Source organism: Streptomyces sp. BL1 (genome assembly GCF_057628045.1).
In genome coordinates this window covers 2,477,501-2,535,171 of record NZ_JBXYWZ010000002.1, presented here as the reverse complement: position 1 = coordinate 2,535,171, position 57,671 = coordinate 2,477,501, and the positions used below count along the sequence as shown (strand labels likewise).

General features: G+C 69.4%; 46 protein-coding genes (1 of these 46 cut by a window edge). 33 read left to right on the top strand and 13 right to left on the bottom strand.

The genetic code is table 11. The annotated features are described in order from the left end of the window. The 3 genes from AC3AGO_RS11095 to AC3AGO_RS11085 all read left to right on the top strand — a co-directional run. A protein-coding gene (locus tag AC3AGO_RS11095) for a GNAT family N-acetyltransferase (protein ID WP_487819993.1) crosses the window boundary here: on the top strand, window positions 1-437 show its 3' portion. 409 nt of this gene lie to the left of the window's left edge; only the last 437 of its 846 coding nucleotides appear in the window; its start codon lies off the left edge, out of view; it ends in the stop codon at window positions 435-437. Between the two features lie 24 nt (window positions 438-461). Next, window positions 462-1,028: a GNAT family N-acetyltransferase gene (locus AC3AGO_RS11090; protein ID WP_487819992.1), complete on the top strand. Its 567-nt coding sequence runs from the start codon at window positions 462-464 to the stop codon at window positions 1,026-1,028. 119 nt (window positions 1,029-1,147) lie between these two features. Continuing rightward, window positions 1,148-2,854, top strand: coding sequence for a proline--tRNA ligase (locus AC3AGO_RS11085; RefSeq protein WP_487819991.1), 1,707 nt, complete (start codon window positions 1,148-1,150; stop codon window positions 2,852-2,854). A gap of 155 nt (window positions 2,855-3,009) precedes the next feature. On the opposite strand, the gene AC3AGO_RS11080 is transcribed toward AC3AGO_RS11085, so the two are convergent. The 3 genes from AC3AGO_RS11080 to AC3AGO_RS11070 all read right to left on the bottom strand — a co-directional run bounded on the left by AC3AGO_RS11080 (window position 3,010) and on the right by AC3AGO_RS11070 (window position 5,079). Next, window positions 3,010-3,957, bottom strand: a complete 948-nt coding sequence (locus AC3AGO_RS11080) for an aminoglycoside phosphotransferase family protein (protein WP_487819990.1) — start codon at window positions 3,955-3,957, stop codon at window positions 3,010-3,012. Between the two features lie 70 nt (window positions 3,958-4,027). Beyond that, window positions 4,028-4,522 (bottom strand): ferritin-like domain-containing protein, encoded by a 495-nt coding sequence (locus AC3AGO_RS11075; protein WP_487819989.1) that lies wholly within the window; start codon window positions 4,520-4,522, stop codon window positions 4,028-4,030. Then, entirely contained in the window at window positions 4,519-5,079 is a 561-nt protein-coding gene (locus AC3AGO_RS11070; RefSeq protein ID WP_487819988.1) for a hypothetical protein, read from the bottom strand. Before AC3AGO_RS11070 ends, AC3AGO_RS11075 begins: the two co-directional genes overlap by 4 nt. A 306-nt stretch (window positions 5,080-5,385) precedes the next feature. Between AC3AGO_RS11070 and rimP the strand changes: the two genes are divergently transcribed. The 9 genes from rimP (at window position 5,386) to AC3AGO_RS11025 (ending at window position 17,574) form a co-directional block, all read left to right on the top strand. Then, a complete protein-coding gene (rimP, locus tag AC3AGO_RS11065; protein ID WP_487819987.1) occupies window positions 5,386-5,934 on the top strand; it encodes a ribosome maturation factor RimP in 549 nt (182 codons plus the stop codon). Window positions 5,935-5,936: 2 nt separating this feature from the next. Then, a complete protein-coding gene (gene nusA, locus AC3AGO_RS11060) occupies window positions 5,937-6,965 on the top strand; it encodes a transcription termination factor NusA (protein ID WP_487819986.1) in 1,029 nt (342 codons plus the stop codon). Window positions 6,966-7,027: 62 nt separating this feature from the next. After that, window positions 7,028-7,315, top strand: a complete 288-nt coding sequence (locus AC3AGO_RS11055) for a YlxR family protein (RefSeq protein WP_487819985.1) — start codon at window positions 7,028-7,030, stop codon at window positions 7,313-7,315. A gap of 152 nt (window positions 7,316-7,467) precedes the next feature. Then, window positions 7,468-10,662: a translation initiation factor IF-2 gene (gene infB / locus AC3AGO_RS11050; RefSeq protein ID WP_487819984.1), complete on the top strand. Its 3,195-nt coding sequence runs from the start codon at window positions 7,468-7,470 to the stop codon at window positions 10,660-10,662. Window positions 10,663-10,742: 80 nt separating this feature from the next. Then, window positions 10,743-11,039 carry a DUF503 domain-containing protein gene (locus AC3AGO_RS11045; RefSeq protein ID WP_487819983.1) on the top strand — a complete coding sequence of 99 codons (297 nt, stop codon included), beginning with the start codon at window positions 10,743-10,745 and terminating at the stop codon, window positions 11,037-11,039. Between the two features lie 15 nt (window positions 11,040-11,054). Further along, window positions 11,055-11,564, top strand: a complete 510-nt coding sequence (gene rbfA / locus AC3AGO_RS11040; protein WP_487819982.1) for a 30S ribosome-binding factor RbfA — start codon at window positions 11,055-11,057, stop codon at window positions 11,562-11,564. Window positions 11,565-11,567: 3 nt separating this feature from the next. After that, window positions 11,568-12,512 (top strand): tRNA pseudouridine(55) synthase TruB, encoded by a 945-nt coding sequence (truB, locus tag AC3AGO_RS11035; protein ID WP_487819981.1) that lies wholly within the window; start codon window positions 11,568-11,570, stop codon window positions 12,510-12,512. A gap of 191 nt (window positions 12,513-12,703) precedes the next feature. Next, window positions 12,704-16,393 (top strand): trypsin-like peptidase domain-containing protein, encoded by a 3,690-nt coding sequence (locus tag AC3AGO_RS11030; RefSeq protein ID WP_487819980.1) that lies wholly within the window; start codon window positions 12,704-12,706, stop codon window positions 16,391-16,393. A gap of 233 nt (window positions 16,394-16,626) precedes the next feature. Continuing rightward, window positions 16,627-17,574: a bifunctional riboflavin kinase/FAD synthetase gene (locus AC3AGO_RS11025; RefSeq protein WP_487819979.1), complete on the top strand. Its 948-nt coding sequence runs from the start codon at window positions 16,627-16,629 to the stop codon at window positions 17,572-17,574. 257 nt (window positions 17,575-17,831) lie between these two features. On the opposite strand, the gene AC3AGO_RS11020 is transcribed toward AC3AGO_RS11025, so the two are convergent. The 3 genes from AC3AGO_RS11020 to eccE all read right to left on the bottom strand — a co-directional run bounded on the left by AC3AGO_RS11020 (window position 17,832) and on the right by eccE (window position 23,235). Then, window positions 17,832-20,879: an SCO5717 family growth-regulating ATPase gene (locus tag AC3AGO_RS11020; RefSeq protein WP_487819978.1), complete on the bottom strand. Its 3,048-nt coding sequence runs from the start codon at window positions 20,877-20,879 to the stop codon at window positions 17,832-17,834. A 314-nt stretch (window positions 20,880-21,193) separates the two neighbouring features. Then, window positions 21,194-21,904: a hypothetical protein gene (locus AC3AGO_RS11015; protein WP_487819977.1), complete on the bottom strand. Its 711-nt coding sequence runs from the start codon at window positions 21,902-21,904 to the stop codon at window positions 21,194-21,196. Beyond that, window positions 21,904-23,235, bottom strand: coding sequence for a type VII secretion protein EccE (eccE, locus tag AC3AGO_RS11010; protein WP_487819976.1), 1,332 nt, complete (start codon window positions 23,233-23,235; stop codon window positions 21,904-21,906). The genes AC3AGO_RS11015 and eccE overlap by 1 nt, the downstream gene beginning before the upstream one ends. Before the next feature lie 188 nt (window positions 23,236-23,423). Here eccE and eccB point away from each other — a divergent pair, with 188 nt between their 5' ends. From eccB to AC3AGO_RS10955, 11 genes are all read left to right on the top strand, one after another. After that, window positions 23,424-24,950 (top strand): type VII secretion protein EccB, encoded by a 1,527-nt coding sequence (gene eccB / locus AC3AGO_RS11005; RefSeq protein ID WP_487819975.1) that lies wholly within the window; start codon window positions 23,424-23,426, stop codon window positions 24,948-24,950. Between the two features lie 21 nt (window positions 24,951-24,971). Continuing rightward, a complete protein-coding gene (gene mycP / locus AC3AGO_RS11000; RefSeq protein ID WP_487819974.1) occupies window positions 24,972-26,255 on the top strand; it encodes a type VII secretion-associated serine protease mycosin in 1,284 nt (427 codons plus the stop codon). A gap of 311 nt (window positions 26,256-26,566) precedes the next feature. Further along, window positions 26,567-27,019 carry a DUF2563 family protein gene (locus AC3AGO_RS10995; RefSeq protein ID WP_487819973.1) on the top strand — a complete coding sequence of 151 codons (453 nt, stop codon included), beginning with the start codon at window positions 26,567-26,569 and terminating at the stop codon, window positions 27,017-27,019. A gap of 21 nt (window positions 27,020-27,040) precedes the next feature. After that, complete coding sequence (locus tag AC3AGO_RS10990; protein WP_487819972.1) at window positions 27,041-28,834, top strand: WXG100 family type VII secretion target; 1,794 nt, start codon at window positions 27,041-27,043, stop codon at window positions 28,832-28,834. A gap of 18 nt (window positions 28,835-28,852) precedes the next feature. After that, window positions 28,853-30,109: a S8 family serine peptidase gene (locus AC3AGO_RS10985; RefSeq protein ID WP_487819971.1), complete on the top strand. Its 1,257-nt coding sequence runs from the start codon at window positions 28,853-28,855 to the stop codon at window positions 30,107-30,109. Between the two features lie 60 nt (window positions 30,110-30,169). Next, window positions 30,170-30,556 carry a WXG100 family type VII secretion target gene (locus AC3AGO_RS10980; RefSeq protein ID WP_487819970.1) on the top strand — a complete coding sequence of 129 codons (387 nt, stop codon included), beginning with the start codon at window positions 30,170-30,172 and terminating at the stop codon, window positions 30,554-30,556. A gap of 57 nt (window positions 30,557-30,613) precedes the next feature. Next, window positions 30,614-30,898: a WXG100 family type VII secretion target gene (locus AC3AGO_RS10975; protein ID WP_487819969.1), complete on the top strand. Its 285-nt coding sequence runs from the start codon at window positions 30,614-30,616 to the stop codon at window positions 30,896-30,898. Between the two features lie 1,049 nt (window positions 30,899-31,947). Continuing rightward, window positions 31,948-33,420, top strand: coding sequence for an outer membrane protein assembly factor BamB family protein (locus AC3AGO_RS10970; protein ID WP_487819968.1), 1,473 nt, complete (start codon window positions 31,948-31,950; stop codon window positions 33,418-33,420). A gap of 79 nt (window positions 33,421-33,499) precedes the next feature. Further along, entirely contained in the window at window positions 33,500-35,584 is a 2,085-nt protein-coding gene (locus AC3AGO_RS10965; RefSeq protein WP_487819967.1) for an outer membrane protein assembly factor BamB family protein, read from the top strand. Between the two features lie 5 nt (window positions 35,585-35,589). Beyond that, the gene (locus AC3AGO_RS10960; RefSeq protein WP_487819966.1) at window positions 35,590-37,782 is read left to right on the top strand and encodes a protein kinase domain-containing protein; all 2,193 of its coding nucleotides are present in this window, start codon (window positions 35,590-35,592) and stop codon (window positions 37,780-37,782) included. 57 nt (window positions 37,783-37,839) lie between these two features. Beyond that, a complete protein-coding gene (locus AC3AGO_RS10955) occupies window positions 37,840-39,891 on the top strand; it encodes a protein kinase domain-containing protein (protein ID WP_487819965.1) in 2,052 nt (683 codons plus the stop codon). A gap of 30 nt (window positions 39,892-39,921) precedes the next feature. On the opposite strand, the gene AC3AGO_RS10950 is transcribed toward AC3AGO_RS10955, so the two are convergent. The 3 genes from AC3AGO_RS10950 to AC3AGO_RS10940 are packed head-to-tail and all read right to left on the bottom strand — an operon-like array spanning window position 39,922 to window position 41,382. Beyond that, entirely contained in the window at window positions 39,922-40,293 is a 372-nt protein-coding gene (locus AC3AGO_RS10950) for a hypothetical protein (RefSeq protein WP_487819964.1), read from the bottom strand. 18 nt (window positions 40,294-40,311) lie between these two features. Beyond that, window positions 40,312-41,010: a hypothetical protein gene (locus AC3AGO_RS10945; protein ID WP_487819963.1), complete on the bottom strand. Its 699-nt coding sequence runs from the start codon at window positions 41,008-41,010 to the stop codon at window positions 40,312-40,314. 54 nt (window positions 41,011-41,064) lie between these two features. Further along, entirely contained in the window at window positions 41,065-41,382 is a 318-nt protein-coding gene (locus AC3AGO_RS10940) for a WXG100 family type VII secretion target (RefSeq protein WP_487819962.1), read from the bottom strand. Between the two features lie 49 nt (window positions 41,383-41,431). Between AC3AGO_RS10940 and AC3AGO_RS10935 the strand changes: the two genes are divergently transcribed. Next, window positions 41,432-41,716 (top strand): hypothetical protein, encoded by a 285-nt coding sequence (locus tag AC3AGO_RS10935; protein WP_487819961.1) that lies wholly within the window; start codon window positions 41,432-41,434, stop codon window positions 41,714-41,716. Window positions 41,717-41,959: 243 nt separating this feature from the next. After that, window positions 41,960-42,256 (top strand): YiaA/YiaB family inner membrane protein, encoded by a 297-nt coding sequence (locus AC3AGO_RS10930; RefSeq protein WP_487819960.1) that lies wholly within the window; start codon window positions 41,960-41,962, stop codon window positions 42,254-42,256. Between the two features lie 246 nt (window positions 42,257-42,502). On the opposite strand, the gene AC3AGO_RS10925 is transcribed toward AC3AGO_RS10930, so the two are convergent. Together AC3AGO_RS10925 and eccCa are read right to left on the bottom strand one after the other, a co-directional pair. Further along, entirely contained in the window at window positions 42,503-42,733 is a 231-nt protein-coding gene (locus tag AC3AGO_RS10925; protein ID WP_487819959.1) for a DUF397 domain-containing protein, read from the bottom strand. A 316-nt stretch (window positions 42,734-43,049) separates the two neighbouring features. Beyond that, on the bottom strand, window positions 43,050-47,018 hold the full coding sequence (eccCa, locus tag AC3AGO_RS10920) for a type VII secretion protein EccCa (protein WP_487819958.1): 3,969 nt from the start codon (window positions 47,016-47,018) through the stop codon (window positions 43,050-43,052). A 306-nt stretch (window positions 47,019-47,324) separates the two neighbouring features. Here eccCa and eccD point away from each other — a divergent pair, with 306 nt between their 5' ends. The 6 genes from eccD (at window position 47,325) to AC3AGO_RS10890 (ending at window position 54,514) form a co-directional block, all read left to right on the top strand. After that, window positions 47,325-48,839: a type VII secretion integral membrane protein EccD gene (gene eccD, locus AC3AGO_RS10915; protein WP_487819957.1), complete on the top strand. Its 1,515-nt coding sequence runs from the start codon at window positions 47,325-47,327 to the stop codon at window positions 48,837-48,839. Window positions 48,840-48,995: 156 nt separating this feature from the next. Next, on the top strand, window positions 48,996-49,286 hold the full coding sequence (gene rpsO, locus AC3AGO_RS10910) for a 30S ribosomal protein S15 (protein ID WP_487819956.1): 291 nt from the start codon (window positions 48,996-48,998) through the stop codon (window positions 49,284-49,286). A gap of 337 nt (window positions 49,287-49,623) precedes the next feature. Next, complete coding sequence (locus AC3AGO_RS10905; protein WP_487819955.1) at window positions 49,624-51,855, top strand: polyribonucleotide nucleotidyltransferase; 2,232 nt, start codon at window positions 49,624-49,626, stop codon at window positions 51,853-51,855. Then, complete coding sequence (locus AC3AGO_RS10900; RefSeq protein WP_487819954.1) at window positions 51,852-53,246, top strand: M16 family metallopeptidase; 1,395 nt, start codon at window positions 51,852-51,854, stop codon at window positions 53,244-53,246. The genes AC3AGO_RS10905 and AC3AGO_RS10900 overlap by 4 nt, the downstream gene beginning before the upstream one ends. 48 nt (window positions 53,247-53,294) lie before the next feature. Further along, entirely contained in the window at window positions 53,295-54,047 is a 753-nt protein-coding gene (dapB, locus tag AC3AGO_RS10895) for a 4-hydroxy-tetrahydrodipicolinate reductase (RefSeq protein WP_487819953.1), read from the top strand. Between the two features lie 14 nt (window positions 54,048-54,061). Next, entirely contained in the window at window positions 54,062-54,514 is a 453-nt protein-coding gene (locus AC3AGO_RS10890) for a hypothetical protein (protein WP_487819952.1), read from the top strand. A gap of 67 nt (window positions 54,515-54,581) precedes the next feature. Here AC3AGO_RS10890 and AC3AGO_RS10885 read toward each other — a convergent pair whose 3' ends face one another. Then, window positions 54,582-55,145: a hypothetical protein gene (locus AC3AGO_RS10885; RefSeq protein ID WP_487819951.1), complete on the bottom strand. Its 564-nt coding sequence runs from the start codon at window positions 55,143-55,145 to the stop codon at window positions 54,582-54,584. Window positions 55,146-55,221: 76 nt separating this feature from the next. Further along, a complete protein-coding gene (locus tag AC3AGO_RS10880) occupies window positions 55,222-55,461 on the bottom strand; it encodes a hypothetical protein (RefSeq protein WP_487819950.1) in 240 nt (79 codons plus the stop codon). Between the two features lie 349 nt (window positions 55,462-55,810). On the opposite strand from AC3AGO_RS10880, the gene thyX reads away from it, so the two are divergent. Both thyX and dapA read left to right on the top strand, forming a co-directional pair. Continuing rightward, a complete protein-coding gene (gene thyX / locus AC3AGO_RS10875) occupies window positions 55,811-56,503 on the top strand; it encodes an FAD-dependent thymidylate synthase (protein ID WP_487824613.1) in 693 nt (230 codons plus the stop codon). A 200-nt stretch (window positions 56,504-56,703) separates the two neighbouring features. Continuing rightward, window positions 56,704-57,603, top strand: a complete 900-nt coding sequence (gene dapA / locus AC3AGO_RS10870; RefSeq protein ID WP_487819949.1) for a 4-hydroxy-tetrahydrodipicolinate synthase — start codon at window positions 56,704-56,706, stop codon at window positions 57,601-57,603. Window positions 57,604-57,671 lie beyond the last annotated feature (68 nt).

Here is a 57,671-nt window from a genome sequence, read left to right as displayed (position 1 = left end):
GCCCCGACCCGCTGGTCCGCAGGGTGCGCAAGGACGAGATGGACATCGTGATGCCGGCGTGCGTCGACATGTTCACCGAGGAGGTCGGCGTCTCGCCCATGGCGGGGGACGGCGGGCTCATCTACCAGGCGCGCGTCGCCGAACTCGTCGGATCCGGGCGGTCGTTCGCGCGCATCGAGGACGGCCGGGTCGTCTTCAAGGCCGAGATCGGAGCCGCCACCCGGCGGGCCTGCCAGATCCAGGGCGTCTGGGTCGCGCCCGACCGGCGCGGCGAGGGCCTGTCCGAGACCGGCATGGCCGCGGTGCTGCGCTACGCGCTCGAGGACGTGTCGCCCGTCGTCAGCCTGTACGTCAACGACTTCAACACGGCTGCCCGCGCCGCCTATCGGCGTGTGGGCTTCCGGGAGGTCGGCGCGTTCATGAGCGTTCTGTTCTGACGGTCATCCAGTAACCTCCCCCGCATGCTGCATTCGCGCGGGGAGCAGGACCCCGGTGAGTCCATCGTCGTCGGCCCGCTCGATCTGGCCGCGCGCGTGGACGACGCGCTCGCCGTCCAGGCCCTCGCCTTCGGACTCACCGACGACGAGATCGGGGTCCGGCGGCACATCGTGCTGCGCCATCTCACCTCGCCGGGCGCCCGAGCGCTGGGCGCCACCACCGGCCGCGGCAGGCTCGTGGGTTTCGTGTACGGGATGCCCAACGACCGTACGCAGTGGTGGTCCAGCGTCGTGCATCCCTATCTGCGGCAGGGCGGTTTCGAGGACTGGCTGGACGACGCGTTCGTCATCACCGAGCTGCACGTGCACCCCCGGTACCAGCGGCTCGGCATCGGCCGGGAGCTGATCACCGCCATCACCGACGGCGCGGCCGAACCGCGGTCCCTGCTGTCCGCCATCGACACCGACAGCCCCGCCCGCGCCCTCTACCACCGCCTCGGCTACCGCGATCTGGCGCGCAGGGTGGTCTTCCCGAGCGCGCCCAGCCCGTACGCCGTCATGGGCGCACCGCTGCCGCTGCTGCGCGGCTGACGGCGGGCGGGCGCGGCCGAACGGCTCCGCGGGCAAAGCCATTTCCGTGCCGAACCCGCCGCCGGATAGGCTCGCCCCCACATCCAACGCACTTCGTACGGTCCGAGCAGGAGAACCTCATGGCAGCCCGAGTCCAGCGCATGTCCCGGTCGATGCTGAAGACGCTGCGCGACGACCCGGCCGACGCCGAGACGCTCAGCCACAAACTGCTCGTCCGCGCCGGGTACGTCCGCCGCACCGCGGCCGGCATCTGGACCTGGCTGCCGCTGGGCAAGACCGTCCTGGAGAACGTCACGCGCGTCGTGCGCGAGGAGATGGACGCCATCGGCGCCCAGGAGGTGCTGCTGCCCGCGCTGCTGCCGAAGGAGCCCTACGAGGCGACCGGCCGCTGGGAGGAGTACGGCGACCAGCTGTTCCGGCTCAAGGACCGGAAGGGCGGTGACTATCTGCTCGGCCCGACGCACGAGGAGATCTTCACCCAGATCGTCAAGGACCAGTGCGCGTCCTACAAGGACATGCCGGTGAGGATCTATCAGATCCAGACCAAGTACCGGGACGAGGCGCGTCCCCGGTCCGGCATCCTGCGCGGCCGCGAGTTCACCATGAAGGACTCCTACTCCTTCGACGTCTCGGACGAGGCCCTGATGGAGTCGTACGCGCTGCACCGCGGCGCCTATCAGCGGATCTTCGAGCGCCTCGGCCTCGACTACCGCATCGTGTCCGCCACATCGGGCGCCATGGGCGGCTCGGCCTCCGAGGAGTTCCTGGCCCCGGCCGCCGCCGGCGAGGACACGTACGTGCAGTGCCCCTCCTGCGGCTACGCGGCGAACACCGAGGCCGTGTCCGTGTCCGTGGAGCCCGGCTCGCTGGAGGGCCACCCCGCGGTGGAGGAGCTGGACACCCCGGACACCCCCACCATCGAGACCCTCGCCGCGCACCTGGGCGTGCCCGCCTCCGCCACCCTGAAGAACCTGCTGGTGAAGGTCGACGGGGAGATCGTCGCCGTCGGCGTGCCCGGTGACCGCGAGGTCGACATGGGCAAGCTGGAGGAGCAGCTCGCGCCCGCGACGGTCGAACTGGTCACCGCCGAGGACTTCACCGGCCGCTCCGACCTCGTCCGCGGCTACGTCGGCCCGCAGGACGGCATGGCGGGCAAGGCCTTCCGGTACATCGCCGACCCCCGCGTCGCCGCCGGCACCGAGTGGGTCACCGGCGCCAACAAGGAGGGCAAGCACGCCCGCCACGTCGTCGCCGGCCGTGACTTCGAGATCGACGACCACATCGACGTCGTCGTCGTCGAAGAGGGCGACCCCTGCCCCAAGTGCGGCGCGGGCATCGAGCTGGACCGGGCGATCGAGATCGGCCACATCTTCCAGCTCGGCCGCAAGTACGCGGACGCCTTCGAGCTCGACGTGCTCGGCCAGAACGGCAAGCCCGTCCGGGTCACCATGGGCTCGTACGGCATCGGCGTCTCCCGCGCTGTGGCGGCGCTCGCCGAACAGAGCGCCGACGAGCAGGGCCTGTGCTGGCCCAAGGAGATCGCCCCGGCGGATGTGCACGTCGTCGCCGCGGGCAAGGCCGCACAGACCGAAGCCGCGCTGGAGGTCGCCGAGAAGCTCGGCGAGGCCGGCGTACGGGTGCTCGTCGACGACCGGTCGAGCGTCTCGCCGGGCGTGAAGTTCACCGACGCGGAGCTGATCGGCATCCCGAAGATCCTGGTGGCGGGCCGCGGCGTCAAGGACGGTTTGCTGGAGCTGAAGGACCGCCGCACCGGCGAGCGCGAAGAGCTCCCCGTCGCCGACGCGATCGCCCGCCTCGTCGGCTGACACCGAGCACAGGCTGACCGAACACAGGCCGGTATCGAGTACAGGCCGGCACCGAACACCCGTCGGCACCGAGCACAGTTCGGCACAGCCGCGCACAGGCCGGCACGCATACAGAAGGGCCCGGACGGCACTGCCGTCCGGGCCCTTCCCGTGTGTCACAGCCAGCCGGCGAACTCCAGCAGCAGTTCACCGTCGGTCCGTGCGCCGCCCGCGATATGGCGTACCCCCGACTCGACCGCTCGGTACAGCGCCCAGCCGCGCAGCCGCTCCGGCTCCACGTCGAGGGAGTCGGCGAGCTTGTTCAGCCGGCGCCGTGTCGCCGCCGCGGCGCCCGGCGAGGCCACCAGGTCGTGCAGTCTGTCCCGGACCAGCCGCGCCAGGTCGAACGCCCGCTCACCCACGAGGGGTTCGGGCCCGACCGTCAGCCACGGCGCCCGTTCCGCGTCCGCGGCCAGCACCGCGCCCTGCCGGAAGTCGCCGTGCAGCAGCACCCGTTCGGGTTCGTCCGCCGTCAGCGCGGTCCGCAGCTCCAGCGCCTCGTCCACCAGCGGCCGCACCTCATCCGGCGCCGCGGTGCGCAGGAACCCGGCCTCCTCCGCCGTGTGTTCGGCGACGGACTCCAGCCCGTCCGCGCCGTCCGGCGCGATCCACAGCCGCCGAATCGCCGACACCGCCTCCAGCTGTGCCTTCGCCTCCGGCAGCGAGCGCAGGGACATCTCCCCGTGCAGCCGTTCCAGCAGCAGCGCGCCGTCCGCGGGCTCCGCGCGCAGCAGCCGTACCGCGCCCCAGCCGTCCCACAGCCGCAGCGCGGCCGCCTCCCGCTCCGCGCGCACCTCCGCCGTCGTCAAGCCGGGCGCGAGCAGCTTCAGCGCGGCAGGCGCGCCGTCGGCCTGCCGGACCAGCGCGATGACACTGCTGCGTCCGCCCGGCGACACGATCCGCTCGGGCGTCAGCTCCCAGCGGTCCAGCGCCCGCTGCAGCAGTTCCGGCAGCGCGCCGAGCCAGTCGTCACCCGCCTGTGCGACGGATGCGCCGGCCTGCGTCCCCAGGGCACCCAGGGAACGTACGAGCCGCTGCGGGGGGTCGGACAGTGCGGAGGTCATACGGTCAACGGGGCCTTTCCCAGCGAGAGTTCATCATGACGGCCGCTGTACGGGCGGCCCCGGCGGACCGTCAGTACGAGCCGGGCTGCGCCGACGGACCGCCGCCCGGCCCCGGTGAACCCGACGGCGCGGGGCCGGGGGACTCGGAGCCGCCGCGTTCGGTCAGCCCAGGGAAGGCTACGCCGCTGCCCTTCCAGCGGACCGACCGGACCGCCGCCTCCCGCAGCGCCCCCGCCGCGTCGCGCCTGCGCGGGCCCCGGCTGGCCCGTACGAGATCGGCGTACACGCCGGCCACCCGGTCCTCAAGCTCCGCCGCCAGCCGCACCGCCGCCGCGCTGTCGGGCACCGCGAACGGCAGCGCGTACGCCGCCGCTGCCGGCTCCGGTTCGCCGCCCAGCTCGCGTACCCGGCGGCGCAGCGTGTCACGACGCGCGCGATGTGCGTCGTACCCCTCGCGTGCCTGTTCGCCGTGGCTGTCGTCCACCCGTGCGCCGACCACGCCGTAGCCGTACACGGCGGCGTGCTCCGCCGCCAGCGCCGCACGGGCCGCGTCGATCTCCTTCATGCCGCGTCACCCTCGCCCTCCGCGCTGTCCGGCCGGCCCAGCAGATACGCGTGCGCCGCACCCGCCGCGGCCACCGAGGCCAGCAGCCGGGCCAGTTCCGGCGGCGCGTCCGCGAGGGCCGCGGTGTGCGCGTCCGCCGTGCGCCGCTCCGCCTCCGCCAGCGCGGCCAGCGCCTCCTTCTCCTCGCCGGGTACGCCGGGCGGCCGCCCGCCCTTGCCGCGGCCCTTCTCCGTACGTCCCCCGAACGCCTCCGCGTGCAGCGCGACCGAGGCCCGCAGCGGCGCCAGCCGCTCTGCCAGACCGGCGTGCTTCCCGGTGGTCGCGTCGTAGCGGGCGAGCAGCGCGCGGCTGCGTCCGGCCGCCGTCCCGCGCAGCTGTACGGCACCCGCCGAGCGCTCCGGAGCCTTCCGGCTGTCGTCGCTCCCGCCGGAACAGCCGGCGGTGAACCCCAGCGCGCCCAGGACCCCGAGCGTGCCCGCGAGCAGCGACCGCCTGCGCGGACGCGTGCCGGCCGGGGTCGGCGGAGGCGGCAGGGGGACCGGCGGCGAGGGGGGCATGCTGCACTTCCTGAACTCGGGCTGCTCCGCCCGGCCGTGGTGAACATCTGCGCGGGCCGGAGCGGGGCGGACTCCGGTGATCACCGCCACGCGAGAGTACCCGCGCGCGGGTCCGCCGCAGGAGCGGCCACCCCCGGCGGCGGACACCCATACCCGGACGCCCCACACATCCCTTACAGATCTCCCGGTCTGGTCGGCGTGGCTCGCGTCAGACGATAGGCTTGCTGTGGCACGCCCCCCGTGCAGCGCCCCCCGGCGCCACTGACGTTTCCCTACAACAGCACACGCGGCCGAGGAGTCACCCGGATGAGCACCACCCAGAGCGAGAGGCTGCGCGGACTGCTGGAACCGCTTGTCAGCAAGAGGGGGCTCGACCTCGAAGAGGTCGACGTGACCCCCGCCGGGAAGCGGCGAGTGCTCCGCGTCACCGTCGATTCCGACGACGGAGTCCAGCTCGACACCTGCGCCGAGGTCAGCCGCGAACTGTCCGATCTGCTCGACCAGTCGGACGTGATGGGCGGCTCGCCGTACGTACTGGAAGTGACCTCCCCCGGTGCCGAGCGCCCGCTCACAGAGCTGCGGCACTACCGCCGCGCCACCGGTCGGCTGATCAGAATCCAGCTCACCGAGGGGGAGGGCGGCGGCGAACTGACCGCCCGCATCGTCTCGGTCGACGACGAGGGTCTGGACCTGGAGATTCCCGGGGTGAAGGGGCGGAAGCCCACGCAGCGCCGCCTCCCGTTCGACGGGATCGCGAAGGCGCGCGTGGAGATCGAGTTCAACCCCAAGGCCGCTGAGCAGGCGCAGCACGAGTCCGCGGCCGCCGACGACGACGAGAGCACGAAGGAGGCGTAGCCGTGGACATCGACATGACCGCCCTGCGCGGGCTGGTACGGGAGAAGGAGATCTCCCTCGATCTGTTGGTCGAGGCGATCGAATCGGCCCTCCTGATCGCCTACCACCGGACCGACGGCAGCCGTAAGGACGCCCGGGTCGAGCTGGACCGCAAGACGGGCCATGTGACCGTGTGGGCCAAGGAGGGCCGGGACGACCTCGAAGAGGGCGCCGAGCCGCGCGAGTTCGACGACACCCCGACGGGTTTCGGCCGGATCGCGGCCACCACCGCGAAGCAGGTCATCCTTCAGCGTCTGCGGGACGCCGAGGAAGAGGTCACCTTCGGCGAGTACCAGGGCCGCGAGGGCGACATCGTCGCGGGCATGGTGCAGCAGGGCAAGGACCCCAAGAGCGTGCTGGTCGACATCGGCCGCCTCGAGGCGATCCTCCCGCCGCAGGAGCAGGTGCCGGGCGAGGACTACGCCCACGGCGCACGCCTGCGTACCTACGTGGTGCGGGTGGCCAAGGGGGTCCGCGGCCCGTCCGTGACGCTGTCGCGCACCCACCCGAATCTGGTCAAGAAGCTCTTCGAGCTCGAGGTGCCGGAGATCGCCGACGGTTCCGTCGAGATCTGCGCCATCGCCCGCGAGGCCGGCCACCGTACGAAGATCGCGGTGCGGTCCACACGCTCGGGTCTGAACGCCAAGGGCGCCTGCATCGGCCCGATGGGCGGCCGTGTGCGCAATGTCATGGCCGAGCTGCACGGCGAGAAGATCGACATCGTCGACTGGTCCGAGGACCCGGCCGAGCTGGTGGCCAACGCGCTCTCCCCGGCCCGGGTCAGCGAGGTCGAGATCATCGATCTGGCGGCCCGTTCGGCCCGCGTGACCGTGCCCGATTACCAGCTGTCACTGGCCATCGGCAAGGAAGGGCAGAACGCCCGGCTCGCCGCGCGGCTCACTGGCTGGCGTATCGACATCCGTCCGGACACGGCGGACGCCGCCGCGCCGGACGCCGGTGCGCCCCCCGGACACGCTGCCGAGCAGGGCTGAAAATTCCGGTAGCGCCCTTACCCGCCAAGGGGTTCGGGCGCACGGGGAGGTAGACTTAAGCAGTGTCTGACCGGACGCGCGACCGCGTGTGCCCTGAGAGAACGTGCGTGGGCTGCCGGGAGCGCTCGGACAAACGCGATCTGCTGCGGGTGGTGTTGGTCGAGGGGCGAATCGTCCCCGATCTTCGCGGTACGCTGCCCGGCCGGGGTGCGTATCTGCACCCTGTACCGGTCTGTCTCGAACAGGCCGTCCGCCGCCGGGCGTTCAACCGGGCCTTCAGGGGCCCGGGACCGTTCGACACCGCGGACTTGTGCGAACAGGTGCAGCTGATCAGGCAGGCGAAACCGTAAGAGCGCCCGCACGGATCCCCGTGCGGGAGAGGTACCTCGCGAGTTGGAAGTAGGTCGAGATTGCGATGAGCACTCGATGAGTACGCGATGAGTACGCCCATGCATAAGTAGCGAAGGTCCGGCGGACGATCCCCCGGGCCGTAAGGAGCGAAGTGGCTAAGGTCCGGGTATACGAGCTCGCCAAGGAGCTTGGAGTCGAAAGCAAGGCCGTCATGGCCAAGCTCCAGGAACTTGGGGAATTCGTCCGTTCGGCGTCCTCGACCATCGAGGCGCCGGTCGTTCGTAAGTTGACCGACGCGCTTGAGGCGGGCGGTGGCGCCAACGGCGCCAAGAAGTCCGCCGCCAAGCCCGCGGCGCCGAAGAAGAGCGCCGCCAAGCCCGCCGCACCCGAGCAGGGTGACGACGAGGCTCCCAAGCCGGGGCAGCAGGCCCCGAAGCCCGGCCAGGCTCCCAAGCCCGGTCAGGCCCCCACTCCCAAGCCGGCCCCCGAGGCCCCGGCCCCTGAGGCACCGGCCTCCGAGACCCCGGCCGACAAGGGCGAGGCCGGTGGCGCCGACGGCGGCGCCGTGACCCCGGGTGCCCCGAAGCCGGGTCCCGCGGCTCCCAAGCCGAGCCCCGCGAAGCCGGAGTTCACCGCCCCCGCGGCGGCGGCCTCGGACGCCCCGAAGCCGGGTGCGCCGAAGCCGGGCCAGCAGGCCCCCAAGCCGGGTGCCCCGAAGCCGGGCCAGCCCGCCAAGGGCCAGGGCCAGCAGGGCGGCGGCCAGGGTCAGGGCGGTCAGGGCCAGGGCGGCCGTGGCCAGGCTCCGAAGCCGGGTCAGGCCCCCAAGCCGGGTGGCCGCGGACAGGGTCCGCGTCCCGGCAACAACCCCTTCACGTCCGGCGGTTCGACCGGCATGGCGCGCCCGCAGGCGCCCCGTCCCGGCGGCGCCCCGAAGCCCGGTCAGGGCCAGGGCGGTCCCAAGCCCGGCCAGGGTCAGGGTCAGCAGGGCGGCGGCCAGGGCCAGGGTGGCCAGGGCGGCGGTCCGCGTCCGCAGGCTCCGGGCGGTAACCGTCCGAGCCCGGGCAACATGCCGCGCCCGCAGGGTGGCGGCCAGGGCGGCGGCCAGGGTCAGGGCGGTCCCCGTCCCGGCGGCGGCAACCGTCCGAACCCGGGCATGATGCCGCAGCGTCCGGCCACCGGTCCGCGTCCGGGCCCGCCCGGCCGTGGCGGTCCCGGTGGCGGTGGCGGCGCCGGTCGTCCCGGTGGTGGCGGCGGCGGTCGTCCGGGCGGTGGCGGCGGTTTCGCCGGCCGTCCCGGTGGCGGCGGCGGTGCCCCGGGCCGTCCCGGTGGCGGCGGCGGTTTCGCCGGTCGTCCCGGTGGTGGCGGCGGTGGCCGTCCCGGTTTCGCCGGTCGTCCCGGCGGTCCCGGTGGCCGTGGTGGCACACAGGGTGCGTTCGGCCGTCCCGGCGGTCCGGCGCGTCGTGGCCGCAAGTCGAAGCGGCAGAGGCGCCAGGAGTACGAGCAGATGCAGGCGCCGTCGGTCGGCGGCGTGATGCTGCCGCGCGGCAAGGGCGAGACCGTGCGTCTCTCCCGCGGTGCCTCGCTGACCGACTTCGCGGAGAAGATCAACGCCAACCCGGCGTCGCTGGTCCAGGTGATGCTGAACCTGGGCGAGATGGTCACCGCGACCCAGTCGGTCTCCGACGAGACTCTGGCCCTCCTCGGCGACGAGATGAACTACACGGTTCAGATCGTCAGCCCCGAGGAGGAGGACAAGGAGCTCCTGGAGTCCTTCAAGATCGAGTTCGGCGAGGACGAGGGCGGCGAGCAGGCGCTCGTGGCGCGTCCTCCGGTGGTCACCGTCATGGGTCACGTCGACCACGGCAAGACCCGCCTGCTGGACGCGATCCGCAAGACCAACGTCATCGAGGGCGAAGCCGGCGGCATCACCCAGCACATCGGTGCGTACCAGGCCGCGACCGAGGTGAACGGTGAGGAGCGCAAGCTCACCTTCATCGACACCCCGGGTCACGAGGCCTTCACCGCCATGCGTGCCCGTGGTGCCAAGTCGACCGACATCGCGATCCTGGTCGTCGCGGCCAACGACGGCGTCATGCCGCAGACGGTCGAGGCGCTGAACCACGCCAAGGCGGCCGAGGTGCCGATCGTGGTCGCGGTCAACAAGATCGACGTCGAGGGTGCCGACCCGACCAAGGTGCGCGGTCAGCTGACCGAGTACGGCCTGGTGGCCGAGGAGTACGGCGGCGACACGATGTTCGTCGACATCTCCGCGAAGCAGGGCGAGAACATCGAGTCCGTGCTGGAGGCCGTGGTCCTCACCGCGGACGCCGCGCTCGACCTGCGGGCCAACCCGGAGCAGGACGCGCAGGGCATCGCGATCGAGGCACACCTCGACCGTGGCCGCGGTGCCGTCGCGACCGTGCTCGTGCAGCGCGGCACGCTCAAGGTCGGCGACACCATGGTCGTGGGCGACGCCTACGGCCGGGTGCGCGCGATGCTCGACGACAAGGGCGAGAACATCAAGGAAGCGGGTCCCTCGACCCCCGTCCTGGTGCTGGGTCTCACCAACGTCCCGGGCGCGGGCGACAACTTCCTGGTGGTCGACGAGGACCGTACGGCCCGTCAGATCGCCGAGAAGCGTGCGGCCCGTGAGCGCAACGCCGCGTTCGCCAAGCGGACCCGCCGGGTCTCGCTGGAGGACCTGGACAAGGTGCTCAAGGCCGGCGAGGTGCAGCAGCTCAACCTCATCATCAAGGGCGACGCGTCCGGTTCGGTGGAGGCTCTCGAGTCCTCGCTGCTCCAGCTCGACGTCGGCGAAGAGGTCGACCTGCGCATCCTGCACCGCGGTGTGGGTGCGGTCACCGAGACCGACATCGACCTGGCGACCGGTTCCGACGCCATCGTCATCGGCTTCAACGTCCGCGCCGAGGGGCGCGCGACGCAGCTGGCCGAGCGCGAGGGCGTGGACGTCCGCTACTACTCGGTGATCTACCAGGTCATCGAGGAGATCGAGGCAGCCCTGAAGGGCATGCTGAAGCCGGAGTACGAGGAGGTCGAGCTCGGTACCGCGGAGATCCGCGAGATCTTCCGCTCGTCCAAGCTCGGCAACATCGCGGGTGTGCTCATCCGCTCCGGCGAGGTCCGGCGGAACACCAAGGCGCGCGTCATCCGCGACGGCAAGGTCGTGGCGGAGAACCTCAACATCGAGGGCCTGCGCCGGTTCAAGGACGACGTCACCGAGATCCGTGACGGTTTCGAGGGTGGTATCAACCTCGGCAACTACAACGACATCAAGGTTGACGACGTCATCGCGACGTACGAGATGCGGGAGAAGCCGCGCGGCTGATTTCGCGGAAGGCCGGGGCCGGTCGTCGGAGAGGGAAAACTCCGTCGATCGGCCCCGGCCGTCTCTCGTACGATCACCGGGTGTATGTGGGAACTCTTTCCTTCGACCTGCTGCTGGGCGACGTACATTCGCTCAAGCAGAAGCGGTCCGTCATCCGCCCCATCGTCGCCGAGCTGCAGCGCAAGTACGCGGTGAGCGCGGCGGAGACCGGGGAGCAGGATCTCCACCGCCGGGCCACCATCGGTCTTGCGGCGGTCTCCGGAGAAGCGGGGCGCGTGACCGACTTACTGGACCGGTGCGAGCGGCTGGTCGCCGCCCGGCCGGAAGTGGAGCTGCTGGCCGTACGGCGGCGGTTCCACACAGATGAAGACGAATAAGCAAGGAGCGGACCAGTGGCCGACAACGCACGGGCCAAGAGGCTGGCGGACCTCATCCGTGAGGTGGTCGCGGAAAAGCTGCACCGGGGGATCAAGGACCCACGGCTGGGCTCGCACGTGACCGTCACGGACACCCGGGTCACCGGCGACCTGCGGGAGGCCACGGTCTTCTACACGGTCTACGGCGACGACGAGGAGCGGCAGGCCGCCGCCGCCGGTCTGGAGAGCGCCAAGGGCGTGCTCCGTACCGCGGTGGGTGCGGCGGCGGGGGTCAAGCACACCCCGAGCCTCACCTTCGTGGCGGACGCGCTGCCGGAGAACGCCAAGACGATCGACGACCTGCTCGCCCGGGCCAAGGCCTCGGACGAGGAGGTCCGCAAGGCATCCTCGGGCGCGGCGTACGCGGCGGGGGCCGACCCCTACCGCAAGCCCGCCGAGGACGAGGACGAGGAAGCGTCGTCGGGCGGGGAAGCCTCCTCGGACGAGCAGGCGGGCGACGCCGAGACGCGGGACGGGGACGCCTGACCCGTGGCGAAGAAGAAGGACAACGGGCCCGGCGGGCTGATCATCGTCGACAAGCCCGCCGGGTTCACCTCGCACGACGTCGTCGCCAAGCTGCGCGGTATCGCCCGCACCCGGCGCGTCGGACACGCGGGGACACTCGACCCCATGGCCACCGGTGTGCTCGTCATCGGGGTGGAGAAGGCGACCCGGCTGCTCGGCCATCTCGCGCTGACCGAGAAGGAGTACGTGGCGACCGTCCGGCTCGGCCAGTCCACCGTGACGGAGGACGCCGAGGGCGAGCTGACCGCCTCGGACGGCGCCCGGGACCTCGCCAGGGACGCGATCGACGCGGCCGTCGCCGAGCTGACGGGCGAGATCATGCAGGTGCCGTCGAAGGTCAGCGCGGTGAAGGTCGACGGCGTGCGTTCGTACAAGCGGGTGCGCGAGGGCGAGGACGTGGAGCTGGCCGCGCGGCCGGTCACCGTGTCGTCGTTCGTGGTGCACGACGTGCGTGAGGAGCGTGCCGACGACGGTACGCAGGTCACCGATCTGCTGGTGTCCGTGGTGTGTTCGTCGGGGACGTACGTACGGGCGCTGGCCCGCGACGTCGGCGAGAAGCTCGGTACGGGCGGCCATCTGACGGCGCTCAAGCGGACCCGGGTGGGCCCGTACAAGATCGACGGCGCGCGCACGCTGGAGCAGCTGCAGACGCAGGTCGACGAGGCCGGCGAGGTGTCGCTGCTGCCGCTCGGCGAGGCGGCCGCGGCCGCGTTCCCGCGCTGGGACGTGGACGCGACGATGGCCCGACTGCTGGGCAACGGCGTGCAGTTGAAGATGCCGGCCGCCGTCACGCGCGCGAACGGCGCCGGACGGACGGGGCCCGTGGCCGTCTTCGGCCCGGAGAACCAATTCCTGGCGCTGGTCGAGGAGCACCAGGGCAAGGCCAAGAGCCTCGCCGTCTTCGCCTGAACCCGTCGCTCCGCCCGCTCGGTTCGCGGGTGTCTCTCTATCCCTTTGCCGATAAAGATTCACCCGACCGAGCGGGCGCTCGGAGTGAGGGTGGGCGCGCATGGGGGCGCGTTCGCCGTGCGCCCTGTCCCTGCTGATCAACTCCGCTCTACCGTCGAAGAGCGGGGCGGACCGGTGGGGAGGTTCGGACAATGGTGGCGGTGCGTGGCGGGCCCACGCTGGTACGGATCTGCGATCTGGCGGGCCGGCTGCGCGGTACGGGGTTTCTCGCCGACACCGCGGGCACTGTGATCACCAGCCATGAGGCGGTGGACGGGCTGACCCGCGCCGTGGTGCACGCCCCGCCGGGCGAGGACGGGACCCCGGAGCGCAGCCGGCTGGCCGAGGCGTCCGACATCACCGCGCTGCCCGAATGGGACCTGGCGCTGGTACACGCCGAGGGGCTTGGCGCGGCGCCCCTCGTGCTCGGCGCGGAGCGGCCCCGGCCGGAAGGAGTTCCCGTACGGCTGTGGGCCGGCGGATGGCTGGAGGCGCGGCTGACCGGCGCGCGCCGCGTCACCTACACCTCGACCGAGCGCTACCACCCGCTGGAGGACGTGCTCGAACTGGAGCTGCCGGAGGCCACGGCCGTCCAACTCCGGCTCAGCAGGCAGGCGTCGGGCACCCCCGTCCTCGACGCCCGAACCGGCGCCGTGCTCGGCGCACTGGGCACAGCACTGCACGCCGGACCTCCCGTGCACACGGACGGGGACGGGGCAGGACTCGGGTCCGCGTACGCCGTGCCGCTGCGGTCCGCCGTGCTGTGGGATCCGGACGGGCCGCTCGGACGGGTGCTGGCGCGCAACGGGGCGGCAGTGCCCGGCTTCGGCGTCGACCTGAACCTGGCGGGCGCCCTCCAGCTGACCGCGACCTCGGTGGCGGACGCCGTGGAACGGGCGGGCCGGCCGGTGGCCCGGCCCGAAGTGGCGGACGTCTTCCGGGACTTCACGGAGAGCCGTGCCACCGTCGTCGCGCTCGTGGGAGAGCCCGGGACCGGACGGACCACTGAGCTGGCCGCCCTCGCGGCACGGCGCGCCCGCGGAGTGGCACCGGCTCCGACCGTATGGCTGCGCGGTGCCGCGCTGCGCGAGGGAGACGACAGCGTGCGGGACGCCGTCGCGCGTGCGCTGGAGGAGGCCGGACGGATCGTGGCGGCCTCCGGAAGCTGCGAGGGGCTCGCGGGCGGACTTCTTGTGGGAGACCCGCAGGACGTCAATCCGGACGTCGTCGCACGGCTGGCCCGTGACGCAGGACGGCCGCTGCTCGTACTGCTCGACGCACCCGAGGAGATGCCGGGCCGGCTGGCACACGAGTTGCGTCACTGGACGGTCGGTACGGGGAGCTGGCTGCGGGCGGCGGGAGCGCGCCTGGCGATCGCGTGCAGGCCGGAGCACTGGGAACTGGCGGGAGCGCTGTTCCCCGCGGACATGCTGTACAGCGCGCAGGACCGTACCGGAGCGGACGGCAGCAGGCGGGACGGTGCTGACGGGCTGCTGCCGCCCTGCGTGCGGCTGGGCGGACTGCTGCCCGGTCAGGCGGCGCGCGCACGCGCACAGTACGGACTGCCCGACGGCGCACTGTCCGGCCAGGACGCGGCGCACCCGCTGGCACTGCGGATGCTGGCAGAAGTGCGGGAGGCGATGGCCGGCGGGGACGACGGTTCGTCTGGGGAGGAGGGCCCCTCGTGCGGAGGGGCGCGCGTACCCCGTGGCGGGAGTGGTGGTCCGGTCAACGAGGGGGCCGGTGAAGGGTGTTCGGCGCTCTCGCGGGCCGCGCTGTTCTCCGCGTACCTCGATCTGGTGAGCCTGCGCATCGCCGTACGGCTGGCGGCGGAGGGCAGGCCCATGCCGCCGGGGAACGGCAGCGCTGTACGCCGGCTCGCCGCTTTTGTGGCGGGTCAGCTGCACGAGGCCGCGCGGCGGTGCCTCGGTCCGGGGGAGGGGCAGCTGGACGGGGAGGGGTTCGAGGAGGTCTTCCCGTGGGGCGGCGGCTGGGCCTCCGCCGTGCTGGCCGAGGGGGCCCTCGTGCCGGCGGGGGACGGATACCGGTTCGCCGACGAGGAGTTCGCCGACTGGCTGCAGGGCCGGCATCTGGATCTCGACGCGGCGCTGGACAGACTGGTGCACAGGAGGGGCGGAGACGATACGGCTGTGCCCGTTCCCCGGCACCGGATCGGCCCCGTGGTGCAGGCCCTGCTGCTGTGCGGCCGGCGGGAGGGGCCGGAGGAGCTGTCGGCACGCCTCGGCCCGCTGGCCGCCCTCTGCGGGACGGCGGGCGAGGCCGGCTGGTGGGCCGCGCATCTGCTGGGGGAGACACTGCTGCGCGTGCCCGACGCCCGCCCGTACGGTCGTGTGCTGCGTGCGCTGGCCGAGCGGGTGACGGCGGAGGCGGAACGTACGGCGGACGGCTCAGGAGGCCATCAGGCGGGCGGGGCGGGCGAGTTCGGGCCGTGGTTCTGGCGGCGGCTGCCCCTGCCGGTGGCGGAGCGGCTCGAACTGCTGCGGCTGCTGCTGCCCGCCGACGGCCCGCGGAAGGGAAGGGAGGGGAGCGGGGGAGAGCGGTTCCTCGACGCGGCGGGCGACATGCTGGCGGCCGATCCGGCCGCCGTACAGCCGCTGCTGTGCGAATGGTTCAGCGACCAGCGTCCGCTGTGGCGGCAGCCGGACGACGGGCCCGCCACGCCTGCTCCCGGAGCCGGAGCCGGAGGCGAGCGGCGCGGAGTGCCCACCGTGGCCGAGGCCGCGCAGGCGCTGCTGCACACCCACCGGCATGCCGCCGTCGACCAGCTGACCGAGGTCCTTCTCGACACCGCGCACCCGCGGGCCGACGAACTGCTCGCCGAACTCGCCCACGACGAACCGTCCGCCCTGTGCCGTGCTGTCGACCGATGGGCGCACTCGGGACGGGCGGAACGGCACACTGCCGCCGCGCTGTTCGGCGCGCGTGCGGCACAGCGCGCCGGCTCCGACGAGGACCGCCGGCTGCTGCGCGCCGCGGGCCTCGCCCTGCTGTGCCGCAGCGACGAGAACGAAGCACTGCGCGCCCCCGCCCTCGCACTGCTCGTCCGCGACCCGGTCAGCAGGGGGCACCATCTCGACGCCGCCGTACGGCAGTTCGCGGCCACCGGCGAACGGGAGCTCGCAGGGGCGCTCGGTGCCGCCCTGGCCACCCATCCGGAAGTGGTGCTGGTCGCGTTCCAGGCAAGACTGCAGCACGGCGTACGGGACAACGTGCCGGGCGCGTCCCAGGACGCGGTCGCCCGCGACGTCCTGCGCGCCCTCGCCGAGGTACGGACGCCGGCGATAGCGCGGAGGGCGGCGCTGCTCGTGCGGGAGTACGCCGAAGTGTGCCCGGACGGGGCCGAGGACGTCGCGGGCTTCATACAGCGCAGGCTCACCCACGGACCGACCGCCCGCGCCGTCATCGGCCCTCTCGTCACCGAGCTCCTGCGGGACCGGCACGCCCGGCTGCGCGCGTCTCTCGCCGGGGCGCTCGGCGGGGGAGCGGGCGCCCTGCGGGACGAACTGCTGGAGACCCTGCTGGAGACGGAGCGCGACCCCGCCGTACTGGACGCCGCCCTGTGCGGAGTCGTACGGAGAGAGCCGGAGGGAGCAGTACGGAGCACCGGTGACGGCGATCTGGTGCGCCGTATCGGGCTGCTGATGGCCCGTACGCCGGAGGGGGCGGCGGAGTTCGACCGGCGGCTGGTCGGACTGGCACGCGAGGTGCCCGGGTTCGCCGGAATGGTGCGGCAGTGGACCGAGGGATCGCCCGCCGACTGGACGGCCGTCGTGGGGCCGAGCGCCCGCCGCATGTGCGAGGCGCTGTCCGAACGGAGCTGAGCTGTCCGAACGGAGCCGAGCTGTCGGACGGAGCCGAGCTGTCGGACGGAGCCGAGCTGTCGGACGGAGCCGTGCTGTCCGGACGGGGCCGATAAGGAAGATCATCTGCGCGTGCGGGGTGAGGTGCCGCACATCCGGGGCCGGAAGGCCGCGGGGGCGGGTCCCGTGGCGAGCACGTGTGTACGGCATGGCACCCTTGGACCGGCGAATATCGGCATCGGCGAGGAGCAGACGTGCAGCGCTGGCGTGGCTTGGAGGACATCCCGGAGGGGTGGGGGCGCAGCGTCGTCACCATCGGCTCGTACGACGGGGTGCACCGCGGGCACCAGCTGATCATCGGCAGGACGGTGCAGCGCGCCCGGGAACTGGGCGTACCCGCAGTGGTCGTCACGTTCGACCCGCACCCGAGCGAGGTCGTACGACCAGGCAGCCATCCACCTCTGCTGGCACCGCACCCCCGGCGTGCCGAACTCATGGGCGAGCTGGGCGTGGACGCCGTCCTGGTGCTGCCCTTCACCCAGGACTTCTCCAAGCTGTCGCCCGCCGACTTCGTGGTCAAGGTGCTGGTCGACAAGCTGCACGCGCAGAGCGTCGTCGAGGGCCCCAACTTCCGCTTCGGGCACAAGGCCGCGGGCGACGTCGCGTTCCTCGCCGAACAGGGCGAGACCTACGACTACGACGTGATCGTGGTCGACCTGTACGAGCGGGGGCAGGCCGGCGACGGCGAGCCCTTCTCCTCGACGCTGGCCCGACGGCTGGTCGCCGCCGGCGACATGACGGGCGTCGGCGAGGTCCTCGGACGTCCGCACCGCGTCGAGGGCGTCGTGGTCCGCGGTGCGCAGCGCGGCCGCGAACTGGGCTTCCCCACGGCCAATGTGGAGACCCTGCCGCACACCGCGGTCCCCGCGGACGGTGTGTATGCCGGATGGCTGAACGTCGAGGGCGAGGCCATGCCCGCGGCCATCTCCGTCGGCACCAACCCGCAGTTCGACGGGACGGAGCGCACCGTCGAGGCGTACGCCATCGACCGTGTCGGCCTCGACCTGTACGGCATGCACGTCTCCGTCGACTTCCTCGCCTACATCAGAGGGCAGGAGAAGTTCGACACGCTCGACGCGCTGCTGGAGCGGATCGGCCAGGACGTCGCCGAGGCCGGCGCGCTGGTGTCGGCCGCCGGATAGTTCCCGGCCCCAGGGGTTCCGGGGCGTCAGGAAGAGCGCACACAGGACGAGTTGAGCCGGTCCGGGCGGGAAGCCCGGACCGGCTCACTGTTGTGCATGCACGGCTCGCTGTTGTGCATGCGGGATCGTGCACACGGGTGCACGGTGGTGCGGTCGACGTGTGTGCCGGTCGGTCCGCGTGTACGTGGTCCGTCTGTGCACGGTCCCGCAGCGTGCGGGACGTAAGGGTGCCGCCCCCTCAACAGGGGCGGCACGTCTCACTGTTGGGGCGGCCAGCCGCCCTGCTGCTGCGGCGGGTACGGCTGCTGGCCGGGCTGGCCGCCCGGCTGCTGCGGGGGCTGTTGCGGGGGAGGCTGCTGTCCGTACGGCTGCTGCGGAGGGGCCTGCTGCGGCTGCTGGGGCGGATAGGGCTGCTGCCCCGGCTGGCCCGGCTGCTGCTGGTAGCCCGGCATGGGCGGGGCCGTCTGCTGCGGCGGGTTGTTCCCGTTGCCCGACCAGAGACCCTGCTCCTGCTGGGCGCGGCTGAAGTCCTCCGCGATCAGGGCCGAGAGGTTGAAGTACGCCTCACGGGTCTTCGGCCGCATCATGTCCAGATCGAGCTCGGCACCCGCGGACAGGTGCTCGTCGAAGGGGATGGTCACCACGCCGCGGCAGCGCGTCTCGAAGTGGGACACGATGTCCTCGACCTTGATCATCTTGCCGGTCTCGCGGACCCCGGAGATGACGGTGATGGCGCGCTGCACCAGATCGCCGTAGCCGTGCGCGGAGAGCCAGTCGAGCGTGGTGCTCGCGCTGCTCGCGCCGTCCACCGACGGCGTGGAGATGATGATCAACTGGTCGGCGAGGTCGAGGACTCCGCGCATCGCCGAGTACAGCAGACCGGTGCCCGAGTCGGTGAGGATGATCGGGTACTGCTTGCCGAGGATGTCGATGACCTGGCGGTAGTTGTCGTCGTTGAAGGTCGTCGAGACGGCCGGGTCGACGTCGTTGGCCAGGATCTCCAGACCGGACGGGGCCTGCGAGGTGAACCGGCGGATGTCCATGTAGCTGTTCAGGTACGGGATCGCCGTCACCAGGTCGCGGATCGTCGCACCCGTCTCGCGCCGCACCCGGCGGCCGAGCGTGCCCGCGTCCGGGTTGGCGTCGATCGCGATGACCTTGTCCTGCCGCTCGGTGGCCAGCGTGGAACCGAGCGCGGTGGTGGTCGTCGTCTTGCCGACGCCGCCCTTGAGGCTGATGACCGCGATGCGGTAGCAGGACAGCACCGGCGTGCGGATCAGGTCGAGCTTCCGCTGGCGCTCCTGCTCCTCCTTCTTCGCACCGAACTTGAACTTGCCGCCCAGCGCCGGGTTCTGCGAACGCGGCTTCCGCTTCTGGTTGACCAGCCGGTCCGACGACAGCTCGACCGCCGCCGTGTAACCGAGCGGCGAACCGCCCTGGTTCTGCCGGCGCGGATCCTCACCGGGCTGCATCTGACCGGGCATGGCACCCGGCTGCTCCTGGCCCGGGTACGGCTGCTGCGGGGGCTGCTGCTGACCGGGCTGGCCCTGCTGCGGGGGGTAGCCGTAGCCGCCCTGAGGGGGCTGCTGCTGCGGGGGCTGCTGCTGGCCCGGCTGGCCCTGCTGCGGGTAGCCGTAACCGCCCGGTGCGCCCTGCTGCTGAGGGGGGAGCGGCTGTGCGGGCTGCTGCGGAGGCTGTCCCGGCTGCCCCTGGTGGGGCTGCGCACCGTGCGGGCCCGGCTGGCCCTGCGGGTTGGGCTGCTGTCCGGGCTGGCCCTGTTGGTTCGGCTGCTGAGGGGGCTGTTGCTGGTGGGGCTGCTGCGGGTAGCCGTAACCGCCCTGCTGCGGCTGCGCGTTGGGAGCCCCGGGGTAGGGCTGACCCGGCTGCGGCTGCTGAGGGGGCTGCTGCTGTCCGGGCTGGGGCTGAGCTCCGGGCTGGCCCTGCTGGGGGTAGCCGTAGCCGCTTTGAGGGGGCTGCTGCTGAGGGGGCTGGGCCTGCGGGGGCTGGGCCTGAGGGGGGTGCTGTTGCTGGCCCGGCTGTCCGGGCTGGCCGGGCTGTCCGGGCTGGCCGGGCTGTCCGGGCTGGCCCTGGTGGGGCTGCGCGCTGTGCGGGCCCGGCTGACCCTGCTGTGCGGGCTGCTGCGGGTAGCCGTAACCGCCCTGTGCGGGGTGGCCCTGCTGCCCGGGCTGGCCCTGCTGTGCCTGCGGCTGCGGTTGCTGCGGCGGCGGAGTGGGGGCCTGGGAGGGCGTGTTGGGCTGCTGCGGGTAGCCGTAGCCCCCTTGTGACGGGGCTGCCTGTGAGGGGGCGGCTCCCTGGGACGGGGCGCCGGGAGCGTCCGGCGTGCCCGCGTCCGTGGTCCACGCGGCTCCGGACGACGGGTTCGACGCCGGCTGGAAGTCCGGGGGAAGCGGCGGCAGTTCGGTCGACTCGTCCGCACCCTGGCTCTCCGCGGGAGCGGCCGGCCAGGGCGTCGCCTGCTGCGGCGGGGCGGCGGGAGCAGCCCCGGCCGCACTGTCGTCGTTCTTGTCCGCGGAGGTGTCACCCTGCGACGGGTCCGTCCCTCCGGAGAGGCCGGCGGAGAGCGAAGAACCCGAGCTGTCGGCCGACGAGGCCTCCTCCTGCTCGCGCTTGCGCTCGGCTGCCATTTCGGCGAGCTCACGGCGCAGGGACGCGGCGGAGAACTTGATGGTGGCGCCGTCCTCGAGGTCCCCGGCACCTTCGTCGTCGGTGCTGCCTGCGGGCTCCGTGGAGGAGCCGGAGGGGGAACCGGACTGCTCCGAGTCGCTGTCGGAGTCGTCGTCCGCCGCGACACCGGACGCCGGGGTGTCGCGCTCCTCGTCGCCGTACTGCTTCAGCGAAGGGAAGGAGGGCGGCTTGCCGGCCGTGGAACCGCCGTCCGTGCTGTCGGCCGAGTCCTCCGTACGAGCATGCTCAGAGCTGTCGTCGGCCGTGTCCTCGTCGCGCGGTGCGGACGTGCCGGGCTCGGGCAGCGAGAAGTCCCCGTGTGCGTCGGCACCACCGCTGTTCTGCGGCGGGGCGACAGCCCCGGGCGCCGGCAGAGGCGGGGGCACAGGGGCGGGCGGCGGCGGTGCCCCCGGACCCGAGAAGGGGGAACCGCCCCCGCTGCTCTGGCTGTTGGCGTCCCCCGTGCTGTTCGCATCCTGCGTGTACCAGGCAGGCGGCGTGTAGTCGATGGTGAACTGGCCCGTCGATTCGGTCTCGTGCTCGGGCTCAGTCTCCGCATCGAGCCGATCGGAGTCGGGCACCAACCCGCTCAGGCGGATGTCATCCCGATCGCTGCTCACAATGCCTCCTGCTGCTGTGGTCATGCACCCCGGTTGCTGCGCGATGGCCCAGCCTAATCATCACAACTCCATGCACGGCAGCTCGGCCCCGCCCGCACGCCCGGGGCGGAACGTTCCCTTCTGACTCAAGCAGCCGAAGGTCTCGATTCAGTCTCGGAAGCCACGAGCGGAACGGTCAACCTCGAACAGGGCCAACACTCCCTGCCGGCCCGGAGTTCCGTACACGCTGCGGCGGCCCCGGGGCGCATTCCGGAGCTGCCGGTTCACACTGTGCGGTCTCTGTTCAGCCTCTGTGCAGCCTGAGGGGCCGCTGTTCAGTCCAGTCGTCGTGCCGCGCCCAGCAGGCCTGCTTCCGCGTCCGTCGGCTGAGTCAGCGAGTACTGCCGGTCCCGCCGGGTGCACCACAAGGTGACACCGTCGCTCAGCGTGGACAGCGTGTCGACGTCCTGCTGGGGGAGCTGCATGACGCGCCCGATCTGCCGTGCCTCGTCCGGGGATACGCGCTGAATACCGACCAGGTCGGAATTGCGCAGCAACCGCGGTGCGACGGGGCTCAGATACGGCAGCAGCGTCAGTACGGACTGCCATGCGGACGACGCGACACGTCCCCGCGGCGGCTGCATACCGCAGTCCCGCACCACGAGCACGGGGCTGCCGACCGTCGGGCCCAACGGCGGTACGCGCCCCACGTCGTACAGCGAGATGCATTCCTGTCCGGCGCCCGCAGCCTGCGCGAGGTTCGTCCACGTGTGTGCGCGGCCCGTCTCGACCGCCACGCGCGCGCCGGTCCCCGCAGCGCGCAGCGACAGCACCTGTGCCGTCCACAGGCCACCGACCAGCACCACGTCGTACGGCACCGGGTGGTGGAGGCCCACCATCTGCGGGCGGCCCTCGGCGTCGTTGCCGACCACCACACCGTCGTCACCGACGGGCAGAGACAGTGCGCCGAGGTGGTCGACGGGCAGCGAGTGACCCGCACGGCGCGGTCCTCGCAGACCCTGCATCAGGCTCATCCCGTTCGCCATCAGCGGACCCCTCCCAGGGGCAGCGTCGCGAGAGTGCCGGGCACCTGCTCGCGGTCGAGTCGTACGAGGCCGACCTTCGCCGACCGGGAAGCGCGCTCCACATGCCGCCGTGCGTTGTCCAGTTCGGCATCCGAACCGCCCGTGACCCGCACATGGCCGTGGACCGAGACCGCCTTGCGGCGGGCGCCACGGCCCACCGTGAGACTGAACGTCGTGGTCAGCGCGGGCACCGACGTCAGGCGCGACACCAGCCGCGGCAGCGGCGTCGCCGCACGGCCCAGCTCGGGCCAGCGACCGACCGCGTACGTGGTGTGCCAGCGGTCGTCGCACCGCCACGCGCGCGATGTCTCCTGCGTACGCCGCGCGGGCGGCGCGTCCGGCTGACTGGCGCGCGCCGTCGCCAGAGGGTTCACACAGGCGGAGGTGGCCACCGCGGAGATGAGCTCCTCCTCGTTGAGCACAGTCGCACGAAAACCCGCACCGGTGATCCGGCTGGCCAACTGGTCGGCCGCGCGCACCAGACAGCGCTGCGCGCCCTCCAGCCCGCCGCCGCGCGCCTTGACCGCCTCCTGGCAGAGCTCGGGGTCGAGCTTCAACGCCACCCATGTCAGCCGCAGCGCCGGCGAACCCGTCTGCTCCTGCAGGGGCGCGTAACTGCGGCGAGCCACCGACTGTTCGGGGAGGTGAGTGGCGGGAGCCGGTTGCACATGCTGCACCAGCTGCACCGACTCCAGGACGATGCCGTCGACTTCGAGTGCTTCCCGCAGCAGCTCCAGCGGCAGCGCACGGGCGCCGAACGCGGGACGCAGCACACCGCCGCCCGCTTCGACGCGCACCACAGCGGTGAGGAAACTGCCGTCACCGAGCATCCCGATGGTGCGCCGGTCACGGTCCAGGAAGGCGTACGGACGGAGGCCCGGCACACACTCGGCGGCCGGTGCGAGGCTGGCGTCCACCTGCTCGGCGAGCGGCTGCGCGGCCAGCCGCCTGCGGGCCCGGAGCGCCAGAACGGTCGACAGCCAGTCGCGGATCGACCGCTGGTGCCGCCGCATCACCGCGAACAGCACCAGGACGACGGCGACCACCATCGCCGGGACCAGCAACAGTTTGTCCACCGCGGCGGCGACGATCAGGACGGCCAGCGCCAGCTCGATCAGTACAAGCTGTTGCAACTGGAACGGTCCGAGCCGTGTGGTCAGTGATTCGGTACGCAGAACGGTCGCCGCGGGAGTGCGCGGCTGTGCGGCAGCCACAGCCGTACGATCGGAACCGCCCGCCCGCCGGCCCTGCGAACGGGCAGCAGAACCCCGGGCGCGAGTGGCAGTTCCCATCCCCGTTAAGCCCCCTCATGTCCGAATTCACCCCAGAGGTCCAGGGTGTTGACCGGGCGATCACCCTACCGGAGCGGCGGAAGGGGATCGTCAACCGGCATAGTAGGGGTCCGGTCCGCCGGCCGGCACCACATACGGTGTCAGCCTGTGCGCCAGGGAACGGGACTGCGGGGAGAGGCACTTCACTCATGGCATCACGGCGGGACGAGCTCAACGCCTACACCTTCGCGAAGAAGCGACTGGTGGCGCAGTTCCTGCAGCCGTCCCCCTCGGGGACGGAAGAAGGGGCCCCGCGGCCGCTGCGCGCCGTCGTACCCGGTGTGATCATCGGTGCCGTCATCATGGCCGGGTTCGGCGCCTGGGGCATGTTCCAGCCCGCGGCGCCGCCCGAATGGGACAAGCCCGAACAGCAGGTGCTCGTCGGCAGCAAGTCCACGACCCGCTACGTGGTGTTGAAGACCGACGGCAAGGAACAGCTGCACCCCGTTCTCAACTACGCCTCCGCACGGCTCCTGCTCGACCCGAAGAGCGGCGGGAAGGTCACCAAGATCGACGAGAAGGTGCTGGACAGCGGCAAGCTGCCGCACGGCGCCACACTCGGCATCCCCTACGCCCCCGACAGACTGCCCGACCCCGGCGAGGCGGGCGCACAGAAGCGCTGGGCGGTGTGCGAGCGGCCGAGCCAGGGCGGCAGGTCGTCACAGAAGGCCGCCTTCGTGTTCGGCGAGCGCGACATGAAGCGCGTCGAGGGCAAGTACCGGCTCAAGGGCGGAGAACTCGCCTACGTACAGGGGACGGACAACAGCCGGTACGTCGTGGACAAGACGGGCACGAAGTACCCCCTGGCCGAGAACCTGAAGCTCGCCCGTTCGATCGCCGGCGACAGGAAGCCCCAGTCGGTCTCGACGCAGTGGCTGAACACCCTGCACACCGGAGGGGAGATCACCTTCCCGGAGGTGACCGGCACGGGCACCACCTCGAAAGTACCGGGCTCCGCAGGCGGTGAATCCCTGAAGGTGGGGACCGTACTCAGCGCCCACTCCGGCAGCGGAACACAGCAGTACGTCGTGACACAGAACGCCGTCATGCCGGTCACCGACTTCATGGCCAAACTGCTGCTGGACCGGCCGGAGGCGGTCAAGCTGGGACAGGCCGGTAAAGCGAAGCCTGTCACTCTGTCGGCGATCGACCCGGCGCAGCAGTACTTCGGCGACAACAGTCGGCGCTGGCCGCACGAGACTGCGCGCGTCCAGAACTCCGCCGCACCGGACAGCGGCCGCAACACGTCCTGCAATGTGCTCCGTCACGTGAACGGCAAGGGCGGGACGACGCTGAGCACATGGGTCGGCAAGAGCTTCCCCGCGCCTCTGCCGGCCGGTTCGTCCAGTGCGTACGTCACGCCCGGCTCCGGACAGCTGTTCCGCCAGTTCCAGGGCACCAACACGAAGTCCGGCGGCGTCTATCTGGCGACCGACAACGGCCTGCGGTACGCGATGCAGTCCAACGACGACAGCGCCTCCGGCAAGCAGTCGGGCATCGGTGCCGACGGTGACAAGAAGTCCCCACAGGAACAGATGCAGGACGGCAAGCAAGCGCAGATGCGGCTCGGGTACGAGAAGGTCGCGCCGACTGCAGTCCCGTACAACTGGGCGCAGTACCTGCCGACCGGCCCCCGGCTGTCGGCCGGGGACGCCAAGCAGCCGCAGGGTTCCTGAGTTCCGGGGGAGGACCTCACCATGTTCCGCCGCTTCACCAGTCGTACGAGTGTCCGCAGAGGACTGGCGCTCACCGCGGCGACAGTGCTGTCAGCCACCGGACTGACCTTCGTGTCCGCGCCGCCCGCCGCCGCTGAGGGCACCGGACAGTGCACGTTTCCGTCGAAGCCGTACAAGGGCCGCCCCTGGTCCCTGCAGCGCGTGATGCTCGATCAGCTGTGGGAACAGAGCAAGGGGGCGAAGGCGAACGGCCAGAGCATCAAGGTCGCCGTCATCGACACCGGCGTGGATGTGAAGAACCCTCAGCTGAAGGGCGCCGTCGAGGCCGGCAAGGGCAAGAACTTCCTGCCGAAGAAGCCCAAGAAGGACAAGTACGGGCAGGCCGCCCCACGCGGCAAGGAGAACGCGACCTCGGACTCCGTGGGACACGGCACCAAGGTCGCGGGCATCATCGCCGCCCGGCCGAGCAGCACGACGGGCTTCGTCGGACTCGCTCCCGAGTCGACCATCATTCCGATCGCCCAGAACGACGCGAGCGGCAGCGGCACCGCCGCGACTCTCGCGAACTCCATCAACTACGCGGTCAAGGCCGGCGCGGACGTCATCAACATCTCGCAGGACACGGCGCAGGCGCTCGAGAAGAACTCCGCACTCGAAGTGGCTGTCCAGAACGCCATCGACGGGAATGTGGTCGTGGTCGCCTCGTCCGGCAACGACGGACTGGGCGGCAAGGTGAAACAGACCTTCCCCGCCTCGTACCCCGGTGTCCTGGCGGTCGCCGCCTCGGACCGCAACAACGAACGGGCACCCTTCTCACAGTCCGGCGACTTCGTCGGCATCGCGGCACCCGGCGTCGACATGGTGTCGACCGTGCCCAAGGGCGGTCACTGCCCCGACAACGGCACCAGCTTCTCGGCGCCTTACGTCGCCGGCGTCGCAGCACTCGTACGAGCCAAGCACCCGGACTGGCGACAGGATCAGGTCGTCGCACAGCTGCAGCAGACTGCCGAACGGTCCATGGCGGGCAAGGACAGCCGTGTCGGATGGGGCGTCGTCGACCCGCTTCGCGCGTTGACGGAGGACGAGAAGCCGATCGACAAGCCACACGCCGACGTGGGCCTGCCGCACGCGAAAGCCCCGTCCCCGGCAAAACTGACGCTCGGCGAGACGGAACAGGAACGCAACGAACGCATCGGCACGTACGCGGTCGTGGGCGGCGGAACGCTGGCAGCGATGATCGGCGGCGGCGCACTCGTGTACCGGGACTGGCGACGCCGCACAGGGCGTGGCGTTTCGGCGGAATGAGCGATTCCGGTACAGAGGCGCAATCGGCACAGGATCCTCACAACTGAGGCCCGAACAAGGACACTCCGGACCCTTCGTACGCCGTCCGGAATGCCGTGGACGCGGAAGCCACCCTGCCGCCGACAGGCTGGTTCCTGTCTGTTGCGCACCGGGCCTTGACAACGAGTCGTGCCGCTCCCTTTCCAGGCGTGGCGCGTGACAGGGCAAGTCGCCTGCGTCACTACGCGGTTGGTGCTGTCGTACCCAGTGGCTAGAGTGTCACTAGTCGTCATAGGCATCACGAAGGACCGAGATGCCAGCAGCGGGCGGATGTGAAACGGGCGGAGGATGCGGTCGTGGGCAACGGGGGGTCTAAAGACCTGAAGCGGGGAGCAGAGGCGCTCAAGACTTTCAAGAAGCGTGTGGACGGGGTTCTGCAGGACCTCGAGGATTCCAAGGCTTCACGCTCGAAGGTTTCCGAGCAGCGCGTCTCCCGCGCTTCTTTCGGGGGATCAGGCGGTTTTGCCGAGGCGGACGGGCTCTACACCCAGTACAACCGCGTCCACAAAGAGCTCACCCAGCTCTCGCAGACGCTCAAGGACCAGATCGAGGCCATGCAGATCGCGGTGCACGGCGCGGACGTGGGCTTCGACAATCTTGAGGACGATGTGAAGCGGCGGTTCTGGGAGATCCAGGGGCGGACGAAGGACCGCGAACTGGCCGCGGAAGAGGAAAAGGCGGGCACGCCGAAGCACACCGCCACCGACAAGAAGGTCGTCCGCTAGCCGGGGGGAGGGGCAACAGCGATGGGCAACGGACAACAGGGTCAGCAGCAGGGCCAACAGGGGAACGGCGGCGACAAGCCGGAGCGTCCTGACCAGCCGAATGTCGGTCAGCAGCTGGTCTACACCGACCTGCGGCGGGTGTTCCAGAGCGGCGCCATGCCCTTCTTCGGCAGTGGTGACGCCAACCTCGGCAAGACGAACTTCGACGCCCGAAAGCTCAACGAGCTGCGCGACCTCGTCGATCAGGCCAAACCGCACGAGCTGTCGCACGCGGGCGACGACCTGTGGGACGCGGCCACGGCGATACGGCGCGCGGCGAGCGAGCTCGACGGCAACATCGAACGCGTCGACTGGGAGGGCGAGTCGGGGGACGCCTTCCGCAACTGGGGCAAGAACCTCGTCAAGGACACGCGCCACCTCGCCACGTACTCGGAGGACGCGGCCACCCAGATCAAAGCGGCGGGCGAGGGCCTGTCCATGGTCAAGGGAGGCATGCCGGAGCGAGACACGCGCGTGGATCAGCGGACGCCGGATGAATTCCCGCAATCGGATCGCCATGACGGCAACAAGGACTACGTCGAAGCGCGCAAGGTAGAGAAGAACCGCCAAGAGGCCATCAACCAGATGAACCGGTTGGGGTCGTACTACCAGGTGTCGCACGAGAACATGTCGCGCTCCGAGCCGCCGACATTCAAGGCGATGCCGGATGTCGGGATGCCGCCGGCGCCGCCGACGGCCCCGAGGGAAACCGGTGACGGGGGCAGTGGCGGAGGCGATGCCAATGCTGTCGTGCCGCCGACTGGTGGCGGGACAGATCAGACACCTGCCGCGCCTGACAGAGGGACTCAGGGATCGCCGAACATTCCGGACGGCCGCGTGAGCACAGGCCTCGACAGCGTCGCGCCTCCGATCGCGCCTGCAGACCCAAGTACGCACACTCCGTCTCCCGCTCAGTCCAACCCGTCGGGAGGCGCGCAGCCGAACGTTCCTGGGGTGATCAACCCGCTTGCACCCCAGGGCGGCAAGGGACCCAGCGGCACGGCAGGCACACCCCGCACGGCAGGAACCCAGCCGCGAGGACCTGTTGGTCGTGCGGGTGGCACTGGCCAGATGCCCGGCAGCACAGGGCGCCCCGGCGCGACAGGCCCCATGGGCCGCCCGACGGGTCCTGGGCAGAGCCCCGGCATCGCCGGTCGTCCGTCAGGTACGGGCCAGACGCCTGGAATCACCGGACGTCCCACGGGGCCTGGCCAGGCGCCGGGGGCGACAGGACGTCCTTCCGGTGCGATGGGTCAGTCGCCTGGCATGGCGGGCCGCCCGACAGGACCGGGGACCAGTCCCGGGCAGAACCCGGTTCGTGCAACGGGGCCGACGGGCTCGCCCCGTACTGCTGGCCGCGCGGACGGTGTCGTCGGTGGAACCCCCAACCGGGGGACTACGCAGGCGAGTCCCCCGCGTATCCCGCGGGGGACTGTGGTGGGAACGGAACAGAAGACTCCTGGTCGTACGCCGACTGCCGGCCTCGGACCCCGGAGCGGGGTCATCGGCACGGACGCGGGGGCACCGAACAACGCCGCTCGTCGTCCGGCTGCGGCTGGGCCTGGCGGTGTGGTCGGCACTCCTCGGCCCGACAGCGCGGGTCAGCAGCGCTCAGGCCGTGCATTCACGGCTGGAGGGGCAGGCTTGGTACGCGGTACGCAGCCTGCGGGACAGGATGATGAACGCGAAAGCGGTCAACGTCCTGACTACTTGACCGAAGAAGAAGAGACATGGACGCGGGGGCGGTCTCGCACCGTTCCTCCAGTAATCGAGTAGCCCCAGGTGAGTACAGCGATGACGGCAGCGATCAGCCGAGGCGAAAAGAAGACGTCCCCGCGCCGGGGGCGGCGAAGAGCGCTTTCCGCTCTTGCCGCCGCAGGCGCTTGGACGGTGGTCCTCACCGGGGCGGCCCCGGGCGCCCTCGCCGCAGATGTCCAGCAAGAGCAGTGGTACCTGGATGCCATGCAGATGGACAAGGTATGGCAGAAGGGCACGGGCAAGGGCGTAAAGGTCGCTGTGATCGACTCCGGCGTGAACTCGTCGACACCCTCGTTGGGCGGCCAAGTACTCCCCGGCAAGGACTTTTCTGGGGCTTCGGGTGACGTCAATGACGATCCGCTTGGCCACGGCACAACCATGGCTGAGCTTATCTCTGGGACCGGGAAAGGCGGGGGTCTGAAGGGTCTGGCCCCAGGCTCCAAAGTCATCCCCTTCAAGATTGGCCTTAAGGGCGTCGGCGATCCCAAGAAGGGTGACAGCGCCGAGGACGCTATTCGGGAAGCGGCCGATAGCGATGCGAAGATCATCAATATGTCCTTCGGCTCGCAATACTCGACACCCGCCCTTGAATCAGCCGTCGATTATGCCGAGAAGAAGGGAAAGTTGCTCCTCGCCAGCGCAGGGAACGATGCCAAGGGAGCCAACCTTCACAGTTTCCCGGCGCGATACAGCCCGGTCGTCGGCGTGGGCTCCACGAATGAGGCCGGTGATGTGTCGGATTACTCCTCCTATGGAGCCCAAGTTGACCTCGCCGCGCCTGGAAGCGACGTGCCGAAATACTGCGGCAAGGGGCAAAAGCGCTATTGCGGCGGTGACGGCGGTACCAGTGCTGCGACCGCAGTTGCTTCTGGATCTGCCGCGCTGATCTGGTCCAAGCACCCTGACTGGACGGCCAACCAGGTGTTGCGCGTCATGTTCGACACGGCTGGCCGCGCGGCAAAGAACGACAACACCAGCAAGTACATCGGCCGCGGCGAAGTCCGCCCCCGCATGAACTTGGTCGAGGGCCAGGGCAAGCCCGGTGACGCAACATTGAGCCCGCTCACCAATAAGCGGGTCGAGCCCGTGAAGGACTCCAAGTCCTCCGCCCCGTCGGGTTCTTCACAGTCCGGTGCGGATTCGGAAAAGAACAATGCGGCGGGCAAGGCCCAGCTGGCAGACTCCAAGTCCCAGGACAACAACAAGCTTTGGGTCATCACGGGGGGCGTGGTCGCGGCAATCGTCGTGATCGGCGCAGGTGCCTTCGCCCTCGTCCGGCTCCGCCGGAACTGAAGCCAGACAGCCCAACGCCCCTCAAAGGGGCGGGAACTCACAACAACGAGGGAGAGAACAGTGGCAGGTCAGCAGAGGCTTTCAGACGAAAAACTCAAGCAACTTGAGGATCACCTGAAGCACAAGTTCCAGTCCATCCGGAGCCAGGTCGACAAGCTCAACGGCGTGATCGACAGCGTCGAGGGGGGCTGGAAGGGCATCGGCGCCGGCGCCTTCAACCAGAAGCAGCGCCAGATCAACGATGACCTCCACGCGCTGGGGCGGATCCTCTCGGGGTTCACGGACTCCATCCACGACACGCGCACGTTGTCAGGAAACACGGAAGATGACGTCGCGCAGCGCATGAACAGGCTGGAGGCTGGTGGCGGTCTGGCGTCGGGCGGTGGGCCGGACACCCAGCAGGGGTCGGTGGCGAATGCGTATGGCTCAAAGCTGAGCCAGATGTGATTCCTGGGGTGCTTCCTCAGATCTCTCACGCGAATAAGCGACGAACGAGGAGCTCACATGAGTGAGATGAAGGTAACTTACGCTGCCCTCCAGTCGGCGGCGGATGACATTCAGACGCAGGCCAAGGCACTCCGCGCTGACCTGGAAGAGATCCAGCAAGCGGTCAAGAGCGTTTCGGAGGTCTGGGAGGGTGAGGCGAAGCAGACTTACGACCAGGCGCAGCACACCTGGGACCAGAAGGCCGACCACATGCAGAACCTGCTGATGAACATCGCGGCAGAGATCCGCGTGGCCAGCGGAGACTACTCGGCCACGGACAAGAAGGCCGCAGGCATGTTCTGAGTGCGCCGCGAAGGCAAGCATAGAGGTGGGCGTGCGCGGGAGGCGCCCACCTCTGTGTGTTGTGGCGCTGCCAGCAGTTGCCATTGCCATTCGCGTGGGGTAACGCGTTCTGAACGGGCCGCTGATGACATGGAGATGATCCCTCTCGCTCCGCGAGAGGCGCTGGAGAAGATATGCAGACTCTGGACAAGGGGGATCCAAGATTTCTGGGTCCATACCGGACCATCGGACGGTTGGATGATCCGTTCCGAGGTTTCCCCTCTCCAGAGCAGCGGTTTCTCGCACGTGCGACCTCAAGTGGACACACGGCACTTGTGACTGTCCCGCAGTCGGAGCTTGCTGCCGATTCAGCCTTCGTGACCCGCTTCCTTGCGGAAGCAGCGCAGGCGCACCGTCTGGCAGGCGGAGCCGGGGCTCGGACGGCGTGGATCGCGCCCGTCACCGAACTCGCTGCTGAAGAACGCGAACCGTGGTACGCGACCGCCTACGTGCCGGCCTTGTCGTTGCCGGAGGCATTGGCCGCGCATGGGGGTCCGCTGCCTTCGCGCACCGTACGTGCGCTAGGTGCAGCCTTGGCTGAATCGGTCGGCTGTCTGCACACAGCCGGATTCGCCCACGCAGGCATCAGTCCCATGACGGTGCTCCTCACAGGCGACGGGCCGCGGTTGACTGGCTTCGGTGCAGTGCGCGCGGCCGGCTCAGACGGGCAGGACCGGTCCGAAGCGCCGGGAATCCTCCCGGAGAGTGTTGCTCCAGAACAGTTGCTGGGCGGCCGGCCGCGGCCACTCGGTGACATCTATGCGCTGGGTGTGGTGATGGCGTATGCGGCAACCGGGTATTTGACCCCGGAACGCAGTGAACTCCCCGGGGACTTGCGTGACGTTGTCTTGGCATGCCTGGCCCGGGACCCTGCCTTGCGCCCTCAACTCCCGGCGCTTCTCCTTCAGTTGACTGAAGGTAGTACGGGGCACGCCAATTCTCCCTCGTCGCGTTCGGAGTCAGCTCCGTACAGTGGACCATGGCCGACCCAGGTGGACAGTGCTGCGAGCGTGGCACAGAGCCTGCTGAGTCCAGGATGGCTCCCGGGACGCGTCATTGCCGCGATCGCGAAACAGGCAGCAGAGACATTGGCAGCGGAAGCTGACGTCAGTGAGATGCGTGAGCCTGCTGACGAGTACCTCCGTCCACCTGGCTTCGATGGTCCAGTGGCGGACGGAAAGAATCCGTCGGAGTCCGGACTCCAGCCGTCAGAGACGCGAACAGTACCGGCGGACAAGGCTACTTCGCGTCGGCTTCTCGTCGGCGGTGTGGCCTTCGGAGGTTTGGGAGCAGCACTGGGCTTCGGCGGCGTCAAGGTAGCCGGAATCGGTGAGGAGACTCCGAAGCCCGAATACGCAACCATGCGTGGAGTAGCGCCCCGTCCCCGATGGTCCTTTGCGATCCAGTCGGACGATTCTTCCTACGCCCCTTATATCTGGCGGGACAGGATCGCCGTTGTACGTGAGAACACAGGGACTGTCGGCCTGGACATGCGAACCGGAAGGAAGCTCTGGACGGCGAATGATGTCTCGCTCAAGTCCATGGCTGATGCAGGTGATGGGGTCCTCGCCGTCGAGAGCGGCGCCGGGCCCTTGAACTTCCTCTCGGCGAGAACCGGTCAGGTGAAGTGGCGCGAGTCGAAGTACGACAAAGTATCGACCGAAGTGCAACAGATCCTGGGCGCGCAAGGCGGAGCCCTGTGGTTGCTCTTGACCCACGAGGATGACGACTTCGTTGCGGCCTACGACCCGCGCGGGCGGAAGGAGCTTTGGCGGACGAAGCTACCTCGGACTGGATGGTCAGGAGGCGTGCAGAAGGAGCTCGGCAGTCCAGAGGCTCGAATGCTTCGCCAGGGTGATCATGCGATCCTGGCCCAGTCAGCAGACGGCTGGTTGGGCGGCACCGGTACTCAAGGGCCGGATTCCGCACGGCAGTTCGTCGCGCTCCGCATCAAGGACGGCAAGGAACTCTGGGCGAAGAAGCTCCCTGGGATCTCGATGGATTCCGACTTCGTACGTCTCCCCGGGGGCAACGTAGTGGCCACTGTCGGAGACTCGCTCCGTGCTGTTGACGTGCCGAGTGGACATGAGCGCTGGAAGCTCAAAGTCCACGGGAAGGCCCAAGGGTTCGGTGTCCCCGCAGTGCATGGCGCCACGGCCTACGCGGCTGATGGGCTGTCGACAGTCACGGCCGTCGACGCGGGCAGCGGAAAGGTCAAATGGCGTAGCGATCCCGGCCTGTTGTTGCAGGAAACTTTGGGAGCGCACACCTACGTTTCGCCGTCTGGAAGGACGATTGCCGTTGTCAACGCGTTCGAGGTCGTCGCGCTCGACGCCACGAACGGGAAGCCACTGTGGCGCTTCTCCGATGTGGACGGTTCCACAGGACGAGCCCTCGAGCCTTTCACGCGCCTGGTGTCTTTCGGCGATGGAGTGATGACCGTTCTGTCGAAGAACAGGCTGTACGCCCTGCCGGTGGCGTAGAGCCTCGCCGAATCGACTCGACAGCTTGTCAGTAGGCTTCGCCCAGTACGCAGACGACTGCCCAGGAACGAGGGGGAACATGGGACTGCCGCAAGCAGTCGGTCCGTACCGCATCATCGCGTCCCTGGGCGACGAAGCCGCATCTGCGAGCGTTGAGCACTACCTCGCGATGGACACCAGAGGACCCGCCCGTACGCTGATGCTCTCCGTACCGTCCGGAGCACTGGCAGCAGACGCAAGCTTCTGCATCCGCTTCCGCGCGGAAGGTGAGAAGTCCCGGCGACTTCCCGGCGTGGCAGCGCCCCCTGTTCTGGATGTCTCGCCGCCCCATGCCGTACCCGCCTGGGTCGCATTGCACTACGTGCCTGCCGTTCCGCTGCGGGCGGCAGTCACGGCGAACGGCGGCTCCCTGCCGGCGGAGACCGTGTGCGTATTGGGCAGCTTCCTGGCTGATGTGCTGGCGGGAGCTCACGCAAGTGGGCTCGTGCACTCAGGGGTTCTCCCCGCCAACGTAGTGCTCGCCGCAGACGCTCCGCGTCTCCTCGGGTTCGGGTCCGGTCGGATCACGTCGGGACAGGAATCAGGACAGGAATGGCGACAGTCCGCAATGCCGCAGCGTGGCAGTGCAATTGGTGACGGTGGCCTGCAACAGGGGCAGACACCTGCCGACGACATTCAGTCCCTCGGACATCTGCTCGCCTTTGCCGCCACAGAAACGGAGCACCCTACAGCCGGTGGAGCCCACGACGTACTGCGAGGTGTCATCGATGCCTGCATCGCGTCGAATCCGGACCACCGGCCCCAAGCAGCCACTGTCGCGGCACAGTTGAGAACTGGGGGCATCCGGAACTGGCTGCCCCCTTCCGTGCTGCAGGCCATCGCCGAGCAGCAGTCGTGGACAAGCGCGCGTGAGGCGGAGCAGGCGGCGATCTCCGGCGAACCCGCCACTGATGTTCCGGCATCGCCCCGTGAGGCCGGCCCGTTGACCCGCCGCGCAGTGTTGGTGAGTGGCGCTGCCGGGTTGGCCGGCCTCTCGATCGGAGGCGCCGCGGCCTACGCCACATCGGGAGAAGATGAGCCGGCCTCACGCAAGCCTCGACGGGCCGACGTCCCCGGAACCGCTCCCCAGCCGAAATGGTGGCACGAGCTGCCGAGTTACCGGCGAGCGGAATTCAACCCGGCTCTGGTGTGGAGGAACAGAATCGTCATGTTCCCCACTCGGCACGGCGCGGTGGCACTGGATCTCCGCACGGGCAGTAAGCGCTGGTCCTTCGACAAGATGCCCGTGGTCGGCGCCATGCACGACCTGGGGAAGGGCCTCATCCTCATGCCGGGTAAGCCCTTCAGCGCAGTCGCTGCGGACACTGGTGAGGTGAAATGGACGGCAGAGGACTATCGCGTCGGCAGTGATCTCGAGTTCTTTTCACCTGTGGGTCTGGTGGACGGCAAGTTCCTGTTCATCGCCAAACGGGGCGGATCTGGCGCGGACCGCTATGAGTTGGTGGCCTACGACATCGCCACGGGACAGCACCGGTGGAGAAGATCAGTGGACGAGCCGGGCGACGGTCAGCCGATCATCAGCCGCAAGACTGTGATCCTCCCCGGTAAGGGAGGAACGTACTCCGCTTTCGACGCCTCGCGTGACGGGAAGCGCCTGTGGTCCCGGAAATACCCGGGGATGAACGGCAGTCAAGAGACGCCGCTGGCCCCGGCTGGAGACCTTCTCGTGGGAACGGTGGGCAAGGAACTCCGGGCGTTCCGCCCGCAGAGCAGTGCGCCGGCATGGAAGGTGTCTGCGGACGCCGATACGTTCGGGGCAGCTGTGTCGCGCTCCAGCACTGTTTTCGCAACGGACAGTGGTGCCGTCACGTATGCGCTGAGTGGCAAGGACGGGGCCACGAAGTGGAAGGTTCAGAGCACCTACCAGACAACGACGTACTACGCCCTTCCACCCACAGCGCTGAGCACGTCCGGCCGCACAGTCCTCGCCTGTAATGCCGCCGCAGTGGATGCCTACGAAGCAGAGAGCGGCCGACCGCTCTGGCATTTCACGCCTGTCAGCGATCCGAAACGCAAGGGATACGCGGGCATGGTCGTGGGGCAGGCCAAGGGCCTGGCGTTGGTACAGAACAACGAATACGTCTACGCCCTCCCGGTGGACTGAACATCATGACCTCTCCTCTGACACACGACGACCCCCAACTGCTCGGTCGCTACCGGCTACTGACGCGCCTCGGAAGCGGAGGCATGGGGACGGTGTATCTCGGTCGGTCAGCGGGAGGCCGCACCGTGGCTCTCAAGACGATGCACCCCCGCATCGCCGCGGATCCGGAATTCCGTACCCGTTTTCGCCTGGAAGTGGACGCTGCCCGCGTCATCGGCGGCCGCTACGGCGCAACGGTCGTCGACGCCGACCCCATGGCGGATACCCCGTGGCTGGCGACCGAGTACGTTCTCGGGCCCGCCCTGGACGATGCCGTGGCGCTCGCGGGCCCCCTGCCGGAGAGAAGCGTACGGGCCCTGGGAGCCGCGCTGTGTGACGCTCTTGCCCGGCTTCACCAGTCAGACGTGGTGCACCGAGACCTCAAGCCGTCCAACATTCTCCTGACTGCCTTCGGCCCCAAACTTATCGACTTCGGTATCGCCCGGGCGATCGGAGACGACCGGCTGACGCAGACTGGGACGGCCGCCGGGACCCCGGCGTTCATGTCGCCCGAGCAGGCCACGGGAATGGAACACCCCCCAGCCGGGGACGTGTTCGCACTCGCCGGTGTGCTGACGTTCGCATTGACGGAGCACGGTCCGTTCGGATCGGGTCAGACAGCAGACCTGCTGTACCGAGTACGTTTCGCGGAGCCGGATCTCACCGGAATCAACGCGGACCTTCGCTCTGTACTCGAACGGTGCCTGGCAAAAGCCCCGGAGCTGCGGCCGGGTGTCGAGGAACTTCGCGATCTACTTCACGACGGCCGGGGGGAGTTCGCCGACCACCTCCCTGACGTGGTGCTCGCCGATATCGCACAGCGGTGTCTCGATGTGTGGGAACCAGCCCCACAACGCTTGTCGGCACCCTCTGAAGAGCCGGATACGGGTTTCCCGAGAGAAGAGAAGCGGCACCTTTCTCGTCGCACTGTGCTGGCCAGCGCTGGGGGAGGCGCGCTCACCGTCGCTGCAGCCGGCTTCGGCACATGGGCCTACACCGAAGAAGGGGAAGGCGGAACCGACAACCGCCCCACAGCCCCCGGTGCGCGGCCCAGGAACGTCCCGCCGAAGGCACGTTGGCAGTCCCCGGTGTCAGACGTGAGTGCACTCAACCCTCCTCTTGTCGCCGGTTCCAATGTGGTCGCCGTGAGCAATGGCAGCCTGTTCGCGCTCGATACCAAGTCCGGCGAACGCCTCTGGGAGTCGTCCGATATAGCTTCCCAGGAACACGTTGCGAGCGATGGCCGGCAACTCTTCGCAGCGCGCCAGGACCAGGAAAGCCTGCTCGCCCTGGCGGAGGTCAATCTCAGGACTGGAGGGCTGGGCTCTGTTGTAGCGCAGGCCAAGGACTTCTCTTCACTCGATGCGAAGGTGCTGACGGCAACTTCGAGTTCGATCTATGTCATGGCTCCAGTCGTGCCCGACAAGGCGACCAAACGCAATCACGGTTGGAAACTCCTGCAACTCGACCGGAAATCCGGAAAGGTGAACTGGAAGCGCAGCGTCAAGGGCTGGAATTCCAGGATGGGCGGCACCGGAATGGCTGGAGTAGCCGCAGGGCGCCGCTTTCTACTAGTCGAGGATGACCGGGCTGCGGCCTACGATGTGCAGTCAGGAAAACTGTTGTGGGACGAGAAGTTGCCGAAGGAGAAGTTCGAACGAGCCGAGCAGATGTCTGCCGCGCAAGTCGCCGTATCGGGAAGCCATATATACGTCGGTTCAAAGGATGTTCTGGCAGTCCGGCTCGAAGACGGGGGCATCGACTGGCGGTTCGGCAGACGAACTGAGAAGGGGCACGACTCGGACGACCAGACGAGGCGCTACGGGCCACCTTCCCTCAAGGGACGCGTTCTGTATGTAGCGGAGGGGAACGGCCTTGTAGCGTTGGATGCCGCTAACGGAAAGCTCAGATGGGAGGAGAAGTCGACGGGCATGGCCCCCAAATTCGGCAGCCCTCCCATCATCGGAAAGAAGTACGTCTACGTGGTGGTCGACAGCCAGCGCTGGATCTCCGCAGTGGACCTGAGGACGCACACTTCCGCGTGGGTCTACAACGAGCCGAACGGAAGTTCCAGCGCGCCCAGCGTCGTTGTGGATCCGCGTACTCAGAGCATCGTGATGATGAACGAGTCCAAGGCCGCCGCCATCCCCCTCGAATAGTCCACCCGCACTCGCCGCCGTCCGCACGCAACCCACCCCCTCCAGGAGTCCCCACCCATGAAGCCGCTAGGTCCCGGTGATCCTCTCCGGCTCGGCCCGTACCGTCTGCTCGGTGTGCTGGGCGCGGGCGGCATGGGGCAGGTGTATCTGGGCCGGGACAACAGTGGCGGGACTGCCGCGGTCAAGGTGCTGCGCCCCGAGATGGCGCACGACGCGGAGATGGCGCGCCGGTTCGTACGGGAGGCCGAGGCCGCACAGTCGGTGCAGAGCAAGGGCGTTGCCCGCATCCTGGGAGCTCATACGGAGGGCGGTCGCCCGTGGATCGCCGCGGAGTTCCTGGCCGGGCCGACCCTGGATGACGCGGTGCAACGCTACGGCGCGTTCGGTGACGCAGGACTGCGCGCGATCGGCGCCGCGGTCGCCGGCACGCTGGCCGACATCCACGCGACGGGCCTCGTGCACCGCGACCTCAAGCCGGCCAACATCGTGCTCACGACGTCCGGTCCCCGCATCATCGACTTCGGCATCGCCCGGCCCGAACACGGCATGACGCTCACCTCAACTGGCCAGATCCCGGTCACCCCGGGGTACGGGGCCCCGGAGCAGGTGCTCGGTCATCGAGTCGGGCCGGCCGGCGACGTGTTCTCCCTGGGCGCCGTCCTGGCCTTCGCCGCGAGCGGGCAGCGCGCGTACGAGGGTGGGCACGTCGCGGCCGTCCAGTACGAGGTCGTACACGGCGAACCCAACCTCGAACGCGTCCCCCACGACCTCCGCCCCCTCATCGCCCCCTGCCTCGCCAAGGACCCGGCCCACCGTCCCCGTCCCGAACAGGTCGCGCAGGCGCTCGCCCCGCCCCGCAAGGCGGAACTCGCCTGGCGTGAGGGCCCGTTGGCGGCGGACATCGCCTCCCGAGAAGAGCAGGCCCGTCGTCTCGCCACCTTCCCCGGCGACGACACGCAGGCCCCTCGTCCCGGCAGACGCCGTGTCCTGTCCCTGTTCGCCGCGGGCGGCGCGGCTGTGGTGGCTGCCGCAGGTACGGGGGCGTGGTGGTGGCTAGACGGCAGCGACCCGTCCGACGCGTGGCGGGCAAAACTGTTGCCGGTGCCCAAGTCACAGGGCAACCCGCCGCAACCCCTCTGGGGTCCGGTCTCTTCTGCAGCCGACCCCAAGTCGCGAGCCCCGATGCCGGTGTACGACACCGTGCTCGTCGGTGCGCCGGACGGCGGTCTGCGTGCGTACGGGGTGACCGACGGCAAGCGCCGCTGGTCGCGCGCGAACCTCCAGCACTCTGCCCGTTACCTCGCTCCCACAGACGAACTCGTCCTGGCAGCCGACGACAAGGGCGCACTGTACGGACTGGACCCGCAGGACCAGGGCAAACAGCTGTGGTCCGCACCGGACGCAGACGTGTCCCTCCTGTTGGCCGCGGACGAGTCGGCGGTGTACTACCTGACCCGCCAAGGCCCTCTGCGCGCCCTGGAATTCGAGTCCCGCAAGCCCCGTTGGACCGTTCCGTCTCCTGTCCGTTCGACGCCCAAGGCGCTCGCCGAAGCAGCAGTAGGCGCCGGACGACTGGTCATCAGCGGGGCGGAAGGCATGGTCGTCGGGCTCAACACCGCGACAGGCAAACCTGCATGGCCCGCGCGCAAGGGACAAAGCCGCAAGCCCCTCGTGCCCTGCATCGCCGGTGAAACTGTCTATCTGGGCGGCAAGAGTCTCGCCGCCTTGCGACTGTCCGACGGCAAGGTCAAATGGTCACACCCCGCTGACGCAGCCGGCTGGACGGCACCTGCCGTACTCGGGAACGCGGTTTACGCGGCTGACGGCCTGGAACTGCGCCGCCATTCACTGAACGACGGCGAACAGGCATGGGTGTACCCGTTGCCGGGCGAAGGCCCGCCCGATGACCCGCCCATTGCGCAGGGGCACAGCATCTGGATACCCCTCGACGCCACCGGAGCAAGCGGCGTGACAACCGTCCGCACGGACAACGGCACCAACGCGTGGACGTACGGGGCCGGCCAGGCGGTCAAACAGACGATGTCGGCCGCCGGTAACCGGCTCTTCCTGCTACGCGGCGGAGAGTTGACGGCGATGCCGGTCTTCTGACGCCGCGAGCCGCGTGAGGGAGGGCGCCCCTCACGCTCTCCCGCCCTGCGGGCCCCGCCCCTCCTCCTCGATCTCCACCCGCTGCGCCTCCAGAAACACCCGAGCACTCTCCTCATGCGCAGCCCGCTCCGCCGGAGAAGTACGTTCCCAATCCTCCCGGAAAGTTCTCGTGCGTTCGCCGAGGGCCTCAGCGTAGGCGGGGACGCAGATCGCCTCGCGTACGCTGATGCGCCCGGCGAGGATCTCTCTGGACATCTCCCGGAGCACCGTGCCTGCGCCGCCATCAGCAAGCTGCTGCAAGTGCTTGCGGAGTATCCGGGCCTCGGCCTGGTCCCCCTGAACGAGAGGCAGGAATTCTTCGTCACCCACGTCTGCGTAGACGTTTTCGTGGTGCTGATTCATATGGCTCTGCCCGGAATCTCAGACTGCTGGACTGTTGTACGCGTTCCCCGGAAGCGGGAAATCGGCGAACTTGGTGGCGATACTGCCGCCGGCGCCGGCAATGAGAGCAACTGCGGCCTGGGCCAGTAGCTGGGCGTTGTTCACCTGCTTGGTGACCTCTCCCCACAGCTCGATCATCCGGGCGATCTGGATGGCTGCGGCCCCGTACCCGACTGCTGCTCCCCAACCGGTCCATGACAGGAGTGTCCCGGCAGCTGCGTAGGTCGCCGCGATCGCAGCCATGTCACCGATTTGACTGATGAGCGTTCCGACGGCCTGCCCTGCAGCCCACACCGCACGGGAGATGGTGTCGTACTGCCCTTTCAGCGAGTCCAGTTCGGACTGCAAGTCGTCGCACTTTTCCGCGATGGTTTTGAAGTAGACGAAGGCGGCGTCGGCAGCGTTTCCTTCCCACGTGCTGTCCAGGGCGCTGTTACCCGCCTCGATGTTGCGGCCAATGTCTGCGCAGAGCATCCCGAGATTACTCCAGACCTCGCCGCACTTTGCGTAGGCTTCCCAGTCGCCCGCCAGGTACTCCTGAGCCTTGTCTTTCGGGTTGAATCCGAATGCCATGTCGATGATTTCGTTGACCCAGTAGCTCGGGCTGATGAGGTCACCGAGTTCGTTGAGCAGTTTGAATGGGCTTGACCACTCTGCGGGTTGTTGCGGAGCGGTCAAGTGTGAGGTCGGCTGTACAACGTCTGTGAATCCCACGGAGGTTCGCAATCAATCTCAGCACCGCTTTGTACGCGGAAGAGTGGTATCGAAGCGCTCGGCTTGACGGAAGTCGGTCTCCCTGTAGTACGTGGCCACTCTTCCCAGCTCCTCTGACGAACCTTCGAGGACCCTGTGCAGCTTCTGGAAGAGAGACTCCACCTTCGGAAGAAGGTCGTCGTGTGCCTGGAACACTGAGAGGAACACGCCTTGGGACGTGGTCCCGATCTCGGCCTGCTGGGCGAGATAGCGCTTCGCGGCAGTGGAGTCTTCTGCTGCGCGTGCGACCATGTGTCCGAAGTCGTCGAGGTCTTGCTGAGTTACCCGAAGTGTCATCCGAGTCTCCTGGCCGTTCAAGGTGTGCGGTACTTATAGCATGCGTCCTATGAGCATCCACAACTCAGAAAATCGGCAACTCTCGGTCGGAGACCGCGGCTTCTGTATTGCCATGGCCATCGTTTCGTGCATGTTCGCTGTCTACTTCTGGCTGGCCATTTTCGTCACTCTGTCCCAGGGGTCATTTGTTCCCGCTGGACTCGTGACTGCGTTGGTATCCACATGTGCTGCGGTGTTCGGAGTGGGGGCATGGAAGAAGTGGCGCCGGAAATATGGCTTGTCGGCATTGGCTCTGATCCTCGTGGCGCTTCTGTTGGGGAGGTTGGCGCTGTGACTCACGGGCCGGTGAGTCTTGTCGGCTCCCTCTTTCGAGGATCCAGTGCGCAAGAGAATGAACACCATCTCGTGAAGCGCGCTGAGGCCGGCTGAAGCGTCGACGGAGGCGGACATGGCGGGGTGCGTGAGGGGCCATGATGCGGTCCACACTCGCTCAACCGCGTGAGGTGAGTACGCGTACCCATACGAGACAGGCCCCGCCACCCATGCGGGGACCCGTCAGGGGTGGAAGCGTGGTGGCATGTCATCGACGCCGACCATCCAACGGCCCACCACCGTTGCCTTCTTCGTACAGTCAGCCATCGCCTTCGGGCTGGCACTGATCGCGATGCTCATCGGCATCGTGCGTCTTCCCGTTGGTCAGTGGGAGCGTGGGTTCCTCGGGCTCGGGCTGGTCTTCCTCGTCTCGTCGACCTTCACGCTTGCCAAGTGCGTGCGGGACAGGCAGGAGTCGGAGGAGGTCACCAACAAGGTCGACAAGGCCCGCATCGACAAGCTGCTGACGGACCAGGACCCCTTCGAGCCCGGCAAGTTCTGACGGGGCGCCGGACCTCACCGCGCGCTGGGCCACCCCGCAACTCCGCGGTCGGGCACGGGTCCGCCGCTGTCCCGGAGTGGCCCGCACACAAAGGCAGACCCACGCATGAGGGGGGCCCGCGCCACAAGCGAGCCCCGTCCTGCACAGAGCTCCGGGGCAACGCGAGGCGTCACGCGCAGGGATGACGCCGTGACGCCCGAACGTGACGCCGACGTACGGCGCATCCCCGCAGCCCTCGCCCCGCCCTCACTCTAGGTCGAACTCCCCGTCCCGGGCCCCCAGTACGAACGCGCGCCATTCCGCAGCGGTGTACCGCAGCACGGTGTCCGGGTCCTTCGAGTTCCGCATGGCCACCGCGCCGCCTTCGAGGTAGGCGACCTCGACCTTCTCCTCTTCCGGACCGCCCGGCGCGCTCTGCCAGATCGCCCGGGAGATGTCCATCGCGTACAGCTCGTCCTTCTCCTGCTGCGTCCCCATGTGGCGCTCTTCCCTTTCGCGATGACGCTCTGAAGTGACGACCCGCTGTCGACGGTCGCCACAGTCCCCCTCCGCGGTTCCCGAAGCCGAAAGGGCCGTGCACCAGGCTACGTAACGAACCACCCCCGACAGGCGCCTTTCGCCTCACGCGACGTCAGCCGGGATCCGCTCAGCCCGTCTTCCACACCGCTGACGGCGCCGGGCGGCGGGCACCCCACCAGAAGCCCCCACGCCACGCCCCCACAAGCAACCGGGGCCCGGGCTCACGAGGCGACAACTCCTCATGAAACCCGGGCCCCAATAGAGCCACAGCCCGTCAGCGCTGGTCCGGCAGCCAGCCCGTCTGGACCAGCGGCGTGCCCCGCTTGCGGGAGACGAAGATGCCGCGGCCGGGCGGCATCGGGCGCGGCCGTACGTTGCCGAGGACGTCGCCCTCGCCCGGGTCGCCGGCCAACACCACGCCCTGCGCGCCGAGTTCCTTGATGCGCTGCATGAAGGGCTCGAACATCGAGCGGGAGGCACCTGCCGAGTTGCGGGCGATGATGAAGCGCACGCCGACGTCGCGGGCGAACGGCAGGTTCTCCGTCAGGACGGAGAGCGGGTTGCCGCTGGAGGTGGCGACCAGCTCGTAGTCGTCGACGACAATGAAGATCGTCGGGCCGGACCACCAGCTCCTGTCGCGCAGTTGCTGCGGCGTGACGTCCTGCGGCGGGGTACGCCGGTTCATCAGGTCCTGGAGGGCGTTCATGTGGCCCTCCATGGCGTTGGACATCGGCGCGTACTCCAGGAGGTGCGACTCCGGGATCGCGCTCAGCAGCGAGCGCCGGTAGTCACCGACGACGATCTTCGCCTCGTTCTCGTTGTACCGCTCCGCGATCTGCTTGGTGAGCAGCCGGATGAGCGCCGTCTTGCCGGATTCGCTCTCGCCGAAGATGAGGAAGAAGGGGTCGGTCTCGAAGTCGACGAAGACCGGCTCCAGGTTGTTCTCGTCGATGGCGAAGGCGACGCCGCGGTCGGGTGCCGCGCCGCCGTACGGCAGGTCGTGCGACGGCAGTTCGCGCGGCAGCAGCCGGACCGCCGGGGCGGGGGCGTACTCCCAGTGCCGGGCGACCGCCTGGTTCATCGCGGCGGTGGCCTCGGACAGTTCGTCGTCCGAGTGGATGGAGTCGATGCGCGGCACGGCCGCCATGAAGTGCATCTTCTCCGGTGTCTGACCGCGGCCCGGCACACCCTGCGGCACGTTGGCGGCGACCTTCCGGTCGAACTCGGAGTCCATCGTGTCGCCGAGCCGCAGTTCCAGCCGGTTCAGCAGCTGGTCCTTGAGCGCGGCCCGGACCTCCATGCTGCGGGAGGCGGTGATGACGACGTGTACGCCGTAGCCGAGACCGCGGCCGGCGATGTCGTTGACGACGCCGTCGAGGCCCTCGTAGTCGTTGCGGAAGTTGGCCCAGCCGTCGATGACGAGGAAGACGTCGCCCCACGGCTGGTTGTCCAGTTCGCCGCGGGCGCGCCGGCGCCGGTAGGTGGCGATGGAGTCGATGCCGTTGGCGCGGAAGTACTCCTCGCGCTTGTTGAGGATGCCGTAGACCTCGGCGACCGTACGGCGCACCCGTTCCGGGTCCAGCCTGGACGCGACGCCGCCGACGTGCGGCATGTCGGCGACGGCCGACATGCCGCCGCCACCGAAGTCCAGCCCGTAGAACTGCACTTCGTACGGCGTGTGTGTCAGCGCGAAGGACGAGATGAGCGTCCGTACGAGCGTCGACTTGCCGGACTGCGGGCCGCCGATGACGAGCATGTGGCCCGCCGCGCCGGAGAAGTCGCGGTACAGCGGGTCGCGGCGCTGCTCGAAGGGCTTGTCGACGAGGCCGAGAGGCACCACGAGCTGGCCGAGCCGCGGGTAGTCGGGCTGGGTGAGACCGCGGCCCTCCACGGGGGCAAGCCCCGGCAGCAGTTCGTCCAGGGGCGCTGAAGAGTCGAGGGGCGGCAGCCACACCTGGTGTGCGGGCGTGCCCTGCCCCTCCAGCCGCCGCACGACGACATCGAGCACCGTGTCGGCCAGTGCGTCGTCCTCGGGGGTGCGCTGTGCCGGCATGTCGGCCTGCGGGTCGGGGGCGGCATGCTGCACGGGAACCGGCGCGGCGGTGAACAGTACGGGCCGGCGGTCGACGGGCAGCGGCCCGCTGGGCATCGCGTTCCTGTCGGCGCCCGAGCGGTACACCCCGGAGACGTACGCCGCCTTGAAGCGGGTCATCTCATCCGTGCCGAACTTCAGGTAGCCGGAGCCGGGCACCGACGGCAGGTGGTACGCGTCGGGCACGCCGATCGCCGCACGCGACTCGGCCGCGGAGAACGTCCGCAGACCGATCCGGTACGACAGATAGGTCTCCAGGCCGCGCAGCCGGCCCTCTTCGAGACGCTGCGAAGCGAGCAGCAGGTGCACACCCAGGGAGCGGCCGATGCGGCCGATCTGGATGAACATGTCGATGAAGTCCGGCTTTGCAGTGAGCAACTCGGAGAACTCGTCGATCACCAGGACGAGTGACGGGATCGGCGACAGCGGCGCACCGGCCGCACGTGCCTTCTCGTAGTCGTGGATGTTCGCGTAGTTGCCCGCGTCGCGGAGCATCTCCTGACGGCGGTTGAGCTCACCGCGGATCGAGTCGCCCATGCGGTCGACGAGCGTCAGATCGTCCGCCAAGTTCGTGATGACGGCGGCGACATGGGGCATCTGCGCCATGCCGGCGAACGTCGCACCACCCTTGAAGTCCGCCAGGACGAAGTTGAGCGTCTCCGAGGAGTGCGTCACGGCGAGCCCCAGTACGAGGGTGCGCAGCAGCTCCGACTTACCGGAACCGGTCGCACCCACGCACAGACCGTGCGGGCCCATACCGTCCTGCGCGGCCTCCTTGAGGTCCAGCATGACGGGCTGGCCGTCCTCGCCGACGCCGATCGGCACGCGCAGCCGTTCGGCCTGCGACCGCGGCCGCCAGGTGCGCTGCACGTCGACGGAGGCGGCGTCGCCCAGGTTGAGCAGGTCCGTGAACTCCAGGTTGGCCAGCAGCGGCTCGTCGTCGTCCCCGCCGGAGCCGACACGCAGCGGCGCGAGCTGACGGGCCAGCGCCTCGGCGGCCTCGTACGACAGGTAGTCGGGCGTCCCGTCGTACACGAGGCCGTGTCCCGACTCCAGCTGCAGCTGACCGGGGCGCACCGAAACGGACAGGCTGCCGCGTGCCCCCTCCACATGGCCGGGGACCACCTCGATAACCGTCACGCCCTGCAGCCCCTCGGGGGAGGCGAACAGTGAGTCGGGCGGAACTGTCGCACCGTCCAGCACGAGGACGATGTGCGGCTGCTCCAGCGCGGGGGTGCCCTCCGGGTTGAAGCGCGTGCGTCCCTCCAGCCGCGGGCCCAGCAGCTCTTCGAGCTCCAGCAGGTGGTCCGAGATGAGCCGGCGGGTGCCGGCGCCGTCGGTGGTGCCCGGCACCTGCGTGTGCGGCAGCCACTTCGCCCACTCCCAACGGGGGCCCGCACCGCGGCCCGCGGCGACGGCGACGACCATGTCGTCGGGGGAGTGCAGTGCGGCGAGGGATGCCACGATGGCGCGCGCCGAGCCCGCCACGGAGTCGGCCTCCCCGCTGACGGTCATGTGGTAGAAGGCGCGCAGCGAGACGGCCATCGGCAGACCGTCCAGCGTGCTGAAGGTGTTGAGGAACTGGTGCATCGCGCCGGCCGTCAGCGGCTCCAGGTCGTCGACCGGTGCGGTCTCCGGCGCGATGAGCGGCGTCGACAGCTGCTGCGCGCCGAGCCCGATGCGTACGTGCGCGAAGTCGTCGTCGCTCGCGCGGCGCTCCCAGACGCGGCTGCCCTCGGCGGCCAGCGACCAGAGCTGGTCGGGGGAGGGGTGGAGGTAGAACTGTGCGTCGCGTTGCTTGAGTGCCGTTTTGCGGACTCTTCGCCGGGTCTGCGACAGATAGCGCAGATAGTCCCTCCGCTGGTCCGCCAACTGCCCCTGCGTACCCCGCTTATAACGGACAAGCATGGCAATCGCCATCGCAACGGTCGAAGCGACCATGACCATGCCCATGATGCGCATCATGGGGTGCGCGTTCGGCATGAAGAAGAACACCACGGACCCGCCCATGCCGAGCATGGGCAGCAGCTGCATCGCCATGCCCTCCTGCTGCCCGCGCTGCAGTTCGGGGGGAGCCTCGAGGGTCAGCTCCTCGCTGGGCACGTCGGGCGGCAGGGCCCGGGGCGGACGCTTGACGACGATCTGGCTCACTGCGCACCAATTCCCTCTTACGGACGGGACAGTTCGATGCCGGCGCCCCCGTGGCGACGGACTCCCTCCGCGCGGGGTGATGCTACTTGCACAAGGGGTTGCAGGGGAGCGGTAGGGTGTCGCGCGATGTGTGCGCACCAGCGAATCAGCACCGGCCGGCGCCACTGACGCCGGTGCGGCACGCAGAGGGTGACGCAGCCGTGTGCGCCGCGTGTGCACCGTGCGGAAATTCCGGGTCCACGTGTCCAAGCGCCCGGCGGCACCCGCAAGTTCGGTGAGAACCGGTCCAACGAGGGGGAACCACAGGTGAGTACGACGGCATCGGCAGCCGCCACCGGCTCCGGGACGCGGGCCACCGGCTCCGGGTCCGCCACCGGCTTCTGCCGGGTCACGATCGTCGCGCCGGACAGCCGTATCGACGTCGCGCTGCCCGAGGACATCGCGGTCGCCGACCTCTACCCGGAGATCCTCCGGCTGTCCGGTCAGAGCCCGGCCGAAGGTGCCCCCGTCGGCTACAACCTCGTACGCCGTGACGGCAGCGTCCTCGACGGCTCGCGCTCCTTCCTCGCGCAGCGCATCCACGACGGCGAGGTGCTGAGCCTGCGCCCGTTCGCCGACTCGCTGCCGCCCGCCGTCTTCGACGACGTGTCCGACGCCGTGGCCTCCGCCGTCACCCGCGACCGCACGCTGTGGAGCGACGGACTGATGCGCGGTGCGGGCCTCATCGGCGGCGGTGTGCTGCTCGCCCTGATGGCGTTCGTGCTCTGGTTCTCCGACCCGCTGAAGCATGACATGCACGGCCTGCCCGGCATCATCGCGGCCGCGGCCGGCGTGCTGCTCGTCGCCCTGGCCGCCGTGCGCGCCCGGGTGTACGACGACCGGGCCTCCGCCATCGCGCTCGGCCTCGGCGGCATGCCGCACATCATGATCGCCGGTTCCGGTCTGCTGGGCCTCGGGAACCAGGAGGGCATCGGGCGGCTGCAGTTCCTGCTGGGCTGCGTCGCCGTGCTGCTCGCCTCCGTCGTACTGATCGCGATCACGCCCAGCGGCGACGGCCCCTTCGTCGCCGTGGCCGTCGCCGCGACCGTCGGCACGCTGCTCACCTTCATCGCGATCGTCAGCGACATGGGCCCGGTCTCCGTCGCGGCGATCGGCGCCCCGGTCGCGGTGGGCACCATCGCCTTCCTGCCCGGCCTCTCCGCCCGCTTCGCCCGGCTGCCCATCGGCTTCGAGGCGCAGCGCGCGGAGAAGGCGTACGACGCCGACCCGGACGCGGCCCCCGAGACCCAGGGCCCCGTCGACGCCGAGCGCATCGCGGCCCAGGCCCGCCGCGGTCACGAGATGCTCGTGGGCCTCGTCGGCGGCTGGTCCGCCGTGGTCGTCGGCACGGCGGCCGTACTGGGCTTCTCCGACAACGGCTGGGGCCAGCTGCTCGCCCTCGCCACCGGCCTCGCGATGCTGCTGCGCGCCCGGCTGTTCCGCTACACCTCGCAGGTCGGCTGCGCCCTCGTCGCGGGCCTGTCCTCCCTGGCGCTGCTGGCGCTCGGCCTCTCCCTGAACGTCCCGGAGGGCGTCTTCAACCAGATGCGGGCCGGCGACACGACAGCGCTCGACATCCGTACGGTCTGGCTCGCCGCCGCCCTCGCCTTCGCCGCGGCGCTCGCCACCGCGATCGGCCTGATCGTCCCGCGCACCGGACTGACCCCCTTCTGGGGCCGCTTCATGGAGATCGCGGAGACCTTCGTCCTGCTGGCGCTCGTCCCGCTCTGCCTCGCCGTGCTCGACGTCTACATGACGGTCCGCGGCCTCATCCAGAACTGACCCGTACCGCACGCAGTACCGCCGCCCGCTCCCTCACCAGGGGGCGGGCGGAGCCGTCGTGAGGCGCTGATACCCTGGACCGGTTGCCGAGTCTCACGAAGTCTCCCCTGTGATGCAGACCAGGGGCGCTCGGCAGCCCAGACCCAAGGAGCATGTGTGTCGTCTCTCGATGCCGCGACCAAGAAGCAGATCATGTCGGACTTCGCCACCAAGGAGGGTGACACCGGCTCCCCCGAGGTCCAGGTGGCGCTGCTTTCGCGTCGTATCTCGGACCTGACCGAGCACCTCAAGACCCACAAGCACGACCACCACTCGCGTCGTGGTCTGCTGCTGCTGGTCGGTCAGCGCCGCCGCCTGCTGCAGTACCTGGCGAAGAAGGACATCCAGCGGTTCCGTGCCCTGGTCGAGCGCCTCGGCATCCGCCGCGGTGCGGCCGGCGCCCGCTGACAATCCGGCACAAGGGAGCGGTTCCCACTGACGGGGGCCGCTCCCTTCGCTGTATCCGCCGTATCTCACGGGGACCGGAAGCTTTGTAGGCTGGTACCCGTACAACCACATACAGGCACGAGGGCTGTGCCCGACGGGCAGTCACACCGACTGCCCGAACGGACAGTCACGTACGAGGCAGGGCGCGCTCACCCGAAGCCGGTCCTCGGTAGTGGCCCCCGGACACCCACAGAGGTGACCGGGTGCTTCGATCGAAGACCGGCCCGCACAGGGAGCGCTCCGCCGTAGACGGTCCGCCGCCACACGGGCAGCGGACACTGACGAGGAGATATTCCTGGTGGAGAACGAGACCCACTACGCCGAGGCCGTCATCGACAATGGCGCCTTCGGCACCCGCACCATCCGTTTCGAGACGGGCCGCCTGGCCAAGCAGGCCGCCGGTTCCGCTGTGGCGTACCTGGACGACGACACCATGGTGCTGTCGGCCACGACCGCTTCGAAGCAGCCCAAGGACCAGCTGGACTTCTTCCCGCTGACGGTCGACGTCGAAGAGCGGATGTACTCGGCCGGCAAGATCCCCGGCTCCTTCTTCCGCCGTGAGGGCCGGCCGTCCGAGGACGCCATCCTCACCTGCCGGCTGATCGACCGTCCGCTGCGCCCGTCCTTCAAGAAGGGCCTGCGCAACGAGATCCAGGTCGTCGAGACCATCATGGCGCTCAACCCCGAGCACCTCTACGACGTCGTCGCGATCAACGCCGCCTCCTGCTCCACACAGCTGGCCGGCCTGCCCTTCTCGGGCCCGATCGGCGGCACCCGCGTCGCCCTCATCCGCGGTCAGTGGGTCGCCTTCCCGACCCACAGCGAGCTGGAGGAGGCCGTGTTCGACATGGTCGTCGCCGGCCGCGCCCTGCCCGACGGCGACGTCGCGGTGATGATGGTCGAGGCCGAGGCCACCGAGCAGACCATCGAGCTCGTCAAGGGCGGCGCCGAGGCGCCGACCGAGGAGATCGTCGCCGCCGGTCTGGATGCCGCGAAGCCCTTCATCAAGGTGCTGTGCAAGGCCCAGGCCGACCTCGCCGCGAAGGCCGCCAAGCCGACCGGCGAGTACCCCGTCTTCCTGGACTTCCAGGACGACGTCCTGGAGTCGCTGACCGAGGCCGTGCGCGACGAGCTCGCCCAGGCCCTCACCATCGGCGGCAAGCAGGAGCGCGAGGCCGAGCTGGACCGCGTGAAGGCGCTGGCCGCCGAGAAGCTGCTCCCGCAGTTCGAGGGCCGCGAGAAGGAGATCTCCGCGGCGTACCGCGCGCTCACCAAGGAGCTCGTGCGCGAGCGCGTCATCCGCGAGAAGAAGCGCATCGACGGCCGCGGTGTCACCGACATCCGTACGCTGGCCGCCGAGGTCGAGGCGATCCCGCGCGTGCACGGCTCCGCCCTGTTCGAGCGCGGCGAGACCCAGATCCTGGGCGTCACCACGCTGAACATGCTGCGCATGGAGCAGCAGCTGGACACCCTCTCCCCGGTGACCCGCAAGCGCTACATGCACAACTACAACTTCCCGCCGTACTCCACCGGTGAGACCGGCCGCGTCGGTTCGCCGAAGCGCCGCGAGATCGGCCACGGCGCGCTCGCCGAGCGTGCGCTCGTGCCGGTGCTGCCGACGCGCGAGGAGTTCCCGTACGCCATCCGTCAGGTCTCCGAGGCGCTGGGCTCCAACGGCTCGACCTCGATGGGCTCGGTCTGCGCGTCGACCATGTCGCTGCTGAACGCCGGTGTGCCGCTGAAGGCCCCGGTCGCCGGTATCGCCATGGGCCTGATCTCCAAGGAGATCGACGGCGAGACGCACTACGTCACCCTCACCGACATCCTCGGTGCGGAGGACGCGTTCGGTGACATGGACTTCAAGGTCGCCGGTACGAAGCAGTTCGTGACGGCGCTCCAGCTCGACACCAAGCTGGACGGCATCCCGGCCTCCGTGCTGGCCGCGGCCCTCAAGCAGGCCCGCGACGCCCGTCTGCACATCCTCGACGTGATGAACGAGGCCATCGACGTTCCGGACGAGATGTCCCCGAACGCGCCGCGGATCATCACCGTCAAGATCCCGGTGGACAAGATCGGTGAGGTCATCGGCCCGAAGGGCAAGATGATCAACCAGATCCAGGAGGACACCGGCGCCGACATCACGATCGAGGACGACGGCACCATCTACATCGGTGCCGCCGAGGGCCACGCCGCCGAGGCCGCCCGCAACGCGATCAACGGCATCGCCAACCCGACGATGCCCGAGGTCGGCGAGCGCTACCTGGGCACGGTCGTGAAGACCACCACCTTCGGTGCCTTCGTCTCCCTGCTCCCCGGCAAGGACGGTCTGCTGCACATCTCGCAGATCCGCAAGCTCGCCGGCGGCAAGCGCGTGGAGAACGTCGAGGACGTCCTCGGCGTCGGCCAGAAGGTCCAGGTCGAGATTGCCGAGATCGACCAGCGCGGCAAGCTCTCCCTGATCCCCGTCATGGACGACGAGGAGAACGGCGAGTCCGAGGGTGACGAGTCCGGCGAGGCCGCCGACAAGTGACCCGTCCCTCCCGTACGACGGCCCGCCCCACTGCACCGCAGGGGCGGGCCGTCGCCCGTACCCGGCCTGTGACCCGCACCCTGCTCCAGGGGGAGAACGGCACAGGGACCGTACGCAAGACTGTGCTCCCCGGCGGGCTGCGGGTCGTCACCGAGACGCTGCCGACGGTCCGTTCGGCCACCTTCGGCATCTGGGCGCACGTCGGCTCCCGTGACGAGACGCCGGCGCTGAACGGCGCCACCCACTATCTGGAGCACCTGCTCTTCAAGGGCACCGGACGGCGCGACGCGCTGGACATCTCGGCCGCCCTGGACGCGGTCGGCGGGGAGATGAACGCCTTCACCGCGAAGGAGTTCACCTGCTACTACGCGCGCGTTCTGGACAACGATCTGCCGCTCGCCATCGACGTGGTCAGCGACATGCTGACCGGCTCGCTCATCGACCCGTCCGAAGTGGACGCCGAACGCGGCGTGATCCTCGAAGAGATCGCCATGACGGAGGACGACCCGGGCGACTGTGTGCACGACCTGTTCGCGCACACCATGTTCGGCGACTCACCGCTCGGCCGGCCTGTCCTCGGTACCGTCGACACGGTGCACGGTCTGACACGTGACCGCATCTCCCGGTTCTACAAGAAGCACTACGACCCGTCGCATCTGGTCGTCGCCGCCGCGGGCAACCTCGACCACGCGAAGGTCGTACGCCAGGTCCGGGCCGCCTTCGACCGCGCGGGCGCTCTCGACCGTACGGACGGCGCGGCCCCTGTCGGTCCGCGGACCGGCACCAAGGCGATACGTGCGTCCGGACAGGTCGAGCTGCTGGAGCGGCAGACCGAACAGGCGCACATCATCCTCGGCATGCCGGGTGTCTCCCGCAACGACGAGCGCCGCTGGGCCCTCGGCGTCCTGAGCGCGGCCCTCGGCGGCGGCATGAGCTCCCGGCTCTTCCAGGAGATCCGCGAGAAACGCGGACTGGCCTACAGCACCTACTCGTTCACGTCCGGCTTCGCGGACTGCGGACTGTTCGGCGTGTATGCCGGATGCCGTCCGGCACAGGTGCCCGACGTACTGAAGATCTGCCGGGACGAGCTGGACCAGATCATGGAGCATGGCCTCACCGACGCCGAACTGCAGCGCGCCATCGGCCAGCTGTCCGGCGCCACCGTGCTCGGCCTGGAGGACACCGGTGCGCTGATGCACCGCCTCGGCAAGAGCGAACTGTGCTGGGGCGAGCAGATGAGCGTCGACGACATGCTGGCCAAGTTCGCCGGGGTCACCCAGGACGACATCCGTGCGGTCGCCCGTGATGTGCTGGGCAAGCGGCCCTCGGTGGCGGCCATCGGTCCTCTCACCGACCGCCAGCAGGCCCATCTGCACGAGGCGGTCGCCTAGTCCGCCCCGGCGCCCTCCCTCTCCGAACACCCCCGAAGGAATGAACAGATGAGCAAGCTGCGCGTGGCCGTCCTCGGTTCAGCAGGACGGATGGGATCCGAGGCCGTACGGGCGGTGGAGGCGGCGGACGATCTGGAGCTCGCCGCGGCACTCGACCGCGACGACTCGCTGGACGCCCTCACGGAGGCCGGAGCGCAGGTCGCGATCGACCTGACGCACCCGGACGCCGTCATGGGCAACCTGGAGTTCTGCGCCCGCAACGGCATCCACGGCGTCGTCGGCACCACCGGCTGGACCGACGAGCGCCTGGAGACCGTACGCGGCTGGCTCGGGAACTCCCCGGGCACCGGCGTCCTCATCGCCCCCAACTTCGGCATCGGCGCTGTGCTGATGATGCAGTTCGCCCAGAAGGCCGCCAAGTTCTACGAGTCGGCCGAGGTCATCGAGCTGCACCACCCGAACAAGGCGGACGCGCCGAGCGGTACGGCCGCACGTACCGCGCAGCTCATCGCCAAGGCCCGCCAGGACGCCGGTCTTTCCGGCCAGCCGGACGCCACCACCACGGCACTCGACGGTGCCCGCGGTGCCGACGTCGACGGGGTGCCGGTGCACTCCGTTCGGCTGCGCGGTCTGGTCGCGCACCAGGAGGTCCTCTTCGGTGACGAGGGCGAGACGCTGACCATCCGGCACGACTCGCTGCACCGCAGCTCGTTCATGCCGGGCGTGCTGCTGGGCGTACGCCGTGTCGTTTCCGAGCCCGGTCTCACCTTCGGGCTCGAGCACTTCCTCGACCTGGACTGACGGGACCCCACGGCGTGCGCGCGAGAATCACCTACATCGTTCTGGCTGCCGTCCTGGTCGTCTACTTCGGCCTGGTCGGCAGCCGCGGTGTGCTGCTCATCGAGCAGGGCACCCCCGTCACGGTCGCGCTCGGCGCCGCCGTGCTCGTCCTGCCACTGCTCGGCATCTGGTTCCTGTGGCGCACCACCCAGTTCGCCCGCAACGCCAACAGGCTTGCACGCGAACTGGAGGCCGAGGGCGGGCTGCCCGTCGACGAACTGCGCCGCACACCGGCCGGCCGCATCGAACGGGACTCGGCGGACGAGGTGTTCGCCAAACGGCGCGAGGAGACGGAACAGAGCCCGGACGACTGGCGCTCCTGGTTCCGGCTGGCGGTCGCGTACCACGACGCGCGCGACACGCCGCGCGCCCGCAAGGCGATGGACCGCGCCATCGCACTGCACGACGGCAAGCCGGTCCGCGACTGAGCGGACCGGCTCACGCCGTTCTGTACGTCCTGACAGCCGTTCTGCACGTCCTGACAGGGGCGTCCGACTACCGCTCGCCGACGCCGTGTTCGGCCCCCCACGCCTCGATCACGTCGACGGCGCGGTCGAACGCTTCACGGCGCGCGAGGAAGTCCGCACTGTGGTCGGTCAGCAGCGTGCGCAACTGCGTGCCGTCGGCCCGTACGACAGTGAGGGCCTGGCCCTGCAGAGTGCGCGGCAGACCGAGCCATCTCACCGGCTGCTGAACCGTCCGTACGGCGGCGACCTCCGGCCACTTGAGGGTCACCGTGTAGCAGAGGCCGGCCTGGCGCAGTCCGTACGCGCTGACCCACACGCCGACACGCAGCAGCCGCAACGCGAGGGCCAGTACGAGCAGGCCCGTCACGATGCACACCACGGCTCCGCCCACCGAACCGAACAGGACGATGGCCAGGGCGGAAAGCATCACGAACGAGGCGAGCATGAGCAGCACGGCCGCTCCCGCGACACGCCACGGTCCCGGCCGGTAGGGGCGCCGCCAGTGGTCGCGCTCGTCGTACGGCAGTGGGGTTTCGGGCACGGCCGCACGGGCGTCCTGCGCACGGTCGGCCGTCAGAAAGGGCAGGGGCACGGCTGGTCCTCGCTCACAACAGGGGCTGTGAGCGAGGAGGTTAGCGAGCCGGGTGGGACCGGACCACCTTCGGGGGTCAGGGAGTGTCGGCTGCGGCGGGCACCGGACCGCTGCGGTCCTGCGCGCCCGGGTCGAGCGCGGGCCCGCCCACGACGATGGAGCCGACGAGACCGGCGACGACGGTCAGCCCGAACAGAAAGCTGCCGGCGCGCTGGCCACGGGTACGAGGAGGTTTGGGCGGAGGGGTGACGTTGCTGCGGAACCGGTCTGCCTCAGCGACAAAGGCGAACGGAACGGACTCTCCGCGGCGAAACATGACAGGAGCTCCTGACGAATCGGGCTGGATCTGCACGAGGGTGTACTTACAAGGGAGAACGGTCGGGATCAGGGCCGAGTGCCTGTCCTCGAGGACCGATGTGAAAAATATCAAAGGCCCAAGAGGCTTGTGACAGCGGGGTACTGAATCTCCGATGACAGTCCGTTTTGTCACGTCAGAAGATCACTAAACATCCGCAACCAGACATACCGTCAGGTCGCTTGCGTGCCCTGCCGTCTCTGTCGGTGCGGCGCCGTAGGCTGGGCGCGCCCTGGCAGACGTACGCAGTGGAAGGACCCCGCCAGTGACCGAATCCCCTGATGAGGCTGTACCCAGCTTCCGCAGCGATATGACCGTCGAGCTGGTCAAGCACAGTGCTGCAGACACCGATGTGCTCTGGGCGGCCCGCGTGTCGACGTCCGGCGAGCAGTCCCTCGAGGAGCTGCACAAGGACCCGGAGCGCTCCAAGGGGCTCATCAACTTCCTGATGCGGGACCGGCACGGCAGTCCCTTCGAGCACAACTCCATGACCTTCTTCGTCAGCGCCCCGCTGTTCGTCTTCCGGGAGTTCCACCGGCACCGCGTCGGCTGGTCGTACAACGAGGAGTCCGGCAGATACCGGCAGCTGCAGCCGTCCTTCTACGTGCCGGACGCCGCCCGCAAGCTCGTCCAGCAGGGCCGCCCCGGCAAGTACGAGTTCGTCGAAGGCACGCAGGCGCAGCACGAACTGACGGGCCGTGCGATGGAGGACACCTACCGCCAGGCGTACGAGACGTACCAGGAGTTGCTCGCCGCAGGCGTCGCCCGCGAGGTGGCGCGCGCCGTTCTCCCGGTCGGGCTCTACTCCTCGATGTACGCGACGTGCAACGCCCGTTCGCTGATGCACTTCCTCGGTCTGCGAACCCAGCACGAGCAGGCGGCGGTGCCGTCCTTCCCGCAGCGCGAGATCGAGATGGTGGGGGAGCAGATGGAAGAGCAGTGGGCGAAACTCATGCCGCTGACTCACGCTGCCTTCAACGCCAACGGACGTGTTGCCCCGTAGTGTCCGCATTGCGGTATTTCAAGAAGTTCATCTAGCCTGACGAGACGGCCCGGCACTGCCTGAACCCCCGAGCAGACAGTGCCGGGTCCTTCGCATACCCCTTACCGCGCGCCCGGAGTGCGACTGCTTTCCGCCTCTCGTGCGCCCCATATCCGCCCCGAGGGAGCACCGCACAGTGAGCTGCGAGTAGCGTGGACCCCATGGCTCCGACCTCCACACCGCAGACGCCCTTCGGGCGGGTTCTGACCGCAATGGTCACGCCGTTCACCGCGGACGGCGCACTCGACATCGACGGCGCGCAGCAGCTCGCCGCTCACCTCGTGGACGCCGGCAATGACGGACTGATCGTCAACGGCACCACCGGCGAGTCCCCGACGACGAGTGATGCGGAAAAAGCCCAGTTGGTGCGCGCGGTCGTGGAGGCCGTCGGCGACCGGGCCCATGTCGTGGCCGGAGCCGGCACGAACGACACCGCGCACAGCATCGAGCTCGCCCGCTCCGCGGCCGACGCCGGTGCGCACGGTCTGCTCTCGGTCACGCCGTACTACAGCAAGCCCCCGCAGGAGGGCCTGTTCCGGCACTTCAGTGCGATCGCCGACGCGACCGAACTCCCGATGATGCTCTATGACATCCCCGGCCGGTCCGGCGTCCCGATCAACACCGAGACGATCGTCCGCCTCGCTGAACACCCGCGCATCGTGGCCAACAAGGACGCCAAGGGCGACCTCGGCCGCGCCAGCTGGGCGATCGCCACGAGCGGCCTCGCCTGGTACAGCGGTGACGACATGCTGAACCTCCCGCTGCTGTCCGTCGGCGCGGTCGGCTTCGTCTCCGTCGTCGGCCACCTGGTCACCCCCGAACTGCGCTCCATGCTGGAGGCACACCTCAGCGGGGACGTCGCCAAGGCGACCGAGATCCACCAGAAGCTGCTCCCCGTTTTCACCGGCATGTTCCGCACCCAGGGCGTCATCACGACGAAGACCGCCCTCGCGCTGCGCGGACTGCCCGGCGGCCCCCTCCGGCTGCCGCTGGTGGAGCTCTCTCCGGAGGAATCCGAGCAGCTCCAGCACGATCTCGCGCACGGCGGGGTACAGCTGTAGACACCGGACTTCACAACTGCATACCGACGAACAACCGCACGTGCGCACACACGCGTACGACGCCTTGA

Excerpts from the sequence above, each read along its gene's own strand:
- AC3AGO_RS10960 (WP_487819966.1), top strand. The coding sequence starts at position 35,590 with ATGACCTCTCCTCTGACACACGACGACCCCCAACTGCTCGGTCGCTAC.
- AC3AGO_RS11085 (WP_487819991.1), top strand. The coding sequence starts at position 1,148 with ATGGCAGCCCGAGTCCAGCGCATGTCCCGGTCGATGCTGAAGACGCTG.
- rimP (WP_487819987.1), top strand. The coding sequence starts at position 5,386 with ATGAGCACCACCCAGAGCGAGAGGCTGCGCGGACTGCTGGAACCGCTT.
- AC3AGO_RS10975 (WP_487819969.1), top strand. The coding sequence starts at position 30,614 with ATGAGTGAGATGAAGGTAACTTACGCTGCCCTCCAGTCGGCGGCGGAT.
- AC3AGO_RS11090 (WP_487819992.1), top strand. The coding sequence starts at position 462 with ATGCTGCATTCGCGCGGGGAGCAGGACCCCGGTGAGTCCATCGTCGTC.
- mycP (WP_487819974.1), top strand. The coding sequence starts at position 24,972 with ATGTTCCGCCGCTTCACCAGTCGTACGAGTGTCCGCAGAGGACTGGCG.
- AC3AGO_RS10940 (WP_487819962.1), bottom strand. The coding sequence starts at position 41,382 with ATGACACTTCGGGTAACTCAGCAAGACCTCGACGACTTCGGACACATG.
- AC3AGO_RS10935 (WP_487819961.1), top strand. The coding sequence starts at position 41,432 with ATGAGCATCCACAACTCAGAAAATCGGCAACTCTCGGTCGGAGACCGC.
- AC3AGO_RS10925 (WP_487819959.1), bottom strand. The coding sequence starts at position 42,733 with ATGGGGACGCAGCAGGAGAAGGACGAGCTGTACGCGATGGACATCTCC.
- AC3AGO_RS11030 (WP_487819980.1), top strand. The coding sequence starts at position 12,704 with ATGGTGGCGGTGCGTGGCGGGCCCACGCTGGTACGGATCTGCGATCTG.
- AC3AGO_RS11080 (WP_487819990.1), bottom strand. The coding sequence starts at position 3,957 with ATGACCTCCGCACTGTCCGACCCCCCGCAGCGGCTCGTACGTTCCCTG.
- dapA (WP_487819949.1), top strand. The coding sequence starts at position 56,704 with ATGGCTCCGACCTCCACACCGCAGACGCCCTTCGGGCGGGTTCTGACC.
- AC3AGO_RS10965 (WP_487819967.1), top strand. The coding sequence starts at position 33,500 with ATGGGACTGCCGCAAGCAGTCGGTCCGTACCGCATCATCGCGTCCCTG.
- AC3AGO_RS10985 (WP_487819971.1), top strand. The coding sequence starts at position 28,853 with ATGACGGCAGCGATCAGCCGAGGCGAAAAGAAGACGTCCCCGCGCCGG.
- AC3AGO_RS10950 (WP_487819964.1), bottom strand. The coding sequence starts at position 40,293 with ATGAATCAGCACCACGAAAACGTCTACGCAGACGTGGGTGACGAAGAA.
- eccE (WP_487819976.1), bottom strand. The coding sequence starts at position 23,235 with ATGGGAACTGCCACTCGCGCCCGGGGTTCTGCTGCCCGTTCGCAGGGC.
- AC3AGO_RS10955 (WP_487819965.1), top strand. The coding sequence starts at position 37,840 with ATGAAGCCGCTAGGTCCCGGTGATCCTCTCCGGCTCGGCCCGTACCGT.
- eccB (WP_487819975.1), top strand. The coding sequence starts at position 23,424 with ATGGCATCACGGCGGGACGAGCTCAACGCCTACACCTTCGCGAAGAAG.
- dapB (WP_487819953.1), top strand. The coding sequence starts at position 53,295 with ATGAGCAAGCTGCGCGTGGCCGTCCTCGGTTCAGCAGGACGGATGGGA.
- AC3AGO_RS10930 (WP_487819960.1), top strand. The coding sequence starts at position 41,960 with ATGTCATCGACGCCGACCATCCAACGGCCCACCACCGTTGCCTTCTTC.
- AC3AGO_RS11070 (WP_487819988.1), bottom strand. The coding sequence starts at position 5,079 with ATGCCCCCCTCGCCGCCGGTCCCCCTGCCGCCTCCGCCGACCCCGGCC.
- AC3AGO_RS10990 (WP_487819972.1), top strand. The coding sequence starts at position 27,041 with ATGGGCAACGGACAACAGGGTCAGCAGCAGGGCCAACAGGGGAACGGC.
- AC3AGO_RS11075 (WP_487819989.1), bottom strand. The coding sequence starts at position 4,522 with ATGAAGGAGATCGACGCGGCCCGTGCGGCGCTGGCGGCGGAGCACGCC.
- AC3AGO_RS10880 (WP_487819950.1), bottom strand. The coding sequence starts at position 55,461 with ATGTTTCGCCGCGGAGAGTCCGTTCCGTTCGCCTTTGTCGCTGAGGCA.
- AC3AGO_RS11015 (WP_487819977.1), bottom strand. The coding sequence starts at position 21,904 with ATGGCGAACGGGATGAGCCTGATGCAGGGTCTGCGAGGACCGCGCCGT.
- thyX (WP_487824613.1), top strand. The coding sequence starts at position 55,811 with ATGACCGTCGAGCTGGTCAAGCACAGTGCTGCAGACACCGATGTGCTC.